We start from the raw sequence: 46,863 nt of genomic DNA, 5'->3' as shown, positions 1-46,863 counted from the left end.
TGTAGGTGCCGTCGGTGGGGAGGGTGGCGGGGGTGAGGGAGCAGGAGGTTCCGCAGAAGGTGGGGTTGATGAGTGTGGTGCCGTCGGGTTTTTTGACCGTCACCTTGGCGTTGTAGAGGTCGCCGAACGTGCCGCCGTTGAATCCGAAGGAGACGCGTTGGCCTTGGGTGCCGGTGAATTTCCAGTGGCCGTTTTGGCCGGGTGAGACGAGGGTGATGGTGGAGGCGGGATCACCGACCGTCACGTTCTTCGTCACGTCGCCGACATCGAGTTTCGCCGACAATGAGCCGACCTTGCTTTCCTCCGGATTCAGCACGATCGTGTAGTTGCCGTCAACCGGAAGGACCGCCGGGGTCAGTGAACACGAGGTGCCGCAGTACTCGGGGTTGACGAGTGTCGCCCCGTCGGGCTTTCTGACCGAGACCGTGGCGTTGTACAGGCTGCCGAACGTGCCGCCGGTGAATCCGAATGAAACGTTCTGACCGGCCAGGCCCGCGAAGGTCCATACTCCGTTCTGGCCCGGAACCGTCGTGGACAGCGGGACTGCGGGGCCGCCGACCGTCACGGTGGTGGAGGCGTCGGCAGGGATCTCCGTGACGCCGGCCGACAGCGAGCCGGTCAGGCCGCCGCCCGGGTTGAAGACGATCGTGTACGTGCCGTTGGCCGGGAGCTTCGTCACGTCGATGAAGCAAGAGGTGCCGCAGTAGGTCGAGTTGACGAGGTCGTTCCCGTCCGGCTTCCTCACCGAGACGAAGGCGTCGAGGAAGCTGCCGAAGGTGCCCGCCGTGAACTTGAAGGACATACGCTGTCCGGCGGTTCCGGCGAAGGTCCAGCTGCCGTTCTGCCCGGCGTCGACGGTGGTTAGCGGGACCGCGGTGCCGCTGGTCGGCACCGGCTGCGAAACGTCGGCAGCCACCGTGGTGATCTTTGCGGTGATCTTGCCCACGGAGGTGCCGGACGGGTTCAGGGTGACCGTGTACGTCCCGCTCACCGGCAGGGAGGTCGTGTCGAGGAAGCACTCGGCACCACAGAATATCGAGCTCTTCAGTGTGGATCCGTCCGGCTTCTTGAGGACGACATTCGCGTTGACGTAGCTGCCGAAGGTTCCGCCGGTGAAGGAGAAAAAGACGCGCTGCCCGGTGGTCCCGGCGAAGGTCCAGGTGCCGTTCTGTCCCGGAGCTGTCAGGTTGAGGTCGACCGGCGCGCCTCCGATGGTGATCGGAACGGACACGTCGGCTGGAATGCTGGTGACGCCCAGTGTGTACGGACCGCTCTTGTCGCCCCGAGCCTGGATGTCCAGCCGGTAGGTTCCGGCGGGGAGGTTTCTGATCTCCGCGTCCGAGCAGTAGCCGTAAGTGACCCTCGTACCGCTCTGGTTGAGCAGCGTCCAATCGAAATTGGGACATCCGTCGATATTGAGATAGATCGCACCAGGCTGGGCCAGGGTGAACTGGTACCGGTCCGCCGATACGGGCGTCTCCAGGTTGCCCGCGCCCGCCGTCGGCACGCCGTCGGAGACGGAGAACGGCATGGAGGTCTGGAACTCCTGGGGCGGCACCACCGGCATGTTCAGCTGCATGTTGTCGATGCCGAACCCCTGGTTCGAGATGCCCGCGACGCCGGTGGCGTCGATGGTGAACTCGGCTTGGCTCTTCCTGTGGTCGAAGGGGACACTCAGCCGGTATTTGGCGAAGGGCACGCCGCTGGTGAGCGTTCCGGTCGATGTCGGGGTGAGCTGACTCGGGGTGAACGTGACCGGGTTCTCCCGGTCCGTTTTGACGGTCACGGTCTCGGTGTCGCTGTCGGAGTTCCAGTTCCCGATGGTGAGAAGGTCGAACGCCACGGTCCCGTTGAAATGCGAAGGAAGCTGCTGGACGTAGAACCGGTAGGAGTCCGTGCCGCTGAACGGGCCGGCGAAGATGGTCGTCGCCGGGTCCTGCGACACCCTGGCCGGTCGCAGGTTCTTGGCCATGGTGCTCGCCTGGAAGTCGACGGACAGACCACCCTGGGCGTCGAGGGTCGCGGTGAGCGGGTCCACGACCGTGGCCACCTCCTCGGCGGCCATGGTGGCGAAACTGGCGTCCGCGGTCAGCGCGATGTCCAGGACACAGGCGTCGAACACCGGGCCGGGCGGCACGTCCTTCCCCAGGCAGTAGGCGCTCGCCGCGGAGACCTGTTCCGGCGTCAGATCGTGGACGGTGACGATCTCGGAGGGAAAGGTCAGGTCGGTGTACGTCGCGGTGCTCTTTCCCGGCGCGTAGGTGAACAGTGACTCCTCGTTGGCGATCCGCCAGGAGTCGGCGTACTGACCGTGGATGACCGTCGCGGAGGCGTTCGCCGGCAGTTGGGTGCCGTCGCGGAGCTTCAGGTCGTTTTTGGGGTCGCCGTCGCCGTTGCCCAGCAGGCCGACGAGGTCGGTGGGGGGCTCGTGTCCGAAGGCCAGCCCGGCGTGGCAGCAACTGCCGTCCCACCGGAACACACCCCCGTCCATACCGCCCCAGAAGACCAGGTAGCTGTTCCCGTCGCGCATGACGCCCGTGGTCTCGCCGAACTGCACCGCGCGGCCGTCCGCGAGCGTGCGCGGCTCACCGTCGATGACGAGGTTGTCGCCGATCTCGACGACGTGGTCGTCGACGGCCACGGCCACCCGGTCGATGATCGACACGTTGTCGCGTCGCTCGGTGAACCGGGCGTGGATCCTGAGATCGTGGCTGTCGGACTCGGCCAGGACGAACTCGCCGACGGACTGCATGTCGTACGCCAGCCGGTCCAGGGTGATCAGGTGCGGCTCACCCCAGACCTTGGAGAACCTCAGGCCGCGGAGCCACTCCATGAAATCGGTGTAGGTCTCCCAGATCGAGTGCGCCTGCAAGACGGCCAGCATGAACACGGCGTGGGTGACGATGGTGATGATGCTGACGTCGTTGTCGGGCAGCGGGATCGGGTTCGGGACGGGGACCGGCCAGGGCTGCGGGACCGGGACGGGAACCGGGTCGGGAACCGGAACGGGAAGAGGGTCGGGCAGGGGGTCGACCGGCTCGCCCGGCACCTTCTTCTTGCAGTTCTTCACCTCTTTCGACAGCGTGATGAGCAGGAGACCGTCGCGCGGAGAGGTGACCGTGTACGCCTGGATCCGGTAGCCGACCTCGGTCCGGCCGCATCCGAAGTTCACCCAGAACTGGTCGACGTAGTCGCGGAGGACGTTGCCGAGGCCGACGTTGGTCATGCCGCGGCTGGTCATCTCCTTGATCTGCTTCTTGACCTGGTTGTTCCAGTCGTTGGGCTTGTAGTTGGACGCTACCTTCGCCTCGATGACCTGAACGAAAGGCTGCTGCTGGGGGGTGAGGGTGTGGTTGTAGTAGATGATGTCCGGCCGGGACTGCCCGAACGTCGTCTCCCACTGGAGATCGGGATGGATCCCTCCTCCTTCGGAACCGCTGGCGATCTTGGTGTTCAAGTGGGAGATGGCTCGCGCCTGACCGATGTACTCGATGCCGGAATTCGTTTCCGGGCCGTTCTGGCCGCACTGGTTCTTGGAGTACATCTCCGCCGGGCCGTTGAGCCGGCCGAGCAGGCACCCCGGTCCCTTTGAGATGCGCGCTCTGGTGTTCGCGACCTGGCCGTTTACACAGCGTCGTTCACCTTGAGTGTTCGGTACGCTCCAGTTCGTGTCGTTCGTGCAGGCCGCCCCCGCGGCGTTTGCGGACTGTGCTTCCTTAAAGGGGCCGACGGGCACGATTAGCCCGGCGACCAGCGATAACGCGACGATAATGACTTGTAAACTCTTGTGCCGCATGGGCTCCCCGTATGCAAGATATGCGCAAGATGATCAGGCGCGATGCGATGGTAAGCTGAAAACTCCGTAAGGAAATAAAAAATGTGATTTATATCACACATGAAGTGCATTTTGGATTAGTGCACGAACTTGGTGCACAAAAGGGTGTGCGGTCACAGTGGAGAGTGCTTTGGCGCGTTATCCTGCGGAATTCGCTCTCGATTCGCTGCCCGAGCGGTTTGTTCGCCGGGCGGCACTGCTCATCGAGACGGAGGACGACCGGTTCGTCGTGCTCGACGCGGACCGGCGCGAGTTCGCCCGCCTGCCGGAGTCGCCGGACGGGACGATCATCAGATCCCTGTCGCACGACGGCACCCGCCTGCTGCTGGCGGCACACTCCGGGAACGGCGTGGGGGTGCTGGCCCTCGGCGACGGCGAACCGCGCTGGTTCTACGGCCCCGACCCGGAGTACGAGCACGACCGGCACGCGACGTCATCGCCCGACGGCACGACCATCGCCGTCCTCGGTGGCGACGACGGAGACGAGCCGGGCAAAGCGGTGGTGAGCCTGCTCGACCCCGTCTCCGGAGCGCGTCGCCGCCTCTGGTCGGCGGTCGGGGCGGCGAGCTGGGAGTGCGGGCTGTGCTGGTCACCGGACGGGCGGTTGCTCGCCGTGACGTACATGATCTGGGATGACGAACGCGACGACGACGCGTTGTCGACCGTGGTCCTCGACCCCGCCACCGGGCGAGTCCTGGCGTCCTACCCGATCGCCACGATCTCCTCCGCCACGTACGCCACCTGGGCGAACGACCACGAGCTCGTTTACCGGCACGAGTACGACGAGGCGAACCGCCGTTTCGTGGCGGATCCGCATGCCGGGACGGCGCGAACCACGCCCGAGCTCACCGGCAGGCTCTGGGGGGTCGTCGGCGAGCGCCATCTTCAGGAGGTCGCCGCCTACGAGGAGCCGGCGGCGGCGCGCAGCGTGTTCTACACCACGAACCTCGACGGGGCGGACCGGCGCCCGTTCTTCGCCTACCGTCCCAGGGTGAACGCCGGCCGGGTTCACCTCGCTCCCGGCGCGTTTCACGATCTCATGACCTCCTGAATCCGGTCGGTGCGGACGTACGGCCACTCGATCAGGGGCGCGAGGTGGTTCGGTCCGGCCGGGGCCGCTCAGCCGTTCTCGCGGGCGAACCAGGCGACCGTCCGGCGCAGGCCCTCCTCCAGGCCGACGGTGGATCGCCAGCCGAGGACCTCGGTGGCGGCGGTCAGGTCGGCGATCCTGGCGCTGTCCAGCGCCCTGTCGGCGAGCACGCCGTAGCGGGGACGGGCCCGGCCGCCGACGATCTCGGAGAGCAGGTCCGCGGTGTCGCGGATGGAGGTGCCCGTCCCCGTGCCGATGTCGAAGGCGCGGCCCGCCGCGTCCGGGGTCTCGGCCGCCGCGAGGAAGGCGTCGACCACGTCGTCGACGTACACCCAGTCGAGGTGACGCGTTCCGCTGCCGAGCTCGGGCGTCCGCCCGCGCAGCAGCGACAGCGCCACGTAGGGGACCAGCTTGCGGGTGTCCTGGCGGCCGGGTCCGTAGACCATGCCGATCCGCAGGTTGCTCACCTGGACGCCCCACAGGTGGTGGAACATCCGCGCGTAGCCGTCGGCGGCCCACTTGGACGCCGCGTACGGCGAGGACGGCGCCCGGTCGCCCTCCTCCGGCCGGAGCTCCTCCAGCGAGCCCGCCAGCACCACCCTGGTCTCGGGGACTGCGGCGACCGCCGTCAGCAGGTTGACCACGCCGGTGAGGTTGCTGTGCAGCATCGGCAGCACGAGCCGCGGATCCCTCGCCCCGGCGACCTCGCTGGCCAGGTGGAACACGACGGCCGGGCGGGTCGAGCCGATGAGCCACTCGACCGTGCCCGCGTCGGCGACGTCAGCGACGTGCCACGTCTCGCCGTCCGAGCTCTCCCTGGACCGGCGGCTGACCGCGTGCACCCGCGCGCCCAGCGCGCTCAGACGCCGCACCAGGTGGGCCCCGATGAAGCCACCGGCCCCCGTCACCAGTACGGGTCTCGCCCGCCAGTGGTCTTCCGCTACCGGATCGGCCATGTGCTTTCTCCTGCTTCGGGGGTATTTGTGGCAGATAAGCGGTAAGGCCCGCTCCGAAGAGCGGGCCTTACCGTGTGAGGTCGTGCGTTCGTTCCGATCAGCCGATGCGCCAGGTGTCCCCGCCGAGCAGCAGGTCGTTCAGGTCGCCGGGCCCCCGCTCGCCGACGGCCTCCTGGAGCTGCTCGGCCATGAGCTCGTCGTAGGAGGGGCGGTCGACGTTGCGGAAGACGCCGATCGGGACGTGCTCGAAGGCGGGCTCGTCCAGCCGGGAGAGTGCGAAGGCCAGCGACGGGTCGGCGCGGTGGGCGTCGTGCACGAGGATCTCGTCCTCGCTCACCGCCGACCTCGGGACGACCTCGATGCCGCCGTCGGCCGCCCTGCGCACGGCCTTGGACGCCGAGGCGATGGGCTGCCCGTGCTCCAGGCGCAGCGTGATGTCGTCGCGCTGCTCCGGGTCCTTCAGCGGCTCGAAGGCGTTGTCGTTGAAGATGTTGCAGTTCTGGTAGATCTCGACCAGGGAGGTGCCCCGGTGCTCGGCGGCCTCGCGCAGCACCGACTGCAGGTGCTTGCGGTCGGAGTCGATGGTCCTGGCCACGAAGGAGGCCTCGGCCCCGATGGCCAGCGAGATCGGGTTGAACGGCTTGTCCAGCGAGCCCATCGGGGTCGACTTCGTGATCTTGCCGATCTCGGAGGTCGGGGAGTACTGGCCCTTGGTCAGGCCGTAGATCCTGTTGTTGAACAGCAGGATGTTCAGGTTGACGTTGCGGCGCAGCGCGTGGATGAGGTGGTTGCCGCCGATGGACAGCGCGTCGCCGTCACCGGTGATCACCCACACCGACAGGTCGGGACGCGAGGCGGCGAGGCCGGTCGCGATCGCCGGGGCGCGGCCGTGGATCGAGTGGAACCCGTAGGTGTCCATGTAGTACGGGAACCGGGAGGAGCAGCCGATGCCCGAGACGAACACCATGTTCTCGCGCTTGAGCCCGAGCTCCGGCACGAACGACTGGACCGCGGCCAGGATCGCGTAGTCACCGCACCCGGGGCACCAGCGGACCTCCTGGTCGGACTTGAAGTCCTTCATCCCGAGCTTGACCTCGGACTTCGGGACCAGCGAAAGCGCCCCGCCCCTTCCGGGGGTGGAGACCACGGGCAACTCAGCACTACTCACTGTCGATCACGTCCTGGATCACGCCGGCAAGTTCCTCGGCCTTGAACGGAAGCCCGCGCACTCGGTTGTAGCTGATGATGTCGACCAGGAAGCGGGCGCGGAGCAGCAGCGCGAGCTGGCCGAGGTTGATCTCCGGCAGGAGGACCTTGTCGTACGCGCGCAGGACCTCGCCGGTGTTGACGGGCAGCGGGTTGACGTGCTGCAGGTGGGCCTGGGCGACCTTGCCCCCGGACCTCCTGATGCGCCGCACGGCCGCCGCGATCGGCCCGTACGTGGACCCCCAGCCGAGCACCAGCACGCGGGCGTCGCCGTCGGGGTCGTCCACGGCCAGCGGCGGGATGTCGTTCGCGATCCCGTCGATCTTGGCCTGCCGGACCCGGACCATCCGGTCGTGGTTGTTGGGGTCGTAGGAGATGTTGCCGGTGTTCTCGGCCTTCTCGATGCCGCCGATCCGGTGCTCCAGGCCCGCGGTCCCGGGGATCGCCCAGGGGCGGGCGAGGGTCTCGGGGTCGCGCTTGAACGGCAGGAAGGTCGTGCCGTCCTCGCCGTTCGGCCCCGAGGCGAACTCGGTGGAGATGTCGGGCAGGTCGGCGGCGTCGGGCAGCTTCCACGGCTCGGAGCCGTTGGCGAGGTAGCCGTCGGAGAGCAGCATGACCGGGGTGCGGTACTTCACCGCGATCCTGGCCGCCTCCACCGCCGCGTCGAAGCAGTCGGAGGGGGTCGAGGGCGCCACGATCGGCAGCGGCGACTCGCCGTTGCGGCCGAACATGGCCATCAACAGGTCGGTCTGCTCGGTCTTGGTGGGCATGCCGGTGCTGGGGCCCGCGCGCTGCACGTCGACGATGATGAGCGGCAGCTCGGTGGTCACCGCGAGGCCGACGGTCTCGGCCTTCAGCGCGACACCCGGCCCGGAGGTCGTCGTGACCCCCAGCGCCCCGCCGAAGGCGGCGCCGAGCGCCGCCCCGACGCCCGCGATCTCGTCCTCGGCCTGGAAGGTGCGGATGCCGAACCGCTTGTGCTTGGAAAGCTCGTGCAGGATGTCGCTGGCCGGGGTGATCGGGTACGAACCGAGGAACAGCGGCAGTTTCGACTGCACCGAGGCGGCGATCAGGCCGTAGGCGAGCGCCTGGTTGCCGGAGATGTTGCGGTACACGCCGGGAGCCAGCTTGGCCGGCTTGATCTCGTACGAGACCGAGAAGGACTCGGTGGTCTCGCCGTAGTTCCAGCCCGCCTGGAAGGCGGCGATGTTGGCCTTGGCGATGTCGGGCTTCTTGGCGAACTTGGTCTCGAGGAACTGGATCGTCGCCTCGGTGGGCCGGTGGTAGAGCCAGCTCAGCAGCCCGAGGGCGAACATGTTCTTCGAGCGCTCGGCGTCCTTCTTGGACAGCGCGAAGCCTTCGAGGGCCTTGACCGTCAGCGAGGTCAGCGGCACCGCGTGGACCCGCCACTCGGCGAGCGAGTCGTCGTCGAGAGGGCTGCCGTCGTAGCCGACCTTCTGCAGGTTGCGCTTGGTGAACTCGTCGGTGTTGACGATGAGGTCGGCACCGCGCGGCAGGTCGGAGAGGTTGGCCTTCAGCGCGGCGGGGTTCATCGCGACCAGGACGTTGGGAGCGTCGCCCGGCGTGAGGATGTCGTGGTCGGCGAAGTGCAGCTGGAAGCTCGACACTCCCGGCAGGGTGCCTGCGGGGGCGCGGATCTCCGCCGGGAAGTTGGGAAGCGTCGACAGGTCGTTGCCGAACTCCGCGGTTCCGGCCGTGAAGCGGTCACCGGTCAGCTGCATGCCGTCGCCGGAGTCGCCTGCGAACCGGATGATCACGCGGTCGAGTTGCTGAACCTGCTTGGTCACAGCTCAGTCCTCCTCGACGCGACAGGGCGCCGTTGCTCGTGGCACATTCTTTTTTCCATGCTAGATCCTCGGGGTCACGCGTAGTCTTTTCGCGTTCCACTCGGCGAAGGAAAGTGACCTTTGTCGCATATCCTTGACGGCCGCTGAGTCGAAACTGAGTCGAAGCTGGGCGCGGACATCGCGCGCCGCGGCCGTCGTACGGCCTACGGGGGAGTCACGATCGCAGACGGTCGGCCCGACACAGCCCGGCCGCGAGCCGACACAGGTCAACGTGCAGGCGGCCGAAGAGGACAGTTGGGATCACGATGCCCAACTATATGTCCCGTCACGAAGAGGCTCTCATAGCCTCCGGCTATGGCCCCATAGTCTCAGGTTATGACAGGGACTGCTTTTCCAGCACATCGGGCATGGTCCCGGAGTCGTAGGTCCGGCCCGGCTCCATCGCTCGCGGGCCGTACAGCTCCGGGACAGTGACAAAGGTATAACCCTTTGCGGTGAGCTCACGCAAGATCGCGGGGGCCGCGTCGACGGTGGCGTGGTGGAAGTCGCGCATGAGGACGATCGATCCGGGCTTGACCCGGGCGACGGTCCTGCGGGCGATCGCGCGGGGGTCGGAGTCGCGCTTGTCCTCGGCGTCCACGCTCCAGCGCACCACGGACATGCCCAGCCGGCGCGAGACGGAGGCCACCTGCTCGTCGGTCACGCCGTACGGCGGGCGCATCAGCGTGGGCACCTGGCCGATCGCCTGGGTGATCGCGTGCTGCGCGCGGGTGAGCTGGTCGACGAGCATGGCGGAGGGCAGCGCGCTGAGGTCGCGGTGGGACCAGGTGTGGTTGGCCACCAGGTGTCCCTCGTCACGCATGCGCCGCAGCAGCTCGGGACGCGCGGAGGCGTTGGAGCCGAGGCTGAAGAAGGTCGCCCTCGCCTTGTACGCGCCGAGGATGTCGAGCAGCCGCCCGGTCTCGGGACCCGGCCCGTCCTCGTAGGTCAGCGCCACACACCTGGCCTTCGCGCAGTCCACGGTGCCCGCCATGGAACTGTGCGCCACGGGCTTGTCCATGCTCGCCGCGAGCATGTCCTCCTGCGAGGTGAGGGTCGCGGTCCTCACGGAGGCCCGCTGCGCCCGCAACCCGGTCGCCGACAGCAGCGGCGTCGCGGTCGCGGACGGCACGGCGACCGCCACCCGGCCGGCGACGCCCAGCCCCACCTGCTTGTCGTCGAACTCCACGACGAGGTCGCCGCGCGGGTTGAAACCGATGGAGTCGAACATCGAGGGTTCCGGCCTGAGCGCGTTGGGGTTCACCAGCGGTCCCCGCAGCGCCAGTTCGCTCCTGACGATCCCGGCCAGCGTGGTCAGCGCCGCGACGTCCCTGAGCAGGCCCGGGGATTCCAGGGCGCGCCGGCTCGCCCGGTCGTACCAGACGGTGGTCCGCGACTCGCTCCAGCCGGAGCCCATGGACTGGCCGATGCGCAGCCGCACCCCCAGGACCTCGGGGGACGCGGCGGCGAGCTGCCAGTCCACGTTGAACTCGGGGTTGGGCAGGGCGTTCGCGGGGACGTCGTGCCAGGTGAATCGGTTGAGGCTCCTGGTCACCGTCTTGCGGAGCTTCTCGGTGAGCCGGGGGGCGTCGGCGATGGCCGGGTAGGTGGCGTGCACGCGCCGGCCCCTGGCCTCTCCCGCGTTCAGGCTTCTCGTGCTCAGGCCCTGGACCATGGAGGGGTCGACGTAATTGATCAGCGTCGGCTCGGAGGGGATGGGGGAATTCGCGTGGGGGGAGGCGGTGGCTACGCCGCAACCGGCCAGCATTGCGGCCATCAACGCGATTCCTCCGCCGAATCGCACTTTAGGCATAAATTAACGTTATATGGGTCAATAGGGTATTTACCCCATCTTGATGTTAAGCGGACGGAGGCTTTAGCGTTTCGCGGTCTCCGGTTTCCCTGCGTGACGGGAAGCGCGGATACTGCTATAGGTAGGGCGGAGAGCCCCGTACGGCAGGTCCCGGAGCGTTGCGCGGCGTCCCGGAGCGTTCCGGCGGCGGCCCCGAGGAGGAGAGGCCATGAGCGGATATTTCGGCTCTTATGTGGTGGTCCTCGCGCTGTTCGCGATCGGTCTGCTCATCGTCGCCGGGGCGCTGCTCGTCAACCGGGGGCTCCGGCCGAGTCGCCCCACCCCGGAGAAGCTGCTCACCTACGAGTGCGGCGTCGACCCGGTCGGCGACGGCTGGGCCCAGTCCCAGATCCGCTACTACGTGTTCACCTACCTGTACGTGGTCTTCGCGGTGGACGCGGTCTTCCTGTTCCCCTGGGCGACGGTCTTCGCCGCGCCGGGTTTCGGGACGACCACCCTGGTCGAGATGTTCGTCTTCCTCGGCTTCATAGCGCTCGGCATCCTCTACGCCTGGCGCAAGCGCGCGCTCACCTGGACCTGAGAGCTCGAAAGCCCGGCCTGGGAGCTCGACAGGCCGGACCTGGAAAGTCGAAGGGCCGGGCGAGCGCGAGCACCGACTCTGAAGGAGAATGCGTGCCATGGCGGATCTCCCGATGCCCACCGTGGGGCCAGTCTCGCGTCTGGCTCCCAAACCCATGCGCTTCATCCTGAACTGGGGGCGCCGTTACTCGCTGTGGGCGTTCAACTTCGGCCTGGCCTGCTGCGCGATCGAGTTCATCGCGACCTCGATGAGCAGGCACGACTTCATAAGGTTCGGGGTCATCCCGTTCGCCAACGGTCCCCGGCAGGCGGATCTGATGATCGTCTCAGGTACGGTGACCGACAAGATGGCGCCCGCGGTCAAGCGGCTCTACGAGCAGATGCCCGACCCGAAGTACGTGATCTCCTTCGGCGCCTGCTCCAACTCCGGCGGCCCGTACTGGGACTCCTACTGCGTGACCAAGGGTGTCGACCAGATCATCCCGGTCGACGTCTACGTCCCCGGCTGCCCCCCTCGCCCCGAGGCGCTGCTCCACGGCATCATGATGCTCCAGGAGAAGATCGCAGCGGAGAACCTGGGTGACCGCTATGCCTGAATTGCCAGAACCCGCGTCCGGTTCCACGCCAGAACCCGCGTCCGGTTCCACGCCCGGTTCCACGCCCGGACCCGTGCTCAGTCCTGGGGACGGTTCCACGTCCGGTTCCGCGCCCGGTTTCGCGTACGGCGAGGGCGCCCGGGTGTCGGAGTCCTTCGGCCAGACCACGGTCGACGTGGATCCCGGTGGCTGGATCGAGCTGCTGGAGTCCGCCAGGGCCGGGGGCTACGAGTTCTTCGACTGGCTGACCGCGGTGGACGAGCCGCCGGAGGCGTTCGAGGTCGTCGCCCACCTCTTCGCCCCCGTCTCGCACACCCACCTGCTGCTGCGCACCCGGGTCCCGCGCGCCGACCCCCGGCTGCCCAGCGCGGTCGGTGTCTTCCGCGGAGCCGACTGGCACGAGCGCGAGACCTTCGAGATGTTCGGCGTCGTCTTCGAGGGTCACCCGAACCTGGTGCCGCTGCTGCTCCCCGAGGGCTTCGAGGGCTTCCCGCTGCGCAAGGACTTCGTGCTCGCCGCCCGGGTCGCCAAGGCCTGGCCGGGGGCCAAGGAGCCCGGAGAGTCCGGCCACGGCTCGCCGAGCCGCCGCAAGACGCTCCCACCGGGGGTGCCCGCCGACTGGGGGCGCGAACGTGACGCCTGAGACCCCCCGTCGGCCGTCCAGCCGCGATGCCTGTGACGCCCGCGCTGTCGGTGATGGCCGGGGGTCTCCCCAGAAGGACCGGAGGTGCCCGTGATCGCCGAGGTGCTCGACGTCGCGGTACGGCTTGTCGTGATCGTCGCGATCTTCCTGGTGCTGCCACTGGTCGCCGGGCAGATGGAGCACAAGGTCATGGCGCACATGCAGTCGCGCCTCGGTCCCATGTACGCCGGAGGCTTCCACGGCTGGGCCCAGTTGATCGCCGACGGGGTCAAGTTCATGCAGAAGGAGCAGGTGATCCCGACCGCCGCCGACCGCCGGGTCTTCAGCCTGGCCCCCGGCGTGGCGCTGGTCCCCTACCTCCTGGTGATGGTCGTCATCCCGGTCGGACCCGGGCTGGTCGGGGTCGACCTGGACGCCGGACTGTTCTTCGTCCTCGCCGTGATGGGGGTCGGAGTGCTCGGCTCGATCATGGCCGGGTGGTCCTCGGGCAACAAGTACTCCGTCCTGGGCGGGATGCGCTCGGCCGCCCAGCTCATGTCGTACGAGCTGCCGCTGGTCCTCGCGGCCTCCAGCGTCGCGATGGCGGCGGGCACGCTCTCCCTGCCGGGCATCGTGGAGGCCTGGCAGTGGTGGTGGCTGCCCTGGCAGGCGATCGGCGGCGTGGTCTTCTTCGTCGCCGGGCTCGCCGAGCTCCGCCGCCCGCCGTTCGACATGCCGATCGCCGACTCCGAGATCATCATGGGGCCGATGACCGAGTACACCGGCATGAGGTTCGCCCTGTTCATGCTGGCCGAGTACGCCGGGATCATCGTGATCTCCGCGCTCACCAGCGTGCTCTTCCTCGGCGGCTGGCACGGCCCGTTCCTGCCGGGGCCGGTGTGGATGCTCCTCAAGGTGTTCCTGCTGGTCTTCGTGATCATCTGGCTCCGGGTGAGCTATCCCCGCCTGCGCGAGGACCAGCTGCAGCGGCTCGCCTGGGTCGTCCTGGTACCGCTGGCCCTGGTCCAGCTGGCGCTGACGGGAATCGTCAGGGTCGCCGCGGGATGATCCCCTCCTTTCCGGCCGTTCCGCGCACCGCCCGGACCGTCGTACCGAACGATCTGACGTTCGAAGTGCCCACGCAGGGCAGGGAGTAAATACACTCTGTGACACCACCTGCCAAGGACGGAACGCATGACCCTCGCGCTTGCCGTGGAAAAGGATGAACTGGTCGTCGATGTGCCGGAACATCCGGCGGTGCGGCTGCCGCTCGCCGGGGAGGGCCGGGCGAGCACGCTGCTGATCTTCGGTTATCCCGGCAGGGGGAGGACGAGATACGGCCTGGCGGTGCTCGACGAGTCCGGCCTGGTCATGCTGGAGGCTCCGGGGTCCCGGTCGAAGAAGGCGGTGAAGGCGTTCGCCGCGGACAACGGGCTGGAGTTCGAGTTCCGGGCGTTCGACACGCCGCAGCGGGCCAGGGTCGCCCTCGCCCGAAGGTCGCCGAGGTGGCGCGCGGTGACCTGGCGCCGGGCGCCCGCGCCCCTGCCGCGCCTGCGCGTGCCCGGCGCGAGAAGCCTCAGACCGCCTCTGAGCTCGCCGAAGGTGTGGTGGCGAGAGCAGCTGCTGTACGTGCTCATGTGGGCGGTGCTCGCCTACGGGGCGGTCTTCGTGGCGCTCGTGCTCCTCAACCTGACCGAGACCCGCGCCGACGTCACCCGGGGGATGGGCCCGCTCGGGATCGCCGCCCTGGTGCTGGCCGCGCTGACGGTCGCCGGGGCCGTCGTCGTGGTCGGGGTCGGCCGCCGCAGGTCCCGCAACCAGACCGCCGAGGGACGCGTGCTCAGGCGCGAGGGCCAGCCGCACTGCCGCCTGGTGGTCGTCCACGGCCGCCTGCTGCTGGAGACCGCGCGCAGGACCCGCGAGCTGGACGCGTCCGAGCTGCTGCTGTACTCGGCGGAGTCCGGGGTGACCGGCCTGATGGTGGGCGGGGAGCTGTTCCACCTGCCGGGACACTGGGACGCCGAGGACGTCGAGCGCTTCGCCACCGGGAACGGCCTTGAGCTTGAGGTCCGCGCGCTGACCCGCGACGAGTACCTGGAGCTGACGGCGCGGGCGAAGGACGCGGTTCCCTAGACCGGTCCCCTACTGCACGATTCGCAGCATGATGTCGGCGGCCGTGGGCCGGTTGCCCGGCTGCTTGTCCAGGCAGGCGGCGGCCAGCGGGCGCAGTGACCGGGGCAGGGCCGCCAGGTCCGGCTGGTGGTTGATCACCCGGTTCAGGATCGCGGGGATGGTGTCCTCCCCGAAGGCCACCTTTCCCGAGGCGGCGAAGATCATGGTCGCGGCCCAGCTGAACACGTCGGTCTCCGGGCCGATCGCCCCGCCGGAGAGCTGCTCGGGCGACATGTAGGCGGGGGTGCCCATGATGTTGCCCGATGTCGCGGTGACCTGGTCGAGGGCTCGGGCGATGCCGAAGTCGATCACGCGGGGGCCGTCGGCGCCGATCAGCACGTTGGCCGGTTTGAAATCCCGATGCACCACGCCGGCCCGGTGGATCGCGGCCAGCGCGCCCGCCGTGGCCAGGGCCAGCCTGGTCAGGCCGTCCCCGTCGCGCGGACCCCTGTCGCGGACCAGCTGCTCCAGGGAGTCGCCCTCCACGTACTCGCTGACGACGTACGCCTGGTCCTCGTTGATGTTCACGTCGAGCACCCGTGCCGTGGAGAACGTCGCCACCCTGCGGGTCGCCTCGACCTCCCGCAGGAACCGCTCCCTGACCACCTGGTTGCCGTTGAAGTGCTCGTGCAGCACCTTGATCGCGACCTTCTGCCCCTGCGGGTTGAGCGCGAGGTGAACCGTTCCCTGGCCGCCCTTCCCCAGGTTGCCGATAAGCCGGTACGGCCCGAGCCAGCCCTGCGGGGCCGGGGCCTTCTGGCTCTGCGAGGTGTAGGCGGGCAGACTCTGCGCGAAGGGGGCGTGGGGGCCCTGTGAGGTGTGGGTGGGCTGGCCCTGTGCGAAGGGGGCGTGGGGAGCCTGTGAGGTGTGGGTGGGCTGGCCCTGTGCGAAGGGGGCGTGGGGAGCCTGTGAGGTGTGGGTGGGCTGGCCCTGCGCGAAGCGGCCCTGGGCGTACTGGGGCGCGTGCTGCGGCGGCCGGTCGTCATGGCGGGGCTGTGGCGGCCCCTGGTACCCGCCGTGGTACGGAGGCTCCTGGTGGTGTGGCTGTGGCCGTTGCGCGGTCGGGTACCCGACCGAGGTCGCGGTGGGACCCGTCTGGTATCCCGGCACCCGGGGCGGGCCCTGCGCGTGGCCGTACCCCTGAGACCCCTGAAACCCCTGAGGTCCCTGAGGCGGTCCCGGACGGAATTCCCGGGACGGCCGGCGCCGGAAAACCGATCCCCTGAGGATCAGCGCGTGACCCAGCCCGCCGATCCAGCTGCCCAACAGGCCGATCGTCCCGATGGAGTCCAGTACGACCGGTATGTCGTTGGAATCTCCGTAGGTTCCCGCGATGACCATGAAAATACCGATGCCGAGCCCGTAGAAGACGGCGGCGACGGCCAGCAACGGGCTCCGCAGCCGGCGCGCGGCATGGCCGATCACGAACGGCGTCCCGATGCCGCAGGTCAGCAGGGGTACCAGCGCCCACACGACGCTCCACGCCGTGTTGGATCGCGCCGGTGGTTGCGACTGCCAGGCCGGCCCGTACTGGTGGGACATGTGGCGAACAATACGATTTTTTCAGAAGGTCCGCAGTCGCTTCGATGGCGAGCCTGTGATTGAGGAGCGGTTATCGAACACACAGTCTGTGGATAACTTCTGTGGATAACCCGGCTCCCCGGTTGATACCTCTCGCCGCGACGGTCTCCGGGGCCCACGCATTCCCGAGCGCCCCGCTGTGCGCCATGATGTTGAGTTGTGGCACGGATACCAGGAGTGGGACTGGCGAAGGGACTTTCCGTCACCCTTCGCCACATGCTGAACAGGTCGGTGACCCAGCAGTATCCCGAAGTCCGGCCGGAACTGCCCCCGAGGAGCAGGGGGGTGATCGCGCTGGTCGAGGAGAACTGCACGGTGTGCATGCTCTGTGCCCGCGAGTGCCCCGACTGGTGCATCTACATCGACTCCCACAAGGAGACCCTCCCCGCCCCGGAAGGCGGTCGTCCCCGGGCCCGCAACATGCTCGACCGCTTCGCGATCGACTTCTCCCTGTGCATGTACTGCGGGATCTGCATCGAGGTCTGCCCCTTTGACGCGCTGTTCTGGTCTCCGGAGTTCGAGTACGCCGAAGGCGACATCCGTAACCTTCTTCATGAGAAGGACAAGCTGGCCGCCTGGGCCCAGACCGTACCGCCACCTCCGGCCCACGAGCCCAACGCCGATCCGCCCAAGGAACTGGCGGCCACCTCCCGCCCGGTCCGTCCTCGCCCGGCTCCCTCCGCTCCTGCTCCTGCTCCCGCTGCCGGAACCGGAACCGGCCCCGCCGCCGGTCCCGTTGTTCCCGCCGGTCCCGGCCCCGCGGGCGGTCCTGGTCCCGCGGTCTTCGCCTCCGCGCCCGGCGCGCCGGCCTCACCGTCCGGAGCTCCGGCACCCCCCGCCGATTCCCGCTCCGGGCCGGGTCTCCCGCCGGGCCCCGGAGCGTCCGCGCCCGGTCCCGGCACCTCCGTGCCCGATGCCCCGTCTTCGTCGTCCGGGTCCTCGCCGTCCGGGTCCTCGTCGTCCGGTTCCCCGTCCTCGCCACCCGCCTCACCCGCTCCCGGCACTCCCGATGGGCCGCCCGTGCGGCGCGGTCCGTCCCCGGGCAGGTCGTCCAGACCGGGCACCTCGGCGGGGCACGCGAGCGTCCGGGCCATCCGGCCACCGGGTGCCCTTCCGAAGAAAAACGATCCGTCCACAGGTGGGCCATCCGTGGAGAAGTTATCCACAGGCGGGGGTGAGGCGCCTCCGGCGGCGGCCACACCGGAGCAGACTCCTTCCACGGATCCGAGTGGAGAGCCCGAGGAGGAGAAGTGACCGAGGTGCCGTCCTACCTGTCGCCGACCGGGCAGGAGATCGTCTTCCTTCTGCTGGGCGCGGTGGCCGTCGGGTCGGCGCTGCTCGTTGTGACCACCAGGCAGCTCGTCCACGCGGCCCTGTGGCTGGTCGTCTGCTTCGGCGCGTTGGCCGGGTGCTATCTGGTGCTCACCGCCGAGTTCGTCGCCTGGGTCCAGGTGCTGATCTACGTCGGCGCGATCGTGGTCCTGCTCCTGTTCGGGATCATGCTCACCCGCGCCCCGATCGGCAGAAGCGCCGACCTCGACAGCCCGAACCGTCCGACCGCGGCGATCGTGGCGATCGCCACCGCGGCCGTGCTGGTCACCGTCGTCGTCGACGGCTTCCGCATGGCCTACGTCCAGCTCGAACCCGGTGGTGGATCGGCCGGTGAGCTCGGTTCCAGCATCTTCCGTAACTGGGTGCTCCCGTTCGAGGCGCTCTCGGTCCTGCTGCTGGCGGCCCTGATCGGCGCCATCGTCCTGTCCCGCACGGACATCCGCGGGAGGGACTGACGTGCACGTCGTCTATCCCGCGGTCGTCTCGGCGCTGCTGTTCTCCATCGGCGTGTACGGGGTGCTCGCCCGCCGCAACACGATCCTCGTGCTGATGTCCGTCGAGCTCATGCTCAACGCCGTCAACCTCAACCTGGTCGCCTTCGACGTGTGGTTGCGCGACCGGCTGCACGGCGGGCAGGTCCTCACACTGTTCGTCATCGTGATCGCCGCCGCCGAGGTCGGCCTCGGTCTCGCGATCATCCTCGCGCTCTACCGCAACCGCCAGACCGTCGACCTCGACCGCCTCCGCTCCCTGTCCGACCCTACGGACACCGACCTCGCCGACGCCGGTCCCGGCAACACCGGCCCCGACTCCTCATCTGTGGAGCGCCTTCCGGCCGAGGCCCGGAGCCGGTCCCAGACACGGACACACCCCCAGACCGGGACCGATACGCGGCACTCCCGGTCCGAGGCCGGGTCCAAAGCCGGATCCGAGGCGGACCCGGGGCAGGGTGACGCGCCATGATCACTATCGCCTCGCTCGTGATCCTGCTGCCCTTCCTCGCGGCGGTCACCGGCCTTCTCGGCTCCCGTTTCCCCGGGCGTCTCCACAGCGTGACGCCCCCGGCGACCGGCGAAGGCCGCGTCCTCGAGGCCGACGCACCCCAGGCCGACGCTCCCAGGAGTGACGCACCCAGGAGTGACGCCTTCAAGGTCAACGCCGACACCGCCGCCGATCACCGGGCCGCCTGGGTCGCCGTGGTGCCCACCGCCGTCTCCGCGGCCCTGGCGATCTGGCTGGCCTATGCGACCTGGGCTGCCACCGGCGGGGGCGGAGGCGAACGGTCCGCCCCGGTCGGGCCGGGGGGCCAGGGGACGATCGACGGTGTCACCGCGGCGTTCACCGTCATCGAGACGGGTTCGGTGCCGATCTCGGTCGGGCTGCTGGTCGACGGCCTCGCCGCGTCGATCGCCGTGCTGGTCGCCGTGGTCGCGCTGGCGGTGCAGATCTACTCCGTCGGTTACATGCGCGGCGACCGGCGCTACCCGTCCTACAGCTCCTTCATCAGCCTGTTCACCAGCGCCATGCTGCTGGTCGTCTACGCGGCAGACCTCATGGTCCTCTACGTGGGCTGGGAGATCATGGGCCTGTGCTCCTACCTGCTGGTCGGGCACTGGTGGGAAGACAGGGCCAACTCGCGAGCGGCGATCAAGGCGTTCCTCGTCACCCGGATCGGCGACGTCGGATTCCTGTTCGGCATCTTCGTCCTCGGGACGGCGGCGGGAAGCTTCAGGATCGCCGACGTCATCGCGGAAGTCCCTGAGATGTCCTCCGGCACGCTCATCGTCGCGACCATGCTGCTGCTCGCCGGGGTGGCGGGGAAGAGCGCCCAGGTGCCGTTGCACGTCTGGCTTCCTGACGCGATGGCCGGACCGACACCGATCAGCGCCCTCATCCACGCGGCCACCATGGTCGCCGCGGGCATCTTCGTCGTCGCCCGGCTCTACCCGGCCTTCCTCGGTGCCCGCCCCACCCTGGACGTCCTCGCGGTCCTGGCCGCCATCGGCATGCTCGGCGCGGCCTTCGCCGCCCTGGCCCAGGACGACCTCAAACGCGTCCTCGCCTACTCCACGATCAGCCAGCTCGCCTACATGGCCGGTGCCCTGGCCGCCGGGTCCCGGAGCGCCGCGATCTTCCACCTGATCACCCACGGCGCTTTCAAGGCACTTCTCTTCCTCTGCGCCGGAGCGGTGATCCACGCGGTCGGCTCCAACCTGATGAGCACGATGGGAGGCCTCAGGAGGGGGCTTCCCGTCACCTTCGCCGCGATGACGATCGGCTTCGCCGCGCTCATGGGCCTGCCTCCGGCCAGCGGCTTCTTCAGCAAGGACGAGGTGCTGGTGGCCATCGAGCACTCCCTGTCCTCCGGGCCGCTGACAGGTGCCGCGGCCCTGCTGCTCTACGGCTGCGCCCTCGCCACGGTCGCGGTGACCGGCGCCTACGCCACCCGCGCGTGGCTGCGAACCTTCTTCGGACAGCGCGCCTCCCAGACCCAGCCCGCGTCCACGCCCGTGTCCATGTCCACGCCCGTGTCCATGTCCACGCCCGCGTCCGTGTCCACGCCCGCGTCCGGCGCGCCGCACGCCGTCCGCGACGCTCACACCCCCGTTCACGAGGCTCCGGCCACCATGCGCTGGCCCATTCTCGTCCTGGCCGTTCCGGCCCTGCTCCTCGGTTTCGCCCGTGTCGGCGACGTTCACTGGGACGCCGCCGCCCTCAGCCTCGCGGTGGCGCTGCTGGGGGCGGGAGCGGTCTACGCCGTGTGGCGCTCCGACCCCCTGGCCGACCCGGCTCGCCTGCTCGGTCCCTTCCGAACCCCGTGCGAGCGGGCCTTTCACGTCGACTCCGTCTACACCGGTCTGTTCGTCCGACCCGTGCTGCTCCTGGCGAGTCTTGTCGTCCGCGCCGACGGTCGCGTGGTGGACGGTGCCGTGCGCGGCTCGGGCCGGGCGACCCTGGGCCTGGCCGGGCTGGTCCGCCTGGTACAGAACGGCAACGCCCAGCTCTACATCACCGGCCTGCTGGCCGGAGTCCTCCTGATCGCGGCCGGGGCGGTGATCTTTAGATGATCTCTCTGCTGTTCTGGGGCGTCGTTGCCCTCGTCGTGCTGCTTCTCATCCGTCTGGCGGTGACGCGCCGTTGACCTCCTCTCCGCCACCGAGCACACGACCGGACTCGAACCCGAACCCGAACCCGAACCCGAACCCGCAACCGGACCCGAACCCGCAACCGGACCCGAACCCGCAACCGGACCCGAACCCGGACCCAGGACCGGACACCGGGGCGAACTCAGGGCCGGATCCTGTGCCGAACCTCGGTGAGGTGGCCACGCCATGAGCTGGATGCTGATCGTGCTCCTCGGGGTGCCACTCGCCGGAGCCGCCGCGCTGCTCGCGCCGTTCGGGTCGGACGTCGCGGCCAGGGGGCGGCTGCTCAGGATGCACGGCCTGGTCGTCTCCGGCATCACGTTCGCGCTGTCGGTGGTGCTGGTCGCCGCGTTCGACTACGGCGACGCCGCCCGGGTGCAGTTCGCGACCGACCTGGCCTGGATCCCCGGCCTCGACCTCAGGCTCCACCTCGGCGTGGACGGGATCTCGCTGCCGCTGGTCGTGCTGACCACGCTGCTGACCTTCCTCTGCTTCGTCTACCTGTGCCGGGGGCGCGCCGACGGCCCCGGGCAGCTGCTCAGTCCCCGGCCCGGTGGCAACCGGCCACGGGCGCTGGTGTTCACGCTGCTCGTCCTCGAAGTGGGCATGATCGGCACCTTTCTCGCGCTCGACCTGTTGCTGTTCTTCGTGTTCTTCGAGGTCGTCCTCATCCCGATGTACTTCGTGATCGCCATCTGGGGCGGGCGTGCCCGCCGGGCGGCGGCGATCAAGTTCATCCTCTACACCCTGCTCGGCTCGGTGGTCCTCCTGCTGGGCCTGTTGCTCATCTGGTCCCAGACCGGCACCCTGGACATGATCGCCCTCGCGCGGGCACGGGGAACGGGCATGTCCCCCGCGGTGCAGACCATCGCCTTCCTGGCCGTCGGCATCGGCTTCGCGGTCAAGACCCCGATGTGGCCGCTGCACACCTGGCTGCCCGACGCCCACACCGAGGCGCCGACCGTCGGTTCGGTGCTCCTGGCGGGCGTGCTGCTCAAGATGGGCACGTACGGCTTCGCCCGCGTCGCGATCCCGATCCTGCCCGACGGCGCCGCCGCGACGGCCCCGTGGCTCGGGGCTTTCGCGGTGATCGGCATCGTCTACGGCTCGCTGGCCTGTCTCGCCCAGCGTGACCTCAAAAGGATGATCGCCTACTCCTCGGTCGGACACATGGGTTTCGTGCTCCTGGGCTTCGCCACGCTCACTCCGGCCGGAGTCAACGGTGCCCTGTTCGGCAACATTGCCCACGGTCTCATCACCGCCCTGCTGTTCTTCGTCGCCGGAGCGATCAAGGAGCGCTACGGCACCTCCGACATGCCTGCCCTCGGCGGTGGCATGCTGACACGTCTTCCCCGCCTCGCCTCCCTGCTCACCTTCGCCTGCGTCGCCTCGCTCGGGCTGCCGGGACTGGCGGGCTTCTGGGGTGAGATGCTGGCCCTCCTCGGTGCCTTCGAACCGGCCGCGGGTCTGTCGCGCCCCCTCTACCTGGTCTTCATGGCCCTGGGAGGTCTCGGTACCGTGCTGACCGCCGCCTACTTCCTGCTCATGCTCTCCCGCGTCACTCACGGCCGGGGTACCGAGACCGTCCATGTCCCGGTCCTCACCGCGGCCGCCGCGGGCGGCCTGCCCTCCACGGGACCGACCGGGGAGGAGGGCGATCGCGACGGTGGCGCCCCCGCCGGTGAGACGGGGGAGAAGGAAGGCCCCCTCATGGCAACCGTCGGCGGGGGTGGCGCTCCTCCTCCGGCGACTTCGGCGACTTCGGCGGCTTCGGCGACTTCGGCGGCTTCGGCGGCTTCGGCTGCTCTGGGGACTTCGGGGGGTTCGGGGGGTTCGAGGGCGGGGGCGACTTCGAGAGCCGCATCGGGAGCGACGAGCACGGACAGATCACGCATGCCCGACGTCTCGGGCCACGAACTGGCCGCCTGGGTGCCGTTGATCGCGCTGATCCTGCTGTTCGGGCTCTGGCCCAAGGCGCTTCTCCTCCTCACCGATCCGGTGGTCCGGACCCTGGTGGGCGCGCCGTGATCCAGTCGATCGACTACTACGCGGTCGCGCCGCCCCTGATCCTCGCCCTCACCGCGGGGCTCGTGTTGCTCCTGGACGCCTTCCTGCCCCACAGGCCGTACGTTCGGACGGCGCTCGGAGCGGTCACGCTGTCCGGGGTGGTCGCTGCCCTGGCGGTGGTGATCTCCCAGGCCGTACGCGCCGGAGAGCCGCTGAGAACCTTCTGCGTACCAGAGGGGCTGCTCGGCTCCCCCCGTGCGGTGATCGGCGCCATCGCTCCCCCGGCCACCGGGCCCACGGCGCCCACGTCCGCCGTGGCACCGTGTTCGTTCGTGGTCGACGACTTCACGCTGGTCTTCGCCGGGCTCGCGCTGTTCGCCGGGATCGTCGTGGTGCTGCTGTCGGCGGCCGAACTCTCCTCCGGGGACATCCCCGTCGGAGAGTGGTACTTCCTGCTGCTCTGCACGCTGGCGGGTGCCGTCGCCCTGCCCGCCTCCCGTGACCTGATCATGCTGGTGGTCGCGCTGGAGCTCGTCTCGCTGCCGGTGTTCGCGCTCACCGCGCTCAAGCGTTACGACGGCCGGAGCTCCGAGGCGGCGGTCAAGCTCTTCCTGGTCTCCGTGGTCTCCACGGCGGTGATGCTCTTCGGGGTCTCCCTGCTGTACGGAACGACCGGCACCGTCTACCTCGACCGCATCGCCCACGTGTTGCGACAGGACGTCCCCGCGGCCATCGGCCTCGGGCCCGGCCAGGGAGACGTCGGCGACGGCGGCGCCTACGAGTCCTCGCTGCAGATCGCCTACGACCTGCCCGCCGTGGTCACCGTGGCCGTGGTCCTGGTCCTCGCGGGGTTCGCCTTCAAGATCGCAGCGGTGCCGTTCCACGCGTGGGCGGGTGACGTCTACCAGGGAGCGCCCATCCCCGTCGCGGCGCTTCTCTCCGTCATCTCCAAGGCGGCGGGGTTCGCGGGGCTGATCCTCATCCTGGTCGTCGCCCTGGGCGGCCAGGGGGCTGTCTGGGTCCCGCTGGTCGCGATTCTCGCCGCGCTGACCATGACCGTCGGCAACCTCCTGGCCACGCGTCAGCGCCACGCCGTGCGGTTGCTCGCCTGGTCGTCCGTCGCCCAGTCGGGCTACATCCTCGCTCCCCTCGGCATCAGGAACGACGAGGCGATGAACGCCTCGGTCGCCTACCTGATCTTCTACGCGGCGATGAACCTCGGTGCGTTCGCCGTGGTCACGCTGGTGTCGAGGAGGTCGGGCGGGGGAGAGCTGGACGACTACCGGGGCCTGGCGTTCCGGAGCCCGGCGGCCGGGCTGGCGCTGGCCTTCTTCCTGATCTGCCTGGCGGGCCTGCCCCCGGGGCTGGCCGGACTCTTCGCCAAGATCGTGGTGTTCCGGGAGCTCATCGGCGGAGGCGGTGGCTGGCTGGCGGCCGTGATGGCGGTCAACACCGTCGTGGGTCTCTACTACTACGTCGCCTGGGTCGTGCGGATCTTCACTCCGCTCCCGGTGACCGAGAGCCCCGCGGTCGGGAGCGCCGTGGCGGGCAGCGCTGTGATCGGGGGTGCCGTGCCGGGCAGTGCCGTGACAGGCAGTGCCGTGACAGGCAGTGCCGTGACAGGAAGCGCCGTGACAGGCAGTGCCGTGACAGGAAGCGTCATGACGGGCAGCGCGGAGACGGGTGGCCGCGGCACCGGATGGATACCCGCGAGCGTGGCGGTCGCGGTGGCCGGGATCGTCGCGATCGCGTTCTCGGCCGCCCCCCAGCTGGTCCTCGATCTCGTCCCCGCGGCGCTCATCGCCGCGGGCTGAACCATCCGGGAACGTTCGACCTGGCCGGAGACGTTGTCACAGGTGAATCAGCATCAACCGAAAGGGGGGTGTAGTGCACCACAACGGTCTGCGTACCGCGGTCCTTCTCGGCGCACTGTCCGCGGTGATCATCGTGGTGGGGGCGTGGTTCGGAGGCGGCACCGGCGTGCAGATCGCGGTCCTGGTCGCGCTGGCGACCAGTGGCGTCGCCTACTTCTTCTCCGACCGCATCGCGTTGTCGGCCATGCGCGCCCGGCCGGTGGGTGAGGTGGAGCAGCCGCTCCTCTACCGGATCGTGCGCGAGCTCTCCACCGAGGCCCGCCAGCCCATGCCCCGCCTCTACGTCTCGCCGACCATGCAGCCCAACGCCTTTGCGACGGGGCGCAACCCCCGCAACGCCGCGGTCTGCGTGACCTACGGGATCACCCAGCTCCTCGACGAGCGCGAGCTGCGCGGGGTCATCGGGCACGAGCTCTCCCACGTCTACAACCGCGACATCCTGATCTCCTCGGTGGCCGGCGCGCTCGCCACGATGATCACCTACCTCGGCTATGTCGGCTTGTTCTTCGGTGGTGGGGACGAGGACGAGGGCCCGGGGTTCATCGGCGCGATCCTCATGATCGTGCTTGGCCCGGTCGCGGCCGGGATGATCCAGATGGCCATCTCCCGCTCCCGCGAGTATCAGGCGGACGAGTCCGGCGCCCGGCTGACGGGTGATCCGCTGGCCCTCGCCTCGGCCCTGAGAAAGATCGAGATGGGCACCCGTCAGCTGCCCCTCCCGGAGAACGGCCGGATCGCCTCCGCCTCCCACCTGATGATCGCCAATCCCTTCCGCGGCGCCGGGATCGGACGGATGTTCTCCACCCACCCGCCCACCGCCGAGCGCGTCGCCCGCCTGGAGCGCATGGCCGGCTACCGCCGCTGACTCCGCGCTCCCGTGCTGCCGTGAGCCTCTACGGTCCGTGACGGGTCAGGGAGTCAGCCCAGTGACGATCGGGTCAGGCAGCCAGTCCGGTGACGATCGGGTCAGGGAGTCAGCCCGGTGACGATCGGGTTGTGGACGGACCCGGGCACGACGAAGCCACTCACCCGTTCCGTGCCGCCCGACTCCTGATCGACCCGATACCAGGTGTAGCGGGTGCCGCCCCCCTTCCTGATCCTGCGCGGGATGACCGTCTGCAGGTCGAGACGGCCCGCACCGTTCCAGCGCATCCGGGTCGGAGTCCTGTCGACGGGCACGGCGATGGGATCGTGCCTGGGGATGCCGCCGGTGGGCACGTTCCACAGGCGGATCCCCGCGTCACGTGCCGTGAAGTGGGCGACGGTCTCGCCGCCCGGGCCGAGCGCACCCCCCACCGGAACGCGTCCCCGCTCGGTGAAGGGCGACATCGAGTAGATCACCGCCTGGAACGTGTCGTCCACCACGAGTACGAACTTCGCGTCAGGGCTGAAACTCCACGGTCGCAGGCCAGGTGGCACCGGGACGCTCTCCCCGCTGTACGTGTCCAGGATCCGATGCTCCCAGCCGATGCCCAGCACCACGTACCGCCCGCCGGGAGAGAGGTCGACCCGTGCCGCGCGCATCGCGTTCGACCACATCACTCCCGGCACGGCGCGCATCTCGCCGGTGGCCACCTCCCGCACCACCAGCGCCCCACCCCGCCGCTGGAAGTACGCGACATACCTACCGTTCGGCGACAGGGCCAGCGGTGCTCGTTGCCTCCCCACGGAGAAAACCCGGGCGTCGGGGAGAGTGAGCACCCCACCGCCGCGTACCCAGAGTTTCCACGGAGCACAGACACACCCGTCGAGTCCCGCGTACCGGACCGGAGGTCTCACACCTCGGGCCTCCGCGGGGACGCCCGCCCCCACGACCACGGCGACCGCGCCGACGCAAACGCTCAAGCGGCAGAACAACCCCACTGAGGCCCCCCGAGTCTTCCGGACATACGGGGGGTGTCCGTCGCTTACCGGCTTACTGTACGCCCAGGGGAAGGCCGACCGGCGGTGTCGCCGTGAGTGTCATCCGTTCGCGGGGAGCGAGCGGATGACACTCACGGCGCAGGCGAACGGACCGGCCTCCGCGAGCGCCGGTCCCGGGGTGGCCACCGGCCGACCGGCTCAGGAGTGCTGCGTGACCGGGTCGGTCTCCTCCGCGGAAAGGCCGGGGATGCCGTCGATGCTCTCGCGGTTCTTCCGGGCCCGGTGGGTGCGCCGCTGCTGGACGTCCTTGCGTCCAGCCCACTCGTCCAGCAGCGTCCGGTCCTTCTCGAAGGACATGAACGGCACCGAGAAGCCGCAGGAATCGGAGATCCGGTCACAGTCGACGACGACGATCGACCGCACGCCCGGATGCGGGCCGAACTTCTTGATCAGTGTTGCGAAGTCGGGGTTCTCCGGTACGACGACACGGCCGGTGCCGTACAGGCGGAGGATGTTGGGAGGGCCGGAGAAGGCGCAGAACATGACCGTGATGCGGCCGTTCTGGCGGAGATGGGCGATGGTCTCCACCCCGCTGCCGTCCAGGTCCAGGTAGGCGACGGTGGTGTCATCGAGGACGGTGAAGGTGTCGGCGTATCCCTTGGGGGACATGTTGACGTGGCCGCCCTGCTCGGGAGCCGTCGCCACGAAGTAGATCGGCTGCGCTCCGATGAACTCACGCAGCCGATCGTTAATCCTGTCATGAATTTTCCCCATGAACAGGACGATAATTCTTTGGTGAAACGGGTGAGCGGCCGGGGCACAAGAGAGCCTCTTGCCCCGGCCGTATGCCCTGGATGTGCCCTCCCTGGAGCAGTAAGGTCCTGAAACCACAGGTCAGAGCCTCGGTTTCCCTTCTGCTAGCGGTAGTTCGAGAACTGAAGCGCGATCTCCAGGTCCTTACCCTTGAGAAGGGCGATGACTTCCTGCAGCTCGTCCCTCTTCTTGGAACTCACCCGCAGTTCCTCGCCCTGGATCTGGGCCTTGACGCCCTTGGGCCCCTCATCACGAATGATCTTCGAGATCTTCTTGGCGTGCTCCTGGTCGATGCCCTCCTTGAGGGTCACCAGAAGTCGGTACTCCTTGCCGGACAGCTTGGGCTCGTCCGCGTCCAGGATCTTGAGGGAGAGCCCCCGCTTGATCAGCTTGTCCTTGAAGACGTCGAGGACCGCGTTGGCGCGCTCCTCGCTGTTGGCCTTGATCTCAACGGCCTTCTGACCGCCCGACCAGGCGATGGTCGCGCCGGTGCCCTTGAAGTCGAATCGGTGCCCGACCTCCTTGACCGTCTGGTTCAGCGCGTTGTCCGCTTCCTGGTGGTCGATCTTGCTAACGATGTCGAACGATGAATCCGCCAAAGCTCAATCCCCTCTGACCTGCTGGAACTATCAATCGCCGGCCGGCTCCCGGAAGCCACGGACCTCGAATCGCGGTGGCGCCCGCGAGCCGGTTCGGTAGACGCGTACGTAACAGATCAGCCTAGCCAGCATCTCCCGCCGATGCCGAGGTGACAGCGTGTCCCTGTCCCACCCCCCGCGAGCCCTGTCCCACCCCGGCACCGAGATGTCTCTGACGTCACTCTCTCCCCGCAATCCCCAGACGACACCGTCGCAAGCGGCGATGTGCGCCCCAAAAGTCCTGATAGGAGCGGGTATCGGGAGGTGCCCGCCGTCGATGTCACGTCACACTCGGAAGTCCGCTATTCTTCTACCTGTCGCCGCCGCAAGCGGTGGACACGGCAGGTTGCCCGAGTGGTCAAAGGGAGCGGTCTGTAAAACCGTCGGCTCAGCCTACGCAGGTTCAAGTCCTGCACCTGCCACCAGCCAAACTGGCAGCTCAGAGGCCCTTCGGGGCCTCTTTTGCGTTTCCGGGACATGCAGGCGTAGGCAGCCGGAAGCAGCCGCATGTCAGCGCTCGCGGGATATACGCGGGATGGATCATGAGGCGTTTCCCCAGGTCGCGCCAGGCGTTGCGGGACATGCGCGGGATGTACCCCGGAACGCCGAAAGGGCTCCGGGAGTGTGTCCCAGAGCCCCACAGCAGAGGTGATCTTCACGCGGCCAGCGCGTCATCAATCCTCCGGTTGACCGTCTCCCCCTGGCCGTCGATGCACTTCGCGTAGACGCGGAGGAGAACGTCAACGCCGTGACCGGCCCGCCTCACGATCTCCGGAGCGGGCACCCCGGCATTGAGCCAGAGCGACACCGCCGCGTGTCGCAGGTCGTACGGCCTGCGAGCCAGGGGAGAGGCGGCCTGTTCCGGCGTCAGTGCGAGGAGCCGAGCCGCGGCCCACACCTCGATATAGGCCGTCGAGGCGACCACGCCGCCGCGCTCGCTCTGGAACAGCCGGCCATCCTTGGCGGTTCCGAACTCGTCGAGGTGCTCGCGGAGAATCTTCACCAGGACCGGGGGGATCGGGACAGGCCGCGTGTCCTCCTGCGCCCGATGCTTGAGCCCGCGCGCCTCGTGGGCATCCCCGGAATCGGTCCACCGGGTGTTCACCTCGGGACGGGAGACGCCGAGGCTGAGCCGACCCCAGCCGGTTGCCGGAAGTCGACAGTCCTGCTTGCGCAGCGCGACCGCCTCACCCGGCCGGATGCCCGCGTAGTACATGCAGGCGAACAGCGCCATGAGCCGACGACCCCGGCCGCGCCTGCCCACGTAAGTCACCATGGTCAGCAGCTCGCGAACCTGCTCAGGGTTGACGACCACGCGGGGATCAACCGTCTCGGCGACCTTCACCGGCTTCCAGCGGACTTTCGTCACCGGGTTCGCGGGCAGTTCCTCCAGCTCCACCGCGTACTGAAGGGCGTTGTAGAAGACGGCCCGCTTACGCCGGATCGTGTTCGCAGCCGCCGCCTTGCCGTTGAGAAGCAGGGCGAGCGCGTCGAGCCCGGCCCGGACGGTCTTGGCCTCCTGAAGCTCCGAGAGAGGCACAGAGGCCTTGTCGAGCCAGCGCAGCGCCTTGGCGATCTCAACCGGCCGCGCCTTGTCCCGAGCGTTGGGAGGCAGCGCGTAATGACGCAACGCCGTACGGAGGACGGAGATCTCTGGCTTGCCGGGGATGTCTCGCGTCAGCGCGGGGACCACCGTCGCCAGGGCATCGGTCATCGCGTCCCGAGTCTTGGCCGCCGCGTGGGGCCACTTCATGTCGATGTAGGCCAGGACGAAGGCGTACCAGTTCTGCGCCTCCTTGGCCTGGATCATCGACTCGGGGAGGCCCGTCTCCATGTCGAAGGCTTCGCCCCGCTTGGCCGCCTGCCGCAGGTCGGACAGGAAGTTCTCGCCGAGAGCCTTGGTCCGGTAGCTCTTGGACTTCTCCCGGCCACCCACCTTCCACCGGACCTCGTAGGACGCGGCCTTGCTGGACTTGTTCCGGCGGATCTCCCAGAACTTCACGTCGTACGAGGTGTTCACACCGCCTCCCGGAGGCTCTCAAGCCACGCCTCGAACTCACTGCGATAGAGGCGGATCTCGTCGTTGGGCAGTCGCAGGCCGCGGGGGAACTTGCCGATTTCGCGCCAGCGGTAGAGGGTCCGGACGGAGATCCCGCCGAGCCTGTCGAGGATCTCGGGGACGGTCATGAGCTTGTCGTCGTCCTTCTTCTTCACGCCGCCTCCCTGATTGCCGAAAGGTCTTGTCCGATCGCCTTCTCTTGGAGAGCGAGCAGGGTTGCCCGCCAGCGCTGGCGTTCGGCGACCATGCGCAGCAGTCGCAGGGCCAGAGAGGGGATGTCGCCGTCACCGGCCGGAACGGGCTTCCAGACGTAACGGTGCGGATCGGGGACCTCATCGGCCAGGCCGAGCGCCTCCATGACCCAGGTGCGGCGGTCGCGCTTGTGCTCGGACAGGGTCTTGTTCGACCACTTACGCGAGACCAGGACGCGACGGCCCGCGTAGCCGAGGTGTTCGGGCTTGTGCGCCTTGCTCCGGCACCGGCCCGGAGTCATGCCCTGCTTGGCGCCTTTGGGCTGCACACCGTAGCACAGCCAGTTCGGGCAGGCCGGAGAGCAGGGTTCGTAACGGAGTGCTTCGGCCATCCGCGCGGCATGCGCTCGCTGAGCAGGGTTGTCAGGGTCGAGGGCGTCGCCGAGGCTCTTGGTCAGATACTTCGACAGGTAGCGGATGCACTGGTCGGCATCCGGGGTGCCGGACAGGACGCCCTGAACATCGACTTGAGAACCGAAGCGGACCACATGCAGGGGTTCGGCCTCGTCGTCGGTGCCGAGCCGGTCGAGTGCCTCATGCCAGGTCGGGAGGAGTTCCCCCGTGGTCGGGTCGAGGTAGTCGCCGGCCTGTCCGTCTGGATAGGTCTCCTCGTCGGGGAGGTCGGCCCGCTGCGTCCACACCGGCAAGCGATCGCCGTCGAACTTGATCTCATCAACGGCCGGCCACCACACCTGGTGATAGGTCGCAGCCGCGATCTGCTTGATCTCAGCGCGAGGCATGGTGCCGCGGATGGCCATGTGCAAGTGAGGAGCGAGCCGCTTCTGCGGTTCGACGGAAGAGAAGTACTGCACGTCATAGCCCGCGACCCGGCGCAGGTTCTGCACGAAGCAGTCGACGAGCTTGGAGAAGTGCAGCGCGTCCCGAGCCGCCCGCGTGTAGTCGTAGGCGCCCGGATCGACGGGCACGCCTTGCCCTGCCCGGATCTTGCCGTACGAGGGAAGCGTGAGGGTAAGGAACAGCGACGGCCGGTAGGTTGCCCCGTCCGAGCCGGTGAAAGTCCGCCCGAGCGTGGTGTTCTGCCGGACCCGCTTGGGGAGATCGGGGGCGTCCTGTCGCCGCCGGGTCGAGCGGTTGCGCTTGCCCGCAGCACGGCCGAGCAGGGTGCCACGCATCCCGGCAGCGTTGATCTCGTCGTCCAGGCCGGTGAGGATCGCGTCCAGGTCGGTGGTGTCGTCGCCAGCCTTTTCCGCGGCATCGCGCTGGGCCTGCATGTCGGCGCGGAACTCCACCAGCCAGAGCTGTTCCTCGTTGGGCTCATCCGGGGTGATCGAGGGTTCGGCTTCCAGATGCCAGCCCTCCCGGCACTGGGCCATCCGCAGGTAGCGGTTGCGCCGGGCGCACGACGAGCACTTGGCGTCCATGGTGGCCCCGCAGGGCACGTTGACGTCTTCGGTGAGCCCGGTGTGGGTGTCCAGCCGACGCAGGACCACCGGCCGGATGCACACCCCGTTGTGCTTGGCGATCTCCACCGCCACATCCAGCGCGAGCGGCATCCTCTGACGCTCGGCGCGCGACAGGCCCGGTCGTTCGGGTTGCTCACGCGCCCTCCTCGTACGTGTCGCCGGGGTCGAGGAACGCGCCCTGTCCGCACTCGCGACATTCGACCAGGCCGCGGAGCAGGTCCAGCCACAGCGTGTTGACCGCGTGGCAGGCGGCACAGCGCAGGCCGTCGAGGATGTAGGCCAGTTCAGTCACGGTCGCCCCTCTCCCGCACTTCGGACAGGTCGGCCATCAGCCGGAACATGGTCTGATACGGGTCGGCGGTGACGCGCACGTTGAACAGCTCGAAGGCCAGGACGGGCTGAGTGTGGCGCGGTCCCAGGGCAGCGAGGATGGGCCGCTCGCAGAGGCGGGTGATCTCCTCGTCGGTGCCGTAGAAGCTGACCCTCATGCGGTCACCTCCATGGCCATCGCGCGGATGTCGCTGTCGGAGACGTAGGCCGCGCGCACCCGGATCGGGTCGGGTGAGGCCTCCAGCCGGACGTAGCCGACGCCCGCGCCCTGCTCGGTGATCGGGGAGATGTGATCGGCCAGTGCCCCGCGGTCGCGTGCGCCGTCGCCGAGGACCATGTCGACCTGTTCGGACTCGTCGAGACGGAGCGCGATCTTGTCGGGGAACAGGTTGCGGATGTTCATGACCTCTTTTCGCGGGTCCTGGAGAGCGGCCAGGACGCCGAAGCCGACCGCGCGGCCCTGTGTGGTGAGCGTGGCCAGGGCGGCGGAGATGCGGAGCTTGAGGCCCTTGTCGGACTGGTAGGCGGTCAGGAACGCCACCTCGTCGACCACCACCAGGACGAACGGGTCATCGACGGAGGGAGTGTGGGAGCGCTGGAGTCCGGCGTAGCGGTCGGCCCGTTCCTGCATGATCTTCACTGCTGCTTCGAGGAGATCGGCGCAGTCGGCCGGGCTCGCGGCGTAGCGGTCGCCGAACAGGTCACGCCCGTAGGACAGCTCCATCCGTTTGGGGTCCAGCGCCCAGACCTGTGCCAGACCCGCACGCGTGGCAGGCAGCAGGCCGCGGATCGTCGACCAGATGACCGAGCCCTTGCCTGCCCCGGTGGCTCCGGCGACCAGGACGTGAGTGCCGTGGACCTTCAAGAGCCAGGGCTTGCCGTCCTCGCACTTGCCGACCTCCACCGGCCCCACCGATGCCTCAGCCGGGACCGGTACGGCCGGGAGCGGAGTGGCGAGGGGATCACGGCGAGGGAAGACGAGCAGCAGCCGGCCCGAACGCGCGATGGAGACCCGGCAGGAGCGAGCGCCGAACCCGTGGGCGAGGTGCTCGGTGCGGTCGGCCCAGTCCTTGACCGCCTGTCCGGCGAGCATTCGCACCGTGACCACGTCGGCCCACGAGGTGCAGGTGACGCGGACGACGCGAGGCAGGTAATCCCGGCCGCGTAAGTGTCGGCCGAGCCCGGAGATGATCATCACCGGTTGCCAGTGCCGCCGGTAGACCCACACCAGCCGCCACCAGGCCAGCAGCCGCCAGCCCAGCAGGCGAAGGAACGAGGGACGAGCGAGGAAGAACCAGGCGGTGAGGCTGAGAGGGGTCACGGTGACGAGCCCGATGCCCCAACGCCAGCCGTACCAGTAGGTGACTGTAATGGGGGTGAGAGCGACGGCCGAGGCGATGGGGTGGCGCCACAGCAGCCGCAGGGCAGCGGCCAGCAGCCGCCACGCGAAGATCACAATGGTGACGATCGCCGGGGTGCGCAGGACGGCCGGGCGGAAGACGACGGCGGTATCGGGGGTGGTGGAGACGAGGTTCTGCGCCTCGTCGCCGGGCAGTTTCTTGAACATTAGGCTGGGGGCCTTCCTTGAATTCGCGTGAGAGGGAGAACCGAGGGGCCGCCGGAAGTTGGCGCTTCTGGCGGCCCCGCTTACGTGTCAGGCCGCGACCTCACCGGGCGGTGTGGTCTGGTCGGTGGGGTTGACCGGCTGTTCTGCGTGGAGGCGCTCGCAGTTGGCCAGGTAGCGCGCGGAAGCGGTGAAGATCTCCCGCGCGAGGGTCACGTCCTGCTCGGTGACCGGCCCGCCGCCCGTGGTGGTGACCGTCATGTGTGCCTCAGTGCTGGACAAGGTCAGGAACGGTCGCTCACCGTCGCCCCCGAACGCCTTGGCCGACATCTCCGAGGTGCAGAACGAGACATCGAATCGGGTGACGCCCTCGTGAATCGACGCGGTGACGTAGGTGTAGGGCTTGTGTTCGCTCACGCCGCCACGTCCTTGCCGGCCGTCTCCTTGACCGGCGCCGGAGCACTCTGCCGAGCAGGAGCCGTGGCGGTGCGGGGAGGGCGCATCGTGGTGGCTCGGATGGACCAGGCCAGGCGTCCGGTGTTCTGGTTGACGTAGGAGGTTGCGGTCATGCCGTCGAACTCCACCGGCACGAACGGCAGGCCCGGCAGCGCAGCCGGAACGGTCGGCTGGATGGGAGACAGGATCTTGACCGAGACCGTCTTCTGTCCGGCCTTCACGGTCGGGTCGGCATCCATGACGGCGACCTGCCACACCAACTCTCCGGTGTTCTTGTCCTTGGCGTAGACGGTGCGGCCCTTGGATGAGGCGTCGAAGTCCTTGACCTGTTCGACCTCGCCGACGATGAAGCAGCCGTGCGGGAAGACCTGCCCGAAGTGGACAGGGATGGGGCCTTGGATGGCCATGTCGGGTGTTCCTTTCACTTGGACGGCCGATGTTCGGTCGTCCACTTGTCCGATTGAGTTGAGAGTAGCTACTTCAACTTGTCCGCACAAGTGATTAAGGAGAAAGGTCGATGAGAAGCTTTGCTGTGACGGCAGGTCTCAGCAGATCATCGGCAGCGAAAGTCCAGGCCAGGACCGGTGCTGTCATAAAGCTCAACGATCACGATCCCGCTGGGGAGCCCTTCCCCGGGGTCGTACGCGGAACGCCTCGATGGCTCCGGCGTCCACACAGTGATGTCTGGCGGGGTTTCTCCGACTCCTGCGATGTTCGCGCGGTCGTAGTACTCGGTGAGCTCTTGGCCGGTGAGTGCAGTGCGCAGGGTGAACCGGGCGCGGTAGTCACAATGGTCGCCATTGCCGCGAAGTGCGATGGAGGCATCAGGGCCGCTGTAGTCCATCAGCTCACTCTCCGCTGGCAGAGGGTAGCTCTCAAACCGGTTGATCATGGCCGTTAGTTTCGCGTCATTGATCCACATGGGGATCTTGACCAGGAGAAACAGCCCGATCACCGGCAAGAGGATCAAGGCGAGACAGCCGCCCTTCTGGCTCCGCCAAAATGACTGTCTTCTGAACGGCTCTTCACCGAGTACACGCGGAGAGCTTTGCATGACACCACCCGAAATCGCCCTATGTCACGGGGTAGACATCTTGCAGCTCATGAAGATCACCTGGCAAGGCCACGCTCATCACCAAGAGCACAGCCCCAGCGGCGTCATGCACGCTGGCCAGCACCCCCATGACAGGCTTGGAGGAGCCGAGCAACTCGGCCTCTTCTTTGGTGGGGTTGCGCGCGGTCAGCCGCTCAGTGACGTGATCGAAGCGCAGATGCTTAACCGCCTGGAGGTGATGACGCACCCCGCGCGCGAGCGGTTCGGGCTTGTCGACGTCGGTCCCCAACGCGATCTCCAACGGGAACCACAGGGTCTCCACCGCAGACAGCCGGCCACCCTGCTTGGCCACCCGCCGACGCGAGATCACCGGGGTCTTGTCCTCCACGCCGAGAAGGCGGGCGATAGGTCGAGGGGCCGGAACACGGGCGACGTCGGTGACCATGTCACCGTTCTCGGACTGCTCGGCCACCGCCAGCCCCGGCCGGATGCGATCGACGGCACTTTCGGGACGGCCCTTCACGAACGAGCCGCGGCCGTGCTCACGCTCGATCCAGCCCTGCATGGCCAGCGTCTGAAGCGCCCGCACCACCGTCGTGCGACCTACGCCGAACTCTCTGACGAGCTGCGTCTCCGAAGGCAGCATGTCGCCGGCCGCGTACTGCCCGGCCTCGATGCGCTCCTGAATCGTGCCCATCACCTGGGCATACTTCGGAGGGGCGAAATCCTTGCTCATCTTAACCGCCCGATCACTCTTCCACTTGTCTGCACAAGTACAGTAGCGGCTAAGAGCAGCCCTGTCAGGACCCGCGACCGCAGGAAACACCTACCTGGCCAACCCTGCCAGAACTCTGATCCACACCACCCGCGCCTGAGCAGGCGACCACGCGTCACTGTGAAACACGGTCACCTTCCCTTTGTCCTGAACCGTCTTACGAATGAACGACAACCCGCCCGCATCGCACAATTCGTAAAACGTCACCCGATGCTCATGACAGGTCCAGGCCACCACCCGAACCCGCCCGAAACGCCGCGACCTATGCCAGGCCAAAGGCATGCAACCCGGAGCGGCCGGAACGAGATGCTCAGACAGACATGACGCTCCCCGTCGGGAAAATCCTCGCTCACGATTCCCGCCGCTCGAAACGCACCGAACCGGCCAGATCCACGGTGGCGTGAAAGATCACTTGCCGTGACCAGTCGCCCGGCGCCATGCCGAAGTCGTAGAGCCGCCGCGTGATCCGCCCCCATAGCGCCGGTTGCGGCTCCATCCTGCGCAGCGCCTTGCGCAGCTCGTCCATTGAGGTCGCCTGCCCCGAGCTGGTGCCGCACGGCCCGAGCCGGTCGACGCCCTCGGAGGTGAAGACCTCCCACTCGAACATCTCGACAATGGGCTCGGGACCGTCGCAGTACAGGCAGTCCTCCTGAGAGGAAACCGCACCTCCCAGAAACGAGGTAGCGACATGTCCCCGCCGCGTGACGATCTTCCAGCCGCGCCCATCGCATTCATCGCACTTAACCGGTGTTGTCATACCGGAAAGGATCGATGGAAGAACTTCTCAGCCCTATCCCACGCGTATATTCCACCAAGGCATATAGGGTCTCGACATGTAGCGACGCACCACCTCGGGAACCGACAACCGGAGGGCGGAATGAACGGGAGCGCTTTCGAACCGATCAAGATCCCAGCTAAAGTATGGGACCGCGAAGACAGCAGGGAAATCCTCAAAAATCGCGACGTAGCAGGACTTTTCAAACTCGCCGCGAAGTACGCAGGCGCCAGCCAAGTGGACATCGGCGCGGCAACTGGCCTGTCCCAGGGACGCGTTCAGCCGGATCAGCCACAACCAGTCCCACATCACCGAGCTGGACGTCTACGAGCGCATCGCCACCGGCCTCGGCCTGCCCGACCACGCCCGCATGCTCTTCGGCCTGGCCCCCCCTCGACACCGCATCCCCCACCGGGAACTACGGCGACCACCACCAGGAGCAGAGCGAGGAACTGACCGCTCGGATCGAAGCAGCCGCCGCCATCGACCCCACCATGGTCATGATCCTCACCACCGACACCAACAATCTGCGTCTCATGGACCGCCGACTTGGCGGCATCGCCATCGCCGACAAGATGCGCGCCCAGATATCCCATGTCGAACATGCCCACCGCCACGCCGTACGCCCCGGCATCCGTGCCCAGCTCGCCCACGTCCTGGCCGAGACTGCCTCACTGGCCGGATGGCAGGCGATTCACACCGGAGCGCTCAACGACGCCTGGAACCACTATGAGCACGCCAAAGCCGCCGCCCGCGAAGCCGACGATCCCGCCCTCATCGCCTACGTCTCCGGCGAACAGGCATACGTCCTGATGGAACTCGGCCGCCCCGCCGAAGGCACCGAACTCCTCCAGTACATCCACGCTACCTACCGCGACCGCATCCCCGCCCGGCTCCGCACCTGGATGTCCGCGGCCGAAGCCGAAGGCGCCGCGATCCTCGGTGACGAGACGACCTGCCGTACTGCTCTGGAACAGGCCGCTGCACTTCTACCCGGTGGCGACGCCGACCCCGACATGCCTTACCTGTCGGTCAACGCTCACCACTTGGCGCGCTGGCGGGGGAGTTGCCTGGTGCGTTTCGGCGATCCGGGAACCGTCGAGGACCTGCGCTCCGCACTGGCCGGGATGGACGGCACTTACAACCGCGCCGAATCCGGCGTCCGTTGCGACCTGGGCTATGCTCTTCTCGCCCGCGGAGAGCCCGACGCTGCCCAACCCCACATCCAGCGCGCCCAGCATCTTGCGACGATGACCGGATCCAGCCGGCAACGTCGACGCGTCGAGGAGCTCGCCCGAGCCGTCAGCCGCTCGTTGCGCTGAGCCGATCCCGCGCCGCGAACAGACCGATCAGCGTCCCCGACGTCCAGATGTCCCCGCGGGCGATCATCGCCGGGATCTCTGCCATCGGCACCCACTCGATGAGGTCTGCCTCGATCTCCCCGGTCGGGCTCCCGACCAGATCGGCACCCCGCACCAGGAACAGGCTGTGCTCGGAGTCGACCATGCCGGCCATCGGCTGGTAGGTGATTAGGGGCTCGATCTCCTTGGGTCGATACCCTGTCTCCTCCTCCACCTCACGGGCAGCTGTCGTGATCGCTTCCTCGCCGGCGTCGACCAGGCCGCCGGGAAGCTCCCAGCCCCACCGGTCGAACAGGAACCGGTGCCGCCACATCATCAGCACCCGATTCTGCTCGTCGACGACCACCGCGATCGCCGCCCGATCCAGATGCACCGCATGATGCTCGAACCGCTCCCCGTCCGGGATCGCCACGTCAACGAGCCCCAACCGGATCCACCGGTTGTCATAGATGAGCCGTTCCCCGTGCACGATCCACCGCGACCGCTCTTCGTTGGTAGCCACACAGCGAAGTTACAGGCCAACCTCCCTGGCGTACACGGGCATCAATACAGAGTGCACGCCATCACGAAGAGCGACTTGTGCATAAAAATGGGTCAATCTGGGACACGAGTACACAGATCGCCTGAACACTGATGAGCTAAGAAGCATCGATGAAGACTTGCATCTTGAGACGAGTCACACAGTAGACATGACCAGGAGGGATGCAGTAGAGCACTATCGCTCGACGGGGCAGCTCTCGTAAGCTATAACGATGACAAGGCTGAAAACCACAGAAGTCACATTTTGATATATCCCTACTGGCCCTCAAGAAAAATTCTAGAGGCTGTGCCAGGTGTCAGGATGAGTTTCAGGTGCACCCGGTACGGTATGCCGAGCTAGGGGAGCGAAAGGTTCGAGCATATGAAGACGAGCCCTAAGAGGGCCCTTCGGAGACGGCCATGGCCCCAAGAAGCCGTACTCGATAAGCCTCTACCTTTGTTTGATCCAGACTTCTTCAAACAGTCTATAGTCAGCCCTCTTCGTTATCCTGGAGCCAAAAGACAATTGGTTCCAGTAATTGAAGGAATAATCAAAGCAAACGTGCCGCCTCCACGCCTCCTCGTTGAGCCGTTCTGTGGCGGCGCTACCACTTCTCTTCGTTTAGCCGGAACAGACCACGTAGATCATGTCGTCCTGGCAGACGCAGATCCTTTGCTTGCCGCATTCTGGCATACTGCGGCATTTGATTCGAAATGGCTCATCAATGCCATGTGGAACGAGCCAGTCACGGTAGAGCGCTGGGACTGGTGGCGGCTTGCTGAGCCGAAGGGGCGTAGAGAGACTGCACTAAAGTGCCTTTTTCTGAATCGTACGACCTTCTCGGGAATCCTTCACGGGCGAGCTGGTCCTCTTGGTGGAAGATCTCAAAAATCTGAATATAAGATTGATTGCCGATTCGGCAAAAAAGGACTAGAACGCAGAATCTCTGCAGTAGCCGATCTAGCTACTAGCGGAAGAATTCTTGATGTCTGGAATCTAGATTGGAGATCTACAGTAGAGCGAGCAAAAAAAAGGTTTGATATGTTGACGCCAGACGAGATGCTCATTTATTTAGATCCGCCCTATGTTGAAAAAGCCCCGTTTCTCTACGAGTGGTCTTTTGAGAGCACCGAACACAAGAATCTGGCGCAAGCCATTAACGGTACGAGCGAGTTTCAATGGCTGCTGTCGTACGACGATAACGATCTTGCCAGATCGCTATATACAGATTATATCGGACAAAGTCGACTCTTAGTGAACAATCGGTACACGGCAGCTGGCTCCGAACGTCGCAAGACGCGCGAAGAGCTACTAGTCACTAATTACCCGACAATCCCGACATCAGACCGGTATCGACTACTAGGAACTTCCTAAGCGTCAGGGGCACGTGATACTTCTAAAACTCTGTGCACCCGTATGAGATTAGTGGAGGCCCTTCCCCCATGGCTGATCTTACGACTGTCCCTCTGATGGGTACTTCCCTGCTCCATGACCGGCTCCTCGGAGGTGCCAGGCGTATCGGCGGCATCTACCATCTCGACTTTCAGTACGCACAGGTTTCTACGGACGACAAGTGGAAAGCCGCAGCTGGAGGAATCCCTCAGCATTCCTTCTTGCTAGCCACGGTGATGCCTCTGGACGCTCCAGCTGCCCCTGAGGATGAAGAAGTTCTATTACTGCGTGTTGACGATACTTGCATGCTTCCTCGCCAAGCTGAGCTTATAGAGGTTCGCGAGTTTGCTATGCGCCAAATGTTAACTGGCACTGGTGTAACAGTGGATGGTCTTACTCAACAAGAAATGCAACGTTCTGGCCTTAACTGCCGTATCCTTGGAACGTTTTATCAGACTGACCTCCCGAACGGTAAGTCGATACTCGACTTTGGAGCTGATCTCGACAACGTTTACGCGGCAAGTCGCTATCACGTATATAAGCCATCGCCGGCAGCTCTAGCAGCGATTGCCTCGTATCCGCAGATAACCGAAGATGAAGCACGTAAAGACATACGGCCCGATCTTCTTACTATCGGGTCTGTTCGTTACTCTTCCACTCGCCGTCGAGCTCGGCGCCATGGAGAACATCTTGTCCCCGTAGAAGTTCGAGTCGACGACTTCATCGAAATGAAAACTGCCGTGTTTGGTATGACTCGAATGGGAAAATCAAACACGATGAAAACTCTCGCAACGGCCACATTCCGGCATGCGAAAAGGATTGGCGATCCGATTGGTCAGTTATTTTTCGACCCCCAAGGCGAATACGCCAATCCAAACGTTCAAGATGAGGGGATAGCTCTATCCGATCTGGGCTCGGATGTTGTTATTTATCGCTTTGGGGCCGACCCGGTTAACATTCCAGAAGACAGAGAAGTGGAGCCGCTGCAGATTAACTTCTATGACTCCAAGCAGCTCATTGCTGCTCAAGAAGTAATCGGCTCTGTGCTAGCTACTGTTACCACAGGTAACTATGTTACCAACTTCATTAATGCAGAACTGATAGCTCCTACGACGGCTAGTTTCTCACGTAGGAACAGATCTAGCAGAGCGCGATTCTGTTTCTACGCTCTTCTAGGACGGGCAGGGTTCACCTGTCCCGAAAATTATACCTTCAAGACTTCAATGAAGCGCGATCTCGTCAATGCAATGACCGGAGATCAGAACTTCTCGTTCACTCTTACTGTCCCTAAAAGCGGGGAAGTTCAGGCTCAGGGTGTCGATGCGGTGCAAGCAATTCTCGATTGGCTCCTAGAGCAACGCGAAGCAGGCAACCAGGATGCGACTGAATGGCTGAACGATCAGTCAATCGACGCGATCGTCCCTGTCTATCAACCCACAGGCGTTCAACAGGGATGGCGTTGGGTTCGTCGGGCTAGCCCATTTCACAATCCAGCTGCACGGTCTGATTATGCCGTGCGCGTACACCAAGATCTCGTTAAGGGAAACCTTGTTATTGTCGATCTTTCGAGAGGGACCGAGCAGGTGCTTCAACTCCTCTCCGAAAGAATCATTAATCATATCCTCGGTAAAGCAACTGAGCGCTTTACAGAGAATGAGCCCGCGCATAGGATGCAGATCGTCATAGAAGAGGCGCACCGGCTGTTTGATCGAAAGTCTTATGATGCCGATGCACCTAATCCATATGTGCGGCTGGCTAAAGAGGCGGCTAAGTTCAAAATCGGGCTAATCTACGCTACACAAGAAGTGACTGCTGTACACCCGGCTATTTTGGCCAACACTAGCAACTGGATCGTAGCCCATCTCAACAATACTCAAGAAATAAATGCGCTATCCCGATACTACGATTTTAAATCTTTTGAACAGGCTATCCTCTCTGCTGAGGATAGAGGATTCGTTCGACTTAAGACGCGTTCAGGGAAGTACGTGGTCCCGGTCCAGATAGCGCTGTTCGATCGAAGCATGATCAATGAGGCCCGGCGCGAAGCGGGCCTGTCGGAACTCGCTTCCAAGTTGCCTGCTCTTACTCCTCTATTCGATGTTCAGGAGTAAAAATTATGCCTTATATAAAGCCGCAAGGCACCCCTGAGCGTGCTAGCCGGCTTGGTCATGTTCGTACCGCACTCGATCCGGCAGTGAATCAAGCTCTTGCTACGTTTCATCTTCCTCCTGCTACCCAGGGCCCGCCGCCAATAGCAGACTTACTCATTCCTGCTCAAAACCTCAATGATTCAGGACTGCCAGAACCTTCTTATGCAGTAGCTATTGACGGCTCGTGCCAGGAGATCGAGGTTCGCCCTGATTTCCCGTCCGCGAGGGTCGGATTCACAAAAGTAGCGGGTATCTGCGCGCATTTGGATGCTTTCCATCCGCCAGCACCAGGCGGTTTTGTAGATCCAGTGGCAATTGCCTCAGCTACTAGTGCGGCGCTCGTTAACGGGGTAGTTCCAACAAGTGTGGTTACTCAGAGGCCTGGCCAAACGATGCATGAGGCTTGGCGCGAGGCAGTGCACACTCTCATGTCTAGTTCTATAATTGAGGGCCCTGGCCACTTGCGAACTTCGCTTTTGGAAGTGTTAAGTCATGTTCTGGGAGATGCGGGCAACCCGGCGACTTCCACAATGATTAATAAGTGCCCTGGTAGGCATGACAGGGGTTGCGGGGCAGAGAAAATTTCCGTTCCCTTTGGTGGCACTGCATGTTCTGTCTGCGGGACACAGATATATTTTAGCGACGCAGCAAGCACTGGGGACGAAGTTCTCGAAGATGGGTCTAATGCTACAGCTCTAGGACGACTAATGAACGTCTTAGAGCTCCTGACTTTTTTGTGGCAAATTCGAATATTCTCTGTAGCCAATGATGGGCGCCTGCTTCCCCATGTGGCGTTTATTCTAGATGGCCCCCTTTCGATGTTTGGCCGACCGGCAGGCCTTAAGAGGTATGCACTACGATTCTTACAAGATATGCATGCCTCTGAGCTTCGAGCGGGCAGGGTTGGATTGCCTGTTATTATAGGCTTAGAAAAAGGCGGAACCATTGCCGAACACGCTGGGCATATCCGAAAACACATACCTCCCGGCACATTGATGTGTCTGCCGGACTGGTATATTCGTGATCATATTCAGCATCGTGCTGGAAACCGCAGTTATGGCTATGACACTGACTATGGCCGTCGATTTATATACCGAGCCACCGACGGGCGTGTTCTTGTTTTTAGCATCCCGCCGCTACCTGTGGGTGAGCCAATAGATGATGCGGATGGCGTAGAGCTGAGTCGATATCCGACATTATCTTCCAGCGCAAAACTGCTAGATAAAATCGGTACACTCTTATATCAAGATGCTGTGATTCCTGTGGCACTAGCACACAATTTCGCTGCACTTCCGCTTGGCACTGGTTCCCAAGTTCTTACGAATCTTGCTCAAGACGTCTTGGGGACGCGTCGAACGAAAGCACAGACAACCCCGTTCTAGCGGGTGTCATCTAATTGTTGGCGAAGCTGCCGCGCGACTTTTAGAGTTCTCTCAAAATAAGTATCCTTAAGCCATTGCCGAATTGTTCTTGTAGGTATCAAGGCGACGGCGCTCCACGCCGCCGCACGGCCCGCCGCCCGCCCGCCGTCCGGGCGTGCGGCGTGGGCGCCGGTCCCGGTCGACGGCGGGACTCAGGGCCGCCCGCCGACCCTGGACGCACCGTCGCCTTACTTCGCCTGGCAGTCAGGAACCGCGCATGACTCCTGCTTACGGGCGGACGGGTTGTGCGCCCTCCAGACGGCTTCCAGGTCCAGGGTGTCTCGCCCCGTGCGTAGGCGATTAAAGGCGTTGTCAGAAAAGCGTGGCAAACGCTGGGAGTCGAAGATGAACTCGTGGCAGCAAGTTGGATCCGTGTCGATGCCCAAGTGACGCCGTAGCGCGGTACACCTAGGTCGAGTCATGTCGAGATCCTTGGCCAGATCGGTCGCTGAGCGATGGAACTTGGCTTGGAGATCGACCTCCCGGATCGCTGCGGCTGGCACGGTCTCATCCGCGACATAACGTACTGGCGGAGCGGTATCGTTCTTCACGAAGCGCAGCTTAATCAAGAGGCCTTCGCCGTCCGTGGCAGTGGCCAGTTGCTGTAGGCGAGGGAAAACCTCCGAACGTGATGCCCCTCCGCGAACACCCGCCTGTACCCGGTCGACGTCCTTGCTTGAGACGCGGGTCTCCGGTCCAGTGTGGGCTTCCATCGCCAACAGGGTCCGTATCCGTGCTCGCGCCTCATGTGTTGCGCGCCGACCAGGTTGGAGCAAGGCGGCGATCTGTGTGTATTCCTCGTCCAGGAGAAGCGAGAGGTCACGCGGCGGGTCAACGGAGACTGGCAATACCCGGAAGGGTAGGTAGGTAGCCAGCGGCTCCTTGAACACGCGCTGGAGTAAGTCGTCGAAGAGCGTCACGGCGGCCCGAGCATGCACGTACAGTAATTGCTCGGAGACCTGGTTGAACCAGTGCTGCTCCTCATCCCGCAAAGCATCAATCGCCCTGAGCGTGCCTGCATCGGATTCGCTGAGCTTGATGTCGGGATGCTCCATGGCTTTGCGTACGCAGGTCTCGAAGCCGAGCGACCGACCGAGGGTCGGGTCGAACACGCTGATCCCCTTCTGGACGAGCGCCGCCTTGAGCAGCATCTCGAAGGAGTGCTGAAGATGCAGAAGGACCCTGGTCGCCCGTCCCTTGTCGTGCGGCGAATTGAACGCCTCGGTCGCGGTGACCATCGACGAGATGGCCTTCTCCTTGAGGACGCGAGCTTCTTGCCTCAGTCTCACCCGCAACCTTGCCCTTCCAGACGTGTCAGACAGTCACCAGCCAGGTTAGACGTACAGGCGAGGGGCTACGACACGGTTTCGGACGCGCTAGAACCCGACCACCGTCCAGATATCGCCCTCACGATCGCCCTGCGATGGTTTAGGACGTACATGGTTGGGGGCGATCGGAGGTCCAGGGCTTCGTTCCTCAGCCCCGGCCCGCCGGCGGCGTGGCGTGGCGCCGTCGCAAGCTGTGGAGGGATGACACCTGCAGTTGACTAGGCGCCGGAGGAGATGCGGTGCAGGTTGAGAAAGTGATGGGACTAGTCGTCGCCAGTCGACGTCCAATCTGGCAGCCACGGTTCGGTGCGAGGTAGCTCATGCAGCCCTACGGGATATGTGCGGGATGGTCTCGCACGCCCAGACCCCAAGCGGAGCCGTATGGCCAGTTCAAAGGCGTGCCGCACTCGGAATCGTCGGCCCGCTGTAAAACCGTCGGCTCAGCCTACGCAGGTTCAAGTCCTGCACCTGCCACCAGCCAAACTGGCAGCTCAGAGGCCCTTCGGGGCCTCTTTTGCGTTTCCGGGACATGCAGGCGTAGGCAGCCGGAAGCAGCCGCATGTCACCACTTCACCAATATGCGTGCAATGATCTTGGCCGTGTTCTCCCGGGTCGCGCTAGCTTTCTAGCGTCCTATCGGCTGGCAGCTGTTCCCTCGGCTTCGCGGGCGTCTGGTGGCCATGGTTGCTCAAGATGGGCATGCTGATCAGGTGATGAACGTTGCCGTACCGTGCACTGTTCGAACTGCCCGCCCAGAGGACCTGTTGGCGGTCCTGCAGGTCTACGCCGCCGAGCAGGATCCCGAAGATGACTCTCCCCGCACAGCTTCGGATCCTGAACAGCGGACCTGGGCACGGATGACGCGATCCGACGATCTCACTGTTTACCTCGCTGAGGTCGACGATCAGGTGGTCGGGACGGCGACGTTGATGACGATGCCGAACCTGACCTACAGCTGTTCCCCTACCGCGTTCGTCGAAGCGGTCGTGGTCGCCGTCGGTCATCGCCGCACGGGCGTGGCCACCGCGATCATGGAGCGACTTCTCAGTGACGCTCGATCCGCGGGGTGCAACAAGGTCCAGCTCCTGTCCCACAAGCGTCATGCCGCCGATGGCGCTCACCGCCTCTACACCTCGCTGGGCTTCGAGCCGGAAGCGGAAGGATTTCGGCTCTATCTCCAGGAGGTTCCCGCCGCAGTTCGGGCCGCCAGGGAGGCACACCGCTGAGAACCGGTCTCCTGAAACGCAGAAGGACCCCGGAGAGTCTCCGAGGCCCTGGTCGTACGGCAGGCATGTCATGCGATGAGCGCGTCACCGATCCGCTTGTTGGCCGCGTCCTTCTGACCGTCGAGGCACTTGGCGTAGACCCGCAGCAGGACGTCCACGCTGTGTCCGGCCCGCTCTGCCGCATCGGGAGCCGAGATACCCGCGTTGAGCCAGAGTGAGACCGCCGCGTGCCTCAGGTCGTACGGTCTGCGGGCCAGGGGAGAGGCCACCTGAGCCGGGGTGAAGGCCAATTTCCGAGTCTCATGCCACACCTCGGTGTAGGCCGTCGAGGCGATCACGCCGCCACGCTCACTACGGAAGATCCGCCCGTCCGTGCCGGTCCCGTACTCCTCGATGTGCCGACGAAGGGTCGCAGCCAGTTCCGGCGGGATCGGCACCGGACGTACATCGGCACGGCCCCGGTGCTTGAGCCCCCGTTCCTCATGAGCGTTCCCGCTGTCCGTCCAATGTGTGTTGACCTCTGGCCGGGAGATGTCGACCGTCACCCCCCGGGCGGAAGGTGGCAGTCCTGGAGTCGCAGGCCGACCGAGCTCAGCTTCGCAACATGATCAACGCGGACATCAAGCATGCACAGGAACATGCGGATCAACGGGTGGCCACAGAGCCGCAAGTCAGTTCCTCATCAATCGCTCTACCTGAGCCCGGATCCTGGACTGGAGTTGGCCCGGTTTGGTGGACACCTGATCTCTGGGGAACCCTGGTTCCCGGAAGAAGGAGTCTGCTGTGCCGAACAACTATCCGCCGGAG

Annotated in this window: 41 protein-coding genes, 1 tRNA gene and 1 pseudogene; 19 read left to right on the top strand and 24 right to left on the bottom strand. The window is 66.0% G+C overall.

The window, feature by feature from the left end:
* Window positions 1-3,544, bottom strand: a 3,544-nt coding sequence (locus AB0F88_RS43580; protein WP_362698305.1) for a VWD domain-containing protein, incomplete at its 3' end; no start/stop codon positions are given.
* A gap of 421 nt (window positions 3,545-3,965) precedes the next feature.
* Here AB0F88_RS43580 and AB0F88_RS43575 point away from each other — a divergent pair.
* Window positions 3,966-4,886, top strand: a complete 921-nt coding sequence (locus AB0F88_RS43575; RefSeq protein ID WP_362698302.1) for a hypothetical protein — start codon at window positions 3,966-3,968, stop codon at window positions 4,884-4,886.
* Window positions 4,887-4,954: 68 nt separating this feature from the next.
* Here the strand turns inward: AB0F88_RS43575 and AB0F88_RS43570 are convergent, their stop codons facing one another.
* From AB0F88_RS43570 to AB0F88_RS43550, 5 genes are all read right to left on the bottom strand, one after another.
* Complete coding sequence (locus AB0F88_RS43570; RefSeq protein ID WP_362698299.1) at window positions 4,955-5,881, bottom strand: NAD-dependent epimerase/dehydratase family protein; 927 nt, start codon at window positions 5,879-5,881, stop codon at window positions 4,955-4,957.
* Window positions 5,882-5,978: 97 nt separating this feature from the next.
* Entirely contained in the window at window positions 5,979-7,049 is a 1,071-nt protein-coding gene (locus tag AB0F88_RS43565) for a 2-oxoacid:ferredoxin oxidoreductase subunit beta (RefSeq protein WP_362698296.1), read from the bottom strand.
* The gene (locus AB0F88_RS43560; RefSeq protein ID WP_362698294.1) at window positions 7,042-8,895 is read right to left on the bottom strand and encodes a 2-oxoacid:acceptor oxidoreductase subunit alpha; all 1,854 of its coding nucleotides are present in this window, start codon (window positions 8,893-8,895) and stop codon (window positions 7,042-7,044) included. Before AB0F88_RS43560 ends, AB0F88_RS43565 begins: the two co-directional genes overlap by 8 nt.
* Window positions 8,896-9,109: 214 nt before the next feature.
* Complete coding sequence (locus AB0F88_RS43555; protein WP_362698292.1) at window positions 9,110-9,199, bottom strand: putative leader peptide; 90 nt, start codon at window positions 9,197-9,199, stop codon at window positions 9,110-9,112.
* 69 nt (window positions 9,200-9,268) lie between these two features.
* Window positions 9,269-10,711 (bottom strand): polysaccharide deacetylase family protein, encoded by a 1,443-nt coding sequence (locus AB0F88_RS43550; RefSeq protein ID WP_362698289.1) that lies wholly within the window; start codon window positions 10,709-10,711, stop codon window positions 9,269-9,271.
* A gap of 244 nt (window positions 10,712-10,955) precedes the next feature.
* Between AB0F88_RS43550 and AB0F88_RS43545 the strand changes: the two genes are divergently transcribed.
* The 5 genes from AB0F88_RS43545 to AB0F88_RS43525 all read left to right on the top strand — a co-directional run bounded on the left by AB0F88_RS43545 (window position 10,956) and on the right by AB0F88_RS43525 (window position 14,677).
* Window positions 10,956-11,327, top strand: a complete 372-nt coding sequence (locus AB0F88_RS43545; RefSeq protein WP_362698286.1) for an NADH-quinone oxidoreductase subunit A — start codon at window positions 10,956-10,958, stop codon at window positions 11,325-11,327.
* Window positions 11,328-11,481: 154 nt separating this feature from the next.
* Complete coding sequence (locus AB0F88_RS43540) at window positions 11,482-11,922, top strand: NADH-quinone oxidoreductase subunit B (RefSeq protein ID WP_246474028.1); 441 nt, start codon at window positions 11,482-11,484, stop codon at window positions 11,920-11,922.
* A gap of 73 nt (window positions 11,923-11,995) precedes the next feature.
* Complete coding sequence (locus AB0F88_RS43535) at window positions 11,996-12,565, top strand: NADH-quinone oxidoreductase subunit C (RefSeq protein WP_362698283.1); 570 nt, start codon at window positions 11,996-11,998, stop codon at window positions 12,563-12,565.
* Between the two features lie 93 nt (window positions 12,566-12,658).
* A complete protein-coding gene (gene nuoH, locus AB0F88_RS43530; RefSeq protein WP_362698338.1) occupies window positions 12,659-13,612 on the top strand; it encodes an NADH-quinone oxidoreductase subunit NuoH in 954 nt (317 codons plus the stop codon).
* Between the two features lie 126 nt (window positions 13,613-13,738).
* A complete protein-coding gene (locus AB0F88_RS43525) occupies window positions 13,739-14,677 on the top strand; it encodes a hypothetical protein (RefSeq protein WP_362698280.1) in 939 nt (312 codons plus the stop codon).
* Between the two features lie 9 nt (window positions 14,678-14,686).
* Here the strand turns inward: AB0F88_RS43525 and AB0F88_RS43520 are convergent, their stop codons facing one another.
* Complete coding sequence (locus tag AB0F88_RS43520) at window positions 14,687-16,258, bottom strand: protein kinase (protein WP_362698277.1); 1,572 nt, start codon at window positions 16,256-16,258, stop codon at window positions 14,687-14,689.
* A gap of 255 nt (window positions 16,259-16,513) precedes the next feature.
* Between AB0F88_RS43520 and AB0F88_RS43515 the strand changes: the two genes are divergently transcribed.
* The 7 genes and pseudogenes from AB0F88_RS43515 (at window position 16,514) to htpX (ending at window position 25,521) form a co-directional block, all read left to right on the top strand.
* Window positions 16,514-17,551, top strand: coding sequence for a 4Fe-4S binding protein (locus AB0F88_RS43515; RefSeq protein WP_362698274.1), 1,038 nt, complete (start codon window positions 16,514-16,516; stop codon window positions 17,549-17,551).
* Window positions 17,548-18,084 carry an NADH-quinone oxidoreductase subunit J gene (locus AB0F88_RS43510; protein WP_362698272.1) on the top strand — a complete coding sequence of 179 codons (537 nt, stop codon included), beginning with the start codon at window positions 17,548-17,550 and terminating at the stop codon, window positions 18,082-18,084. The genes AB0F88_RS43515 and AB0F88_RS43510 overlap by 4 nt, the downstream gene beginning before the upstream one ends.
* A gap of 1 nt (window position 18,085) precedes the next feature.
* Window positions 18,086-18,370, top strand: a pseudogene (gene nuoK, locus AB0F88_RS43505) (NADH-quinone oxidoreductase subunit NuoK); the annotation flags it as partial.
* Between the two features lie 218 nt (window positions 18,371-18,588).
* Entirely contained in the window at window positions 18,589-20,697 is a 2,109-nt protein-coding gene (locus AB0F88_RS43500; protein WP_362698269.1) for an NADH-quinone oxidoreductase subunit L, read from the top strand.
* Window positions 20,698-20,961: 264 nt separating this feature from the next.
* Complete coding sequence (locus AB0F88_RS43495) at window positions 20,962-22,803, top strand: NADH-quinone oxidoreductase subunit M (protein ID WP_362698266.1); 1,842 nt, start codon at window positions 20,962-20,964, stop codon at window positions 22,801-22,803.
* On the top strand, window positions 22,800-24,596 hold the full coding sequence (locus tag AB0F88_RS43490) for an NADH-quinone oxidoreductase subunit N (protein ID WP_362698263.1): 1,797 nt from the start codon (window positions 22,800-22,802) through the stop codon (window positions 24,594-24,596). Before AB0F88_RS43495 ends, AB0F88_RS43490 begins: the two co-directional genes overlap by 4 nt.
* Before the next feature lie 73 nt (window positions 24,597-24,669).
* Complete coding sequence (gene htpX, locus AB0F88_RS43485) at window positions 24,670-25,521, top strand: zinc metalloprotease HtpX (RefSeq protein WP_362698260.1); 852 nt, start codon at window positions 24,670-24,672, stop codon at window positions 25,519-25,521.
* A gap of 101 nt (window positions 25,522-25,622) precedes the next feature.
* Here the strand turns inward: htpX and AB0F88_RS43480 are convergent, their stop codons facing one another.
* The 3 genes from AB0F88_RS43480 to AB0F88_RS43470 all read right to left on the bottom strand — a co-directional run bounded on the left by AB0F88_RS43480 (window position 25,623) and on the right by AB0F88_RS43470 (window position 27,931).
* Window positions 25,623-26,324 carry a hypothetical protein gene (locus AB0F88_RS43480; RefSeq protein WP_362698257.1) on the bottom strand — a complete coding sequence of 234 codons (702 nt, stop codon included), beginning with the start codon at window positions 26,322-26,324 and terminating at the stop codon, window positions 25,623-25,625.
* A gap of 393 nt (window positions 26,325-26,717) precedes the next feature.
* Window positions 26,718-27,293: a pyridoxamine 5'-phosphate oxidase family protein gene (locus tag AB0F88_RS43475; protein WP_362698254.1), complete on the bottom strand. Its 576-nt coding sequence runs from the start codon at window positions 27,291-27,293 to the stop codon at window positions 26,718-26,720.
* Window positions 27,294-27,436: 143 nt separating this feature from the next.
* Window positions 27,437-27,931, bottom strand: a complete 495-nt coding sequence (locus tag AB0F88_RS43470; protein WP_362698251.1) for a YajQ family cyclic di-GMP-binding protein — start codon at window positions 27,929-27,931, stop codon at window positions 27,437-27,439.
* A gap of 379 nt (window positions 27,932-28,310) precedes the next feature.
* Here AB0F88_RS43470 and AB0F88_RS43465 point away from each other — a divergent pair.
* A tRNA-Tyr gene (locus AB0F88_RS43465) sits at window positions 28,311-28,395 on the top strand.
* A gap of 230 nt (window positions 28,396-28,625) precedes the next feature.
* Here the strand turns inward: AB0F88_RS43465 and AB0F88_RS43460 are convergent.
* The 11 genes from AB0F88_RS43460 to AB0F88_RS43410 all read right to left on the bottom strand — a co-directional run bounded on the left by AB0F88_RS43460 (window position 28,626) and on the right by AB0F88_RS43410 (window position 36,640).
* Complete coding sequence (locus tag AB0F88_RS43460; protein ID WP_362698248.1) at window positions 28,626-29,990, bottom strand: site-specific integrase; 1,365 nt, start codon at window positions 29,988-29,990, stop codon at window positions 28,626-28,628.
* Window positions 29,987-30,157 carry a helix-turn-helix domain-containing protein gene (locus tag AB0F88_RS43455; protein WP_362698335.1) on the bottom strand — a complete coding sequence of 57 codons (171 nt, stop codon included), beginning with the start codon at window positions 30,155-30,157 and terminating at the stop codon, window positions 29,987-29,989. The genes AB0F88_RS43460 and AB0F88_RS43455 overlap by 4 nt, the downstream gene beginning before the upstream one ends.
* Before the next feature lie 23 nt (window positions 30,158-30,180).
* On the bottom strand, window positions 30,181-31,794 hold the full coding sequence (locus tag AB0F88_RS43450; protein WP_362698245.1) for a replication initiator: 1,614 nt from the start codon (window positions 31,792-31,794) through the stop codon (window positions 30,181-30,183).
* Window positions 31,795-31,837: 43 nt separating this feature from the next.
* On the bottom strand, window positions 31,838-31,996 hold the full coding sequence (locus AB0F88_RS43445; RefSeq protein WP_362698242.1) for a hypothetical protein: 159 nt from the start codon (window positions 31,994-31,996) through the stop codon (window positions 31,838-31,840).
* A complete protein-coding gene (locus tag AB0F88_RS43440; RefSeq protein WP_362698239.1) occupies window positions 31,989-32,192 on the bottom strand; it encodes a hypothetical protein in 204 nt (67 codons plus the stop codon). The genes AB0F88_RS43445 and AB0F88_RS43440 overlap by 8 nt, the downstream gene beginning before the upstream one ends.
* Window positions 32,189-33,601: an FtsK/SpoIIIE domain-containing protein gene (locus tag AB0F88_RS43435; protein ID WP_362698236.1), complete on the bottom strand. Its 1,413-nt coding sequence runs from the start codon at window positions 33,599-33,601 to the stop codon at window positions 32,189-32,191. Before AB0F88_RS43435 ends, AB0F88_RS43440 begins: the two co-directional genes overlap by 4 nt.
* A gap of 87 nt (window positions 33,602-33,688) precedes the next feature.
* Entirely contained in the window at window positions 33,689-34,015 is a 327-nt protein-coding gene (locus AB0F88_RS43430; protein ID WP_362698233.1) for a hypothetical protein, read from the bottom strand.
* Complete coding sequence (locus tag AB0F88_RS43425) at window positions 34,012-34,461, bottom strand: plasmid replication, integration and excision activator (protein ID WP_362698230.1); 450 nt, start codon at window positions 34,459-34,461, stop codon at window positions 34,012-34,014. The genes AB0F88_RS43430 and AB0F88_RS43425 overlap by 4 nt, the downstream gene beginning before the upstream one ends.
* Window positions 34,462-34,607: 146 nt before the next feature.
* Complete coding sequence (locus AB0F88_RS43420) at window positions 34,608-35,108, bottom strand: hypothetical protein (RefSeq protein WP_362698227.1); 501 nt, start codon at window positions 35,106-35,108, stop codon at window positions 34,608-34,610.
* 19 nt (window positions 35,109-35,127) lie between these two features.
* Window positions 35,128-35,844: a GntR family transcriptional regulator gene (locus AB0F88_RS43415; protein WP_362698224.1), complete on the bottom strand. Its 717-nt coding sequence runs from the start codon at window positions 35,842-35,844 to the stop codon at window positions 35,128-35,130.
* A 388-nt stretch (window positions 35,845-36,232) separates the two neighbouring features.
* Window positions 36,233-36,640 (bottom strand): hypothetical protein, encoded by a 408-nt coding sequence (locus AB0F88_RS43410; protein ID WP_362698221.1) that lies wholly within the window; start codon window positions 36,638-36,640, stop codon window positions 36,233-36,235.
* Window positions 36,641-37,158: 518 nt separating this feature from the next.
* Here AB0F88_RS43410 and AB0F88_RS43405 point away from each other — a divergent pair.
* A complete protein-coding gene (locus AB0F88_RS43405) occupies window positions 37,159-37,980 on the top strand; it encodes a hypothetical protein (protein ID WP_362698218.1) in 822 nt (273 codons plus the stop codon).
* On the opposite strand, the gene AB0F88_RS43400 is transcribed toward AB0F88_RS43405, so the two are convergent.
* Window positions 37,961-38,521, bottom strand: coding sequence for an NUDIX hydrolase (locus tag AB0F88_RS43400; RefSeq protein ID WP_362698215.1), 561 nt, complete (start codon window positions 38,519-38,521; stop codon window positions 37,961-37,963). The genes AB0F88_RS43405 and AB0F88_RS43400 overlap by 20 nt on opposite strands.
* Before the next feature lie 474 nt (window positions 38,522-38,995).
* Here AB0F88_RS43400 and AB0F88_RS43395 point away from each other — a divergent pair, with 474 nt between their 5' ends.
* From AB0F88_RS43395 to AB0F88_RS43385, 3 genes are all read left to right on the top strand, one after another.
* Window positions 38,996-39,913, top strand: coding sequence for a DNA adenine methylase (locus AB0F88_RS43395; RefSeq protein ID WP_362698212.1), 918 nt, complete (start codon window positions 38,996-38,998; stop codon window positions 39,911-39,913).
* Between the two features lie 95 nt (window positions 39,914-40,008).
* Window positions 40,009-42,042: a DUF87 domain-containing protein gene (locus AB0F88_RS43390; RefSeq protein WP_362698209.1), complete on the top strand. Its 2,034-nt coding sequence runs from the start codon at window positions 40,009-40,011 to the stop codon at window positions 42,040-42,042.
* A 746-nt stretch (window positions 42,043-42,788) separates the two neighbouring features.
* Complete coding sequence (locus AB0F88_RS43385) at window positions 42,789-43,463, top strand: hypothetical protein (protein ID WP_362698206.1); 675 nt, start codon at window positions 42,789-42,791, stop codon at window positions 43,461-43,463.
* A gap of 227 nt (window positions 43,464-43,690) precedes the next feature.
* On the opposite strand, the gene AB0F88_RS43380 is transcribed toward AB0F88_RS43385, so the two are convergent.
* The gene (locus AB0F88_RS43380; protein WP_362698203.1) at window positions 43,691-44,791 is read right to left on the bottom strand and encodes a DUF3644 domain-containing protein; all 1,101 of its coding nucleotides are present in this window, start codon (window positions 44,789-44,791) and stop codon (window positions 43,691-43,693) included.
* Window positions 44,792-45,510: 719 nt separating this feature from the next.
* Here AB0F88_RS43380 and AB0F88_RS43375 point away from each other — a divergent pair.
* The gene (locus AB0F88_RS43375) at window positions 45,511-46,056 is read left to right on the top strand and encodes a GNAT family N-acetyltransferase (protein WP_362698200.1); all 546 of its coding nucleotides are present in this window, start codon (window positions 45,511-45,513) and stop codon (window positions 46,054-46,056) included.
* 68 nt (window positions 46,057-46,124) lie between these two features.
* Here the strand turns inward: AB0F88_RS43375 and AB0F88_RS43370 are convergent, their stop codons facing one another.
* Window positions 46,125-46,493, bottom strand: coding sequence for a hypothetical protein (locus AB0F88_RS43370; RefSeq protein WP_362698197.1), 369 nt, complete (start codon window positions 46,491-46,493; stop codon window positions 46,125-46,127).
* Window positions 46,494-46,863 lie beyond the last annotated feature (370 nt).

This window comes from Streptosporangium sp. NPDC023963, assembly GCF_040639135.1.
Lineage (GTDB): Bacteria > Actinomycetota > Actinomycetes > Streptosporangiales > Streptosporangiaceae > Streptosporangium.
Note: the sequence above shows the minus strand (reverse complement) of the source record. Positions and strands in the feature narration are given on the sequence as shown.

Excerpts from the sequence above, each read along its gene's own strand:
- AB0F88_RS43570 (WP_362698299.1), bottom strand. The coding sequence starts at position 5,881 with ATGGCCGATCCGGTAGCGGAAGACCACTGGCGGGCGAGACCCGTACTG.
- AB0F88_RS43550 (WP_362698289.1), bottom strand. The coding sequence starts at position 10,711 with ATGGCCGCAATGCTGGCCGGTTGCGGCGTAGCCACCGCCTCCCCCCAC.
- AB0F88_RS43545 (WP_362698286.1), top strand. The coding sequence starts at position 10,956 with ATGAGCGGATATTTCGGCTCTTATGTGGTGGTCCTCGCGCTGTTCGCG.
- AB0F88_RS43540 (WP_246474028.1), top strand. The coding sequence starts at position 11,482 with ATGCGCTTCATCCTGAACTGGGGGCGCCGTTACTCGCTGTGGGCGTTC.
- AB0F88_RS43525 (WP_362698280.1), top strand. The coding sequence starts at position 13,739 with ATGACCCTCGCGCTTGCCGTGGAAAAGGATGAACTGGTCGTCGATGTG.
- AB0F88_RS43520 (WP_362698277.1), bottom strand. The coding sequence starts at position 16,258 with ATGTCCCACCAGTACGGGCCGGCCTGGCAGTCGCAACCACCGGCGCGA.
- AB0F88_RS43515 (WP_362698274.1), top strand. The coding sequence starts at position 16,514 with ATGCTGAACAGGTCGGTGACCCAGCAGTATCCCGAAGTCCGGCCGGAA.
- AB0F88_RS43500 (WP_362698269.1), top strand. The coding sequence starts at position 18,589 with ATGATCACTATCGCCTCGCTCGTGATCCTGCTGCCCTTCCTCGCGGCG.
- AB0F88_RS43495 (WP_362698266.1), top strand. The coding sequence starts at position 20,962 with ATGAGCTGGATGCTGATCGTGCTCCTCGGGGTGCCACTCGCCGGAGCC.
- AB0F88_RS43475 (WP_362698254.1), bottom strand. The coding sequence starts at position 27,293 with ATGGGGAAAATTCATGACAGGATTAACGATCGGCTGCGTGAGTTCATC.
- AB0F88_RS43455 (WP_362698335.1), bottom strand. The coding sequence starts at position 30,157 with ATGACCGTCCCCGAGATCCTCGACAGGCTCGGCGGGATCTCCGTCCGG.
- AB0F88_RS43450 (WP_362698245.1), bottom strand. The coding sequence starts at position 31,794 with ATGCCGCTCGCGCTGGATGTGGCGGTGGAGATCGCCAAGCACAACGGG.
- AB0F88_RS43440 (WP_362698239.1), bottom strand. The coding sequence starts at position 32,192 with ATGAGGGTCAGCTTCTACGGCACCGACGAGGAGATCACCCGCCTCTGC.
- AB0F88_RS43435 (WP_362698236.1), bottom strand. The coding sequence starts at position 33,601 with ATGTTCAAGAAACTGCCCGGCGACGAGGCGCAGAACCTCGTCTCCACC.
- AB0F88_RS43425 (WP_362698230.1), bottom strand. The coding sequence starts at position 34,461 with ATGGCCATCCAAGGCCCCATCCCTGTCCACTTCGGGCAGGTCTTCCCG.
- AB0F88_RS43420 (WP_362698227.1), bottom strand. The coding sequence starts at position 35,108 with ATGCAAAGCTCTCCGCGTGTACTCGGTGAAGAGCCGTTCAGAAGACAG.
- AB0F88_RS43415 (WP_362698224.1), bottom strand. The coding sequence starts at position 35,844 with ATGAGCAAGGATTTCGCCCCTCCGAAGTATGCCCAGGTGATGGGCACG.
- AB0F88_RS43410 (WP_362698221.1), bottom strand. The coding sequence starts at position 36,640 with ATGACAACACCGGTTAAGTGCGATGAATGCGATGGGCGCGGCTGGAAG.
- AB0F88_RS43405 (WP_362698218.1), top strand. The coding sequence starts at position 37,159 with ATGATCCTCACCACCGACACCAACAATCTGCGTCTCATGGACCGCCGA.
- AB0F88_RS43390 (WP_362698209.1), top strand. The coding sequence starts at position 40,009 with ATGGGTACTTCCCTGCTCCATGACCGGCTCCTCGGAGGTGCCAGGCGT.
- AB0F88_RS43385 (WP_362698206.1), top strand. The coding sequence starts at position 42,789 with ATGAACGTCTTAGAGCTCCTGACTTTTTTGTGGCAAATTCGAATATTC.
- AB0F88_RS43375 (WP_362698200.1), top strand. The coding sequence starts at position 45,511 with ATGGTTGCTCAAGATGGGCATGCTGATCAGGTGATGAACGTTGCCGTA.